Here is a 55,544-nt window from a genome sequence, read left to right on the forward strand (position 1 = left end):
GCGGCCCCCCGCGCGGCGGCGGCCCCCCCCCCCCCGGGGGCGCCCCCCCCCCCCCCCCCCCCCCGCCCGGGTGCGGCTGCGGCCGGATGCGTGCTCAGTAGGCGCGGCCGAAGATGACGCGCTTGCCGTAGGCGGACGGGCGGCCGCACTTCACGCAGACGCCGGTCTCCTCGGGCGCGTCGGTCGGGATGACGCGCGGGGTCGCGGCGGTCTCGGCCTTGATGTCGTCCTCGCAGGCGGTGTCGCCGCAGTGGAACGCGCGGGCCCAGCCGGTGGCGACCTGCGCGGTGAACGCGTCCCAGCCGTCCACGACGGCGGTGTTGTCGTCGCGGAACTTCTCGGCCCTGGCCAGCAGGAACGACTGGAAGTCGGCGAGCATCCCCGGCAGCACCTCGGGAACCTTGTCGAGCGGGATGGGCTCCTTGCCCTGCCCCTCGACGGTCGGGAGCCGCCGGACGACGGTGGCGACGCCGTTCTCGATGTCGCGCTTGCCCAGCTCGATGCGGATCGGGACGCCGCGCATCTCCCACTCGTTGAACTTGAAGCCGGGCGACAGCTGCGGGCGGTTGTCGTCGACGTGCACCCGGATGCCCATCGACTTGATCGCCGCGCCGAGCCGGCGGGCCTCGGCGGCGGCCTGCTCGCCCTGCTCCTTGCGGCCGATCGGGACGATCACGACCTGGTAGGGCGCCAGCCGGGGCGGCATCACGAGGCCCTTGTCGTCCCCGTGCGTCATGATCACGCCGCCGATCATGCGGGTGCTCATGCCCCAGGACGTCGTGTGGGCGAGGGTGAGCCTGCCCTCCTCGTCCTGGTACTGGATCTCGAAGGCCTTGGCGAAGTTCGTGCCGAGGTAGTGGGACGTGCCGGCCTGCAGGGCCCGGCCGTCGCGCATCATCGCCTCGATCGTGTAGGTGCGGACGGCGCCGGCGAACCGCTCGCCGGGCGTCTTCTCCCCCGCCACGACCGGGATCGCCGCCAGGTCCCGCGCGACGCTCGCGTAGGCGTCGAGCGCCCACATCGTCTCGCGCATGGCGTCGCCCTCGTCGGCGTGCGCGGTGTGGCCCTCCTGCCAGAGGAACTCGGTGGTGCGCAGGAACATCCGGGGGCGCATCTCCCAGCGGACGACGTTCGCCCACTGGTTCAGCAGCAGCGGCAGGTCGCGGTGCGAGTCGATCCACTTGGCCATGTACTCGCCGATGACCGTCTCGGAGGTCGGCCGCACGATCAGCGGCTCCTCCAGGTCCTTGCCGCCGGCGTGCGTGACGACCGCCAGCTCCGGGGAGAAGCCCTCGACGTGCTCGGCCTCGCGCTTGAGGTAGGACTCCGGGATGAACATCGGGAAGCAGGCGTTGTCGTGCCCGGCCTCCTTGATGCGCCGGTCCAGGTCGGCCTGGAGCAGCTCCCACACCCGGTAACCGTACGGGCGGATGACCATCGTGCCGCGAACCGGTCCGCGGTCGACGAGCTGGGCCTGCACCACCAGCTCGTTGTACCAGGCGGAGAAATCCTCGCTCTGCGGCGTCACACCTTCTCGACTCACGGCCACAAGGGTACTGACCACAGGCCATTAGTCAGGTCACCTTCGCTACCCTCGCACGATGCGCTGGTCCCAGATGTTCGTGCCCACGCTGCGAGAGGACCCCGCCGAGGCCGACGCGCCGAGCCACCGGCTGCTGCTGCGAGCGGGGTACGTCCGGCAGCTCACGGCGGGCCACTACTCGCTGCTGCCGCTGGCCGTCCGCGTCCGAGCGAAGATCATTCAGATCGTCCGCGCGGAGATGGACGCGATCGGCGCGCAGGAGATGCTGCTGCCGGCGATGCACCCGGCCGAGCCGTGGCGGCGGTCCGGCCGCTGGGACCTGATCGGCGCGGAGCTGTTCCGGCTGCGCGACCGGCGCGGCGCCGAGCACGCCCTCGGCCTGACGCACGAGGAGATCTTCGCGACGGTCGCCCGCGAGCTGGACTCCTACCGGCGGCTGCCGCAGCAGTGGTACCAGTTCCAGACGAAGTTCCGGGACGAGCCGCGCCCCAAGGGCGGGCTGCTGCGGACCCGCGAGTTCACGATGAAGGACGCCTACAGCTTCGACGTCGACCGCGCCGGGCTGGACGCCTCGTTCGAGGCCTACCTCGGCGCCTACGCGCGGATCTTCGAGCGGCTCGGCCTGCGGGCGCTGGCGTGCGAGGCGTCCAACGGCGCCATGGGCGGCTCGGACTCCACCGAGTTCATGTGCCCGGCGCCGGTGGGCGAGGACGTCGTCGTCCGCTGCCCGGCCTGCGGGTACGCGGCGAACGTCGAGCGCGCGACGTCGGCGCTGCCCGCCGTGCAGGACGGCCCGGGGCCGGACGCGCCGGAGCGCTTCGACACGCCGGGCGTCCGCACGATCGACGACCTGCTGGCGTACGGCGCGCCCGCCGACCGGCAGATCAAGACGCTCGTGTACGTCCTGGACGGCGCGCCGACCCTCGTCCTGCTGCGCGGCGACCACCCGCTCAACGAGCAGAAGCTCGTGGACGCGACGGGCGCCGCCGACCTCCGGGCCGCCGAGCCCGCCGAGATCCGGGAGGCCCTCGGCGCGCTGCCCGGCAGCCTCGGCGCGGTCGGCGCGCCGCTCCCGGTGATCGCGGACGAGGCGCTGCGCGGCCGCCGCGACATGTTCACCGGCGCCAACGCCGACGACGTCCACCTGCGCGGCGTCGACGTCGGCCGCGACATCGAGGTCGGCGCCTGGGCGGACCTGCGCGAGGTCGCGGAGGGAGAGCCCTGCGCGCGGTGCGGCGGACCGCTGGAGGCACTGCGGGCGATCGAGGTCGGGCATGTCTTCAAGCTGGGCGACCGCTACTCCCGCGCGCTGGGCGTCGAGGTGCTGGACGCCGGCGGCCGCTCCGTCCCGGTGGTCATGGGGAGCTACGGGATCGGGATCGAGCGGGCGATGGCCGTGATCGTCGAGACCCACCACGACGAGCGCGGGATCGTGTGGCCGGTGGCGGTCGCCCCCTTCCAGGTCGCCGTCGTGACCGCCCAGTCCGACGACGCCGACGTGGCCGCGGCGGCGGAGGAGGTCTACGCGGGCCTGGCGGCCGCGGGCGTCGAGGTGGTGATCGACGACCGCGCCGAGCGCGCCGGAGTGAAGTTCCGGGACGTGGAGCTGACCGGCATCCCCTTCCGCGTGACCGTGGGGCGGCGCGGCCTGGCCGAGGGCGCCGCCGAGGTCACCGAGCGCGCCACCGGCGACACGTCCAAGATCCCCCTCGGCTCCGTGGTCGACCACGTCCGGTCGCTGCTCGTGCCGTGAGTCGCCCAGAACGGTAGGGCCGACTTCGCGTGGCGAAGCCGGCCCCAGGTCGAGTCGTCCGCGGAGAGCGGGCGATTCGGCGCGCCGGGGTCGAGGTGCCGGGGGCCGGGCGCCTGGCCGCCCACATGACGAAGCGGCCCCGGGGGAGCCGCTTCTGCTGAGGGCCATGCCCGGGTCGGGTCGGGGCTCAGCGGGTCCGGGCGCAGTACGACTGCTGCCAGTGCTGCTTCCCGGAGAGGTGACCAGGACTGTTCAGGACCGTCCGCCCTCGAAGCCCGCCGGCCACGCCTTGGTCAGCGCACGGGACGGTTAAATGGATTGACGGTCCGGGGCGGGCTTCTCGACACTCGGCCTCATGGGACACGTCGAAGTGGGCCACGTCGGCCATGTGCTGCCGGACGGCCGGATGCTGCTCGATGACGTCTCCTTCCGCGTCGGCGACGGTGTCACGGCCGCCCTGGTGGGCCCGAACGGCGCGGGCAAGACGACGCTCCTGCGCCTGATCGCGGGCGACCTGGCGCCGCAGTCCGGGACCGTCGCGCACAGCGGCGGGGTCGGCGTCATGCGCCAGTTCATCGGCAGCGTGCGGGACGGGTCGAACGTGCACGACCTCCTGCTGTCGCTGGCGCCGCCCCGGGTGCGGGAGGCGGCGGCCGCGGTGGAGGCGGCCGAGCTGGTGATGATGGAGCGCGACGACGAGCCCGCCCAGCTCCGCTACGCCACGGCCCTCGCGGGCTGGGGCGACGCGGGGGGCTACGAGGCCGAGGTGCTCTGGGACGCGTGCTGCGTCGCGGCCCTCGGCGTCTCCTACGACTCGTGCCGGTGGCGCGAGGTCCGCACGCTGTCGGGCGGCGAGCAGAAGCGGCTCGCGCTCGAAGCCCTGCTCCGCGGCCCCGACGAGGTCCTTCTCCTGGACGAGCCCGACAACTACCTGGACGTCCCGGGCAAGCGGTGGCTGGAGGAGCGGCTGCGGGAGACGCCGAAGACCGTCCTGCTCGTGTCGCACGACCGGGAGCTGCTCGACCGCTCCGCCGACCGGATCGTCACCGTCGAGGCGTCCCGGGTGTGGATCCACGGCGGCGGGTTCTCCACCTACGCCGCCGCGCGCCGCGACCGCAACGAGCGCCTGGAGGAGCTGCGGCGCCGCTGGGACGAGGAGCACGCCAAGCTCAAGGAGCTGGTCAACACCCTGCGGACCAAGGCCACGGTGAACGACGGTTTCGCGTCCCGCTACCGGGCGGCGCAGACCCGGCTGCGCAAGTTCGAGGAGGCCGGGCCGCCGGAGGTCCCGCCCCGCGACCAGAACCTGAAGATGCGCCTGCGCGGCGGCAGGACGGGCAAGCGCGCGGTGGTCTGCGAGAACCTCGAACTGACGGGCCTGATGAAGCCGTTCGACACCGAGGTCTGGTACGGCGAGCGCGTCGCCGTGCTGGGCTCGAACGGCTCCGGGAAGTCGCATTTCCTGCGGCTTCTCGCGGCCGTCGCCGAGGCGCTCCCGCGCGGCGCGACTCCGGTGAGGCCCGTCGCGCACACGGGTGTGGCGCGCCTCGGGGCGCGTGTGGTCCCGGGGCTGTTCGCGCAGACCCACGCCCGTCCCGATCTGGCCGGACGCACCCCGTGCGAGATCGTCATGACCGAGCACGCGCGGCTGCGCAACGACGCGATGAGCGCGCTCACGCGCTACGAGCTGAACGTGTGCGCCGAGCAGCCCTTCGAGACGCTCTCCGGTGGCCAGCAGGCCCGCCTGCAGATCCTGCTCCTGGAACTGGGCGGCGCCACCCTGCTCCTGCTGGACGAGCCGACCGACAACCTCGACCTGGCCAGCGCCGAAGCGCTCCAGGAGGGGCTGGAGTCGTACGAGGGCACGGTCGTCGCGGTGACGCACGACCGCTGGTTCGCCCGGGCCTTCGACCGCCACCTGGTCTTCGGGTCCGACGGCTCGGTCTACGAGTCGGCGGAGCCCGTCTGGGACGAGACCCGCGTGGCCCGTCCCCGCTGAGCGGGGCCGGGATCGGCAGACGTCCTCCGGCCGGGCCGGGCCAGAGGATGAGCGGGCTGGGGGCCGCGGGCGGTCCCCAGCCCCTGGCGCGCCTATCCCCCATGAGCGTTCTGATACGCACAGCAGCCCCATGTCCCCCTGGAGTTGCTGCCTAACTCTAAGTAACGGCAACAGGGTGGTCGGCTCCCCGCCCCCGCGTTCCCCCGGATGTCCCGGCAGGAAGTCCTATGTGAGCAGGGACGAGAGCCCTGTCCCCTTCGGGGCCTGACGGATAAAGTGCCCGGGTGCGGGTGGTGGTCACTGGTGCGGCGGGGTTCATCGGAAGCCATGTCGTCGACGCGTTCTCGAAGGCGGGGCACGAGGTGCTGGCCGTCGACGCGCCCGGGCGCTCGCTGAGTCCCGGCGTCGCCCGGCGGACATGGGCGAAGGTCGCGACCAGGCCGGGAGTCGTCGCCGCCGAGCTCGACCTGGCGGTGGACGACCTCACCGCCGTCTCGGCCGCCGACGTCGTCGTGCATCTGGCGGGACGTCCCGGCGTGCGCGACTCGTGGGGGCCGGGCAAGGCGGTCGTCGAGCGGGACAACGTGGCGGCGACGCGGCGCCTGCTCGCGGCCTGCGTGCAGCGCCCGCCCCGCTCGCGGCCGAAGGTCGTCGTCGCGTCCAGTTCGTCGGTGTACGGGTCGGCGGGTCCGCGGCCGAACCGGGAGGACGATCCGCTGAAGCCGGCCAGCCCCTACGCGGTCAGCAAGGCGAAGGCGGAGCGGCTCGCGCGGACGGCCGCCGGGAGCGGGCTGCGGACGGTGCTCCTCAGGTACTTCTCGGTCTACGGCCCCCGGCAGCGTCCCGACATGGCGTTCCACCGGTTCGTCGAGGCGGCGCTGGACGGGCGCCCGCTGCCGGTGTTCGGTGACGGGCGCAGCTCCAGGAGCTTCACGCACGTGCGGGACGTCGTCGCGGCCACGCTGGCGGCGGCGGCCGAGGACCTGCCGCCCGGCGTCGCCGTCAACGTCGGGCATCGCGAGCACGTGGCGGTCCGCGACGCGATCGCGATGCTCACCGGCGCGCTGGGCGTCCCGGCGCAGATCCGGCGCGAGACGCCCGTGGCCGGGGACGCGGCGCGCACCTGGGCCGACACGTCCCGCGCCCGGGAACTGCTCGGCTGGACGGCCGCGACGGGCCTGGCCGAGGGGCTCGCCGACCAGATCGCCTGGCACCGCGGGCTGCGGACGGTGCCGGAGGGGGCGGCGGTCGGATGAAGCACGGTCCCATCGAGCACGGTCCCATCGAGCACGGGCCCACACAGCACGGGCCCATGCGGCACAGGGCGGCCTACGTCGCGTTCGACCGGTTCCCGTCCAGCAAGGGGTCGGCGGTCCACATCGCGCAGATGGCCGACGAGCTCTTCACGCGGTTCGGGGGCGGGCTGCTCGCCGCGATCGGCGGCGGCGACCTGCCGCGCTACCAGCGGGAGGGGACGCGGGAGGTCGCGCGGTTCGACGCCGCGGTCCCCAACCTGATCGACCGGGCCGAGGCGTTCTCCGGCTGGGTCGCGGCCCATCTGCGGCCGCACTGGGAGACGCTGGAGGTCGTCCATGTGCGCGACCCGTGGAGCGCGCTTCCGGCGGTCGCGGACGGGCGGCGCCACGCGGTCGTGTACGAGGTCAACGGGCTGCCGTCCATCGAGATGAGCCACACCTGGCCCTGGGCGGCGCCCGCCACGCTCGCCAAGATCCGCGAGCTGGAGCGGTTCTGCCTGGAGCGCAGCGACGCCGTCGTGGTGCCGTCGCGGGTGATCGGGGAGGCCGTCCGGGGCCTCGGGGTGCCGGAGGGCCGGATCCACCTGGTCCCCAACGGCGCCGACGTCCGCGAGACGCCGCGGCGTCCCGAGGGCGCGCCCGAGCGGTACCTCGTCTACGTCGGCGCGCTGCAGCCGTGGCAGGGCCTGGACGTGCTGATGCGGGCGTTCGCGCGGCTCGCCGACCTGCCCGGCCTGCGGCTGGTGGTCTGCGCGTCCGTCCCGGAGCGGCGGGCCAAGCCGGTGCGGCGGCTGGCCGAGCGCATCGGCGTCGCCGAGCGGGTCGACTGGCGGTTCGCGCTGCCGCACCACGAGGTCGCCGCGTGGCTCGCGCACGCCGAGGTGTCGGTGGCGCCGCTGACCGGCTGCGCCCGCAACCTGGACCAGGGGTGCGCGCCGCTGAAGGTGATCGAGTCGATGGCGGCGGGCGTCCCGGTGGTCGCCTCGGACCTGCCCGCCGTCCGCGAGCTGATGGCGGACGGGCGGCACGGGCGGCTGGTCCCGGCGGACCGTCCCGCCGAGCTGGCCCGGGCCGTGCGGATCCTGCTGGAGTACCCGGAGGAGGCCGCCGCGATGGGGCGGAGGGGCCGTGCGCACATCGAGGAGAGCCTGACCTGGGCGCGGTCGCGCGACCGGCTGGCCGAGGTCTACCGCACGCTGACACGGGGTCGATAGGTGGTTCGTCATGTTCTGGCGTAAGCAGAAGGCCGCCATCGAGCGGTTCCATCCCCTGCACAGGGCGCTGACCCTGGAGCAGGGCTTCTCCGTCTCGCTGCGGCGGGACGACTGGGAGCCGGTGATCCAGAGCCTCGCGCAGCACGGGGCGCACGTGCGGCGGAACAGGTGGCGGCTGCACGCGCGGGTCCCGGGCGTGCTCGTGCCGCTGCTGCGGGTGCTCGCGGCCGACATGCCCCCCGACGGGGTGCTGTCGGTGTCCGCGGACATGCGCGGGTCGCGCGTCCCGGAGAAGAACGGTCCGATGCAGGACCTCCCCTCCCGGCCCCCGATCTCGGGGCTCAAGCAGTGGTACGCGATCGACCCGTGGCTCCGGATGCGGGCGGAGCTGCGCGACGGCAGCGTCGTCGAGCTCTCGGTCACCGACCGGGTGCGGAACCGCAAGTACCGCAAGAGGAACGCGCGCGGCAAGATCAAGCTCAAGAGCAAGTCGAAGACGGTGCAGCTCGTGCGGGTCACCCGGCGGCTGGCCAAGGACGCGGCCGTCCAGCGGCCCGCCTCGCCGCCGCCCCGCTGGGTCAGGGTGCAGGTGAAGCAGGGCCGGCGGCTGGTGATCCGCGCGAGCGGGAAGATCCCCGGGCCGGTGGAGGAGGGGATCCTGGTGGACCGGATCCTGCAGGTGTCGACGGAGCCGTTCCGGTGGACGCCGCCCGGCACGGCCGCGAGGAGGACCACATGAACCGCTGCACCGTGACCACCGGGTTCTTCGTGCTCGGACGCTGCGGCCGGTCCGCGGTGGCGGCGTGCCCGCAGTGCGGCCGGCCGGTGTGCGGCGAGCACGCGGGGCCGAACGCGCTGTGCCCCGAGTGCGCCGCGGCGCAGGGGTACCGGACGCAGGACCCGCACCAGCCGGGCTGGACGCACGGGTACCGGCGCGAGTACTACCGGGGCAGCTCGCAGACCTACAACGACGGCTACTGGTACTCCTCGTTCGACCAGTACGACCGCGGCGCGTTCAACCCGGGCGACGACTACTCCTACGGCGGCGACTGGGGACCGGACGACGACACCGGCTTCGTGGACAGCTGATGCCCCGCGTCCTGTGGATCACCGAGCACTACCCGCCGAGCCGGGGCGGCATGGCGCAGTCGTGCGACCGGATCGTGCGGGGCCTGCGGTCCGCCGGCGCCGAGGTCGACGTCGCCCACCTGACCCGGCGGGCGCGGCCGTGGGGCGTGTCGCGCGAGCACGGCGGGCGGCTCGTCACCGCGCCGCTCGGGGACGACTCCGAGCACGCGCTGCGCCGCCTGTGGACGACGATCAGCGCCGAGGACCTGACCGGGTACAGCCACGTCGTGGCGTTCGGCGGCGTCCACGCGATGCTCGCCGCGCCCGTCCTGTCCTCCCTGCTCGGCGCGCCGCTGGTGACGCTGCTGCGCGGCAACGACATCGACGTCGGCGCCTTCTCGATGCGGCGGCGCGGCGTGCTGGCGGACGCGCTGCGCGCCTCGTCGCGCGTGTGCGTCGTCGCCCGCTCGCACGCGCCGCTGGTGTCGGCGCTCGCCCCGGACGCCACGGTCGTGTTCGTCGCCAACAGCGTCGACACCGCGCAGTGGCGGGTGCTGCCGTCCGAGCGGGAGCGGGGGCGGGCCTGGCGAGAGGAGAACGTCGCCCCCGGACGCCGGACGATCGGGCTCGTCGGCCAGCTCAAGGTCAAGAAGGGCGTCGGCTTCTTCCTGGAGGCCCTGGCGGCGTCGCGCCGCACCGACGCCTTCCACCTGCTGCTCGTCGGCGAGGTCGAGGACTCCGTGCGGGAGTGGCTGGCGGAGCGCGACGTCCCGCACTCGTTCCTGCCGTTCCTGGAGCGCTACGACCTTCCGGCCGTCTACGCGAGCTGCGACCTCGTCGCGCTCCCCTCGTTCTACGACGGGATGCCGAACGTGGCGCTGGAGGCGGCGGCGCTCGGCGTGCCGCTGATCGCCTCGGACGCGGGCGGGCTGGCGGACGTGGCCGACGACGAGATCGGCTTCACCTTCCCGGCGGGCGACCCGCACGCGTGCCGCGCTGCGGTCGACCGGGCCGCGCGGGCGGGCGGCGAGGAGCTGGCCAAGCTCGGCGCGGCCGCCGCCGAACGGATCCGGCGCGACTTCACCCCGGCCGCCGAGACCGCGGGCTACCTGGCCGTCCTCGACGAGGCGCGTTGATCCTCTGCTACGCGGCCGGTGACGGGCTCGGGCATCTGACGCGGCTCCGGGCCGTTCTGCACACCCTCGGGCGGGAGGGACCGGTCACCGTCGTGACCGGGTCCCGCTTCGCGGCCGACGCGCGCGTCACGCACGGCTGGGACGTCGTGGCGACCGCCGACCCGGCGGCCCTCCGCCCGGACGAGGTGATCGTGGACGCGTTCCCCGCCGGGCTGCGGGGCGAGCTGACCGGATTCCCCTCCGGGACCAGGACGACGCATCTGGCCCGCCTGCTGCGCTGGGACGCCTACCGGCCCCTGCTCCCGGCGGGCCCGCTCCGCTTCGACCGGACGTTCGTCCTTGAGGAACTCGACCCGTCCCACGACGCCTACCTGCGCGCGGTGTCGGACGAGGTCGTGCCGCTGGCGCTCGCCGATCCCCCGTCGGAGCCGGTCGACGTGGACGGCTGGCTCATCGTGCACAGCGGCCCCGACGCGGAGACGCTCCAGCTCGTCGCCTACGCGCAGGACATGGCGTCGGCAGAACGGGTCCGTCCGCCGATGACGCTGGTGTCGCCCGCGAGGCCGGACGGCCTGCCCCGGTCCGTCGCCCACTTGGACGTCTATCCCGCCTGGGTGCCGGGCCCGAACGTCGACCGGATCGTCACCGCGGCGGGGTTCAACGCCGTTCGCCAGTACGCGCCTTGGCGGGAACGGCACCGGATGATGCCGTTCCCACGCAGCCTGGACGACCAGTACACGCGCGCGGCCCGCGCCAGAGGCGGGCCCCCGCGCTAGAAGTAGGTGGAGGTCAGGTTGCCGGTCGGCCAGGTCTTCACGGCGTTCGCGGCCTTGTGCAGCGCCGCGTCGATGTCGGCGTAGTTCGCCGCGGAGCCCTCCTGACGCTGGTCGAACAGGACCGCCCACGACAGCCCGTCGTACCGCCGGACCAGCAGCGTGTACGTTCCGGCCAGGCTTCCGTTGTGCCAGGTGTTGCGGCCGCCGGTCACGGGGCGCACCTGCCATCCGCAGCCGTAGTACCAGCCGTCGGCGTTGACGCCCGTCTCCGGCTTGGCGAACGCCCGGCTGATGGACGTCGAGGTCAGGATCGACCCGCCGTCGTAGATGCCCGCGAAGCGGGTGAGGTCCATGGCGGTGGCCAGCCAGCCGCCGTGCGCGTCCATGTTCTCCAGGTTGAACGCGCCGTACGGGTAGGGCACCTTGGTGCCGCTGTTGTCGAACACGGTGGCGCCGGTGTAGGTCGAGTAGTACGGCGCCTCGCCGGTGACCTTGGTACGCGACTTGCCCAGGCGCATCCGCGTGATGCCGCGGGGAGCGAGCACGGTCTGCCGGACGTAGTCCTGGTACTTCTTCCCGGTGACCTTCTCGATGATCCGGCCGAGCAGCATGTAGCCGTAGTTGGAGTAGGCGTACTGCGCACCGGGCGCGTGGTCCAGAGCGCGCCCGGACGTGTACTTCATGATGTTCGCCTGCGACACCGGCAGCGCGACGCCGAGCGCCTTGGCGATCGCCGCGTCCCGGAACATCGGGTCGGGCGTGATGTCGCGGTCCCAGCCGCCGAGGTGCTGCAGCAGCCGCAGCACCGTGACGTCCTTGAGGCGCGGGTCGGCCGTCGTGGACAGCCCCAGCAGCGTCGCCACCCGGTCGGTGAGCTTCAGCTTCCCGTCCTGGACGAGCCGGAGCACCGCCGTCGCCGTCACGGGCTTGGAGATGCTGGCGATGCGGAACGGCGTGGTCGGCTGCGTCTTGAAGGCGCCGGCCTCGGCGTAGGTGTAGCCGCGCGACAGGATCAGCTTGCCCTTGCGGACGACGGCGAGCTGCCCGCAGGGGATGGCCCGCGCCTGCATGAAGCTCTTGAGGGTGGCGTCGAAGCCGCCGAGGCCGGCGAGCGCCTTGCCGGTCACTCCCCACGTGCGGGCCGCGGCCGCGGCCTGGGCGTTCTTGGTCGGCCCGGATCCGCCGGACGCGCAGCCCGCGAGCAGCGCCGGCGCGGCCGCCAGGCCCGCCGCCTTGCCGAAGTCCCGCCTGCTCAGCTCTGCCACCGCGGCCCCCTGAAGATCGTCTGTCCGAAATGCGGTGATCACGAACCTTAGTGCATTCGATCTTCAGGGGTCCGGGAAACCCGGGACGGGCCGACTCCGAAACGGCCCCGGTCAGCGCCACGGGGCGGCTCTTCTCGGGCGGTGCCGCTCGGGCAGGCGCTACTCGGGCAGGCGGACCTCGAACTCGATCTCGACCTCGTCGGCGAGCCGGAGCGCGCCGAAGAACGCCGAGTAGGGCTTGATGCCCCAGCGGCTCTGCTCGACGGTGACGCCGCCGCGCACGCGGTCGCCCTCCCTGGCGGCCGCGAGCCGCACCGGTTTGACCCGTCCCATGATCGTCAGATCGCCCTCGACGGCGTCCGCGCCGATCGCGGTGGAGACGAACCGGATCCGCGGATACCGCCGGACGTCCAGGACCTTCCGCAGGTTCTTCACGATCTCCGCGCGGTCCTGGTCGGTGAGCGGCTTCACGCCGCCGGCGCCCTCGCGCACCTCCAGCCCGTCCACGTCGACGGTCACCTCGACCGACGAGGCGTCCAGGGGCTCGCGCGCCTCGACCGCCGCCGACCAGCGCGTCGCCTCGATGGTCAGGTCGTGCCCCGCGCGCCGGCCGAGCCCGCTGCGCCCCGTCCGGACGAGCAGCCGCCCGTCTTCCGGCCCGAGCTCGAACGTTCCCTCCATGCTCCCCACCCTGCCACGCGGGTCAGAGGCACTCCACCTCGGCCTGCGGCCCGTACTCGGTGTGGAACCTCTCGCGGCGCACCTCGCGCCCGTCGGCCAGCAGCGTCCGCCACACGTCGACCTCGAAGCCCTCCCGGCCCGTCCTGGCGATGCACGCGCCGCCGCGGCCGACGCCCGCCTCGAACGGCCGGAACCCGTACCGTTCGGACGTCCGCGACCGCACCTCGTACCTGCGCCGGCCCCACAGGTTCACCGTCAGCGACGTCGCCGAGGAGGCCACCTGGATCCGCACCGGCTCGCGGGTGTCGTTCCTCCAGGTGAGGTCGAGCTGCGGGTAGAACACCGCGGCCTCGCGCCCTTCCGGGTACTCCGGCATCCACAGGCTGTGGGCGCGGGCCTTCCGGATGTCCAGCCCGGCCAGGAACACCGCGTTGTACAGCGTCGTGGACACCTGGCAGATGCCGCCGCCCACGTCGTCCGCCAGCCGCGACCCCACGATCGCGGGCGCGGGCACGTACCCGCGGCGCCTGGTGCGGGGTCCGACGGCGTCGTTGAACGAGAACGTCGCTCCGGGCTCGACGACCCGTCCGTCCAGCGCCCGGGCGGCGAGCTCGATGTTGTGGACGCGGGGCTCGCCCGGCGCGAACCGCGTGGTGAACGTGCTCATCAGGCGCTCGGGCGGCAGTGCGCCGGGACCGCCCCGCCTGGCCGCGTCGCGGTACGGCACGGCCAGCGCCGCCGACACGCCCGACAGTCGCGGGCCCTCCAGGTAGGCGCCCACCAGGAGCCCCGTCGACGCGACGGTGCCCGCCACGACGGGCCACCACCGCCGGACGCCGCGCCGCCCCGCCCGGCGGAGCCCAGGCCCGATCCGCCCCACAGACCACACCCCCCGACGATCCCCACGGGACCTCCCACGGACCCTGCCGCTCACCCGCGGCGGGCGCCCGCGTCTTTACCCGAACAGAACGAACGCCCGAACAACACCGGGCCGGTCACGGGTACCGGGCCGTCCGGGCGGCGGCGCGGGGGGCGCGCGCCTGGCGCCGTCAGCGGGCGCGGGCCCCGGCGCGCATGCGCTCGGGGTCGATCTCCCGGCCGGGGCGCCGGCGCAGGTACTCGGCCTCCAGCTCGTTCATGCGGCGGGTGTGCTCGCCGTAGGCCTGGTCGGCGGCGTGCCGGAGCGCGTCCAGCCTCGTCTCGTACAGGTGGCCGAGCTCGCGGAACAGGTCGTCGTCGCTGAGGTCGCCGGGCGCGACTCCCAGGTCACGGCTGGTCATCGTGTGATCTCCTCCTTCGTGGGCGTCCCGTGCCCTACCCGGTCACCGGGGCATGAATCGTGAAGATCCGGAGTGCGCGGCGGTGCTTGCCGAAGCGCACCGCGCGCGGCAGCGGCGCCACCTCGCCGTCGCGCGCCAGCCGCAGGTCACCGGCCGGCGAGATGACCTCCATGCCGGTCGTCCGCCACGAGCGGTACCCGGGCGTCAGGCGCAGGTGGCCCGCGACGATCGCGGCGACCGCGCGGACGCGGCGCGCGCGGCTGCCGGTGGTGACCATCCGCACGTCGAGCCTGCCGTCGTCGAGGCGCTCGCGCCAGGTGGGCGCGGCGCCCCACGAGCCGAAGACGCCGTTGCCGACGAACGCCAGCCAGACCCGCCGGCGCCTGCCGTCCACCATCAGCTCGACGGGCTCGGCGTGCCGCAGCGTGCGGACGGCGGCGACCGCGAGCGCGGGCCACTTCCCGATCCGCCTCTCCAGCCGGACCCGCCGCTCGACGACCTCGGTGTAGGCGCCGATGCTCGCGGTGTTGAGGAAGATCTGCTCCGCCTCGTCCCCCGCCGGAGCGGACACGGGCGCCACGTAGGAGACGTCGGCGCGGCCGATCCGCCCTTCCCGGTAGGCCCTGATCGCCTGCGTCGCGGTCTCGACGCCGACCGCGCGGGAGAAGTGGTCGAAGGTCCCGCCGGGGACGACCAGCAGCGGGACGTCGCGGCCGAGCGCCGCCCGGGCGGCCGCGTTCACGGTGCCGTCGCCGCCGACCACGGCCAGCACCTCGGCCCGCTCGGCGGCCTCGGCGCACGCCTTGTCGACGTCCCCTCCCGGCTCCACCCGGACGATCTCCGCCGCGGGCAGCTCGGCCTCGACCAGCGCGAGCGCGATCTCCGAGCGCCTCGGGAGGATCCCGGCGTCCGTCTCGGCCGAGGGGCCCGACCCCAGGTTGACGACGGCCACCACGCCCCGCCCGTCCTGGGCGACGGGCACGCGCCCGCCCCCGTCCGGGGCCAGGCGCGCGACCGGAGGCCGCGAGGGCCACACCATCCTCGTCCCGACCCCGGCGAGCGCGCCGATCCCGAGACCCGCCAGGACGTCGCCCGGGTAGTGGGCGCCGGTGTAGACGCGGGAGAAGGCCACCGCCGCGGCCGTCGCCGCGACCGGGACCGCCACCGCCGCCGGCGCCTCCAGCGCGACGCCGGTCGCGAACGCGGCGGCCGAGGCGGAGTGCCCGGACGGGAAGGCGTGCGAGGTCGGCAGCTTCCACCGGATCCGGATCGGGGGGACGAGATCGACGACGGGGCGCCGGCGGCGGAAGGCCTGCTTGCCGACGATGTTCACCGCGGGGCTCGCCACGGCGATCGCGATGGCCCCGCGCAGCGCCGCGCGGCGCAGCCGCGGCCGTCCCGCGATCCCCATCGCGCCGGCCGCCGAGAACCACAGCACCCCGTGGTCGGCGAACCGCGACAGCCGCGGCAGGACGTACTCCAGCCCGCGCAGCCGGGCCGCCGCCACCTGGTCGAACGCCCACCGGTCCATCCGGCCGAGCCTGCGCAGCAGGGGGACGCGCTGGGGCCAGGCCCGATGCTCCTGAGCCTGCCGCGACCGGCGCCGGGTGACGGACCGTGACGGCACGAAAGTGCGCCGCGAATGGTTGACGCGCATGACCCGGGTATCCCCAGGGAGGCCGACATGATTCCGTAAAGATCTCAAATCGGGGGTCACATGCGGGCGAACGTCACTGTGGACTCAGCGACTGCAATAGGCTTCGCGACATGAGTCACCCGGAACGGCTCGGAACCCCGGGTGGCGAGTCGGTCGGGACGATCGCGGAGCCTCCTCACGTGAACGGGACCCTGGCCGACTACGCCGCACGATACGGGCTGAGGCAGAGCGCTGCGCGCCCCCCGCTGCGCAAGTACATCCAGGATGTGTGGGCTCGCCGGAACTTCATCTGGGCGTTCGCATCCGCCAAGAACATCTCGATGTACACCGACTCCCGGTTGGGTCAGGTGTGGCAGCTGCTGACCCCGCTGCTGAACGCCGGGGTCTACTTCCTGATCTTCGGTCTGCTGCTGAACACCAAGCGCGGAGTGCCCGACTTCATTCCCTTCCTGGTGACGGGCGTGTTCCTGTTCGGGTTCACCCAGCGGTCGGTCACATCGGGCTCCAAGTCCGTCGGCGACAACCTCTCGCTGATCAGGGCCTTGCACTTCCCGCGGGCCACGCTGCCCCTGGCGATCGCGATCGTGGAGCTGCAGCAGCTGCTGCTCGCCCTGGTCGTGCTGTTCGTGATCGTTTTTGCGTTCGGCGAGCCGGTCAGCTTCCAGATGCTCCTGTTCGTCCCCGTGATGGCGCTCCAGCTGATGTTCAACGTGGGCATCAGCATGGTCATGGCGCGGCTCGGGGCGTTCAACCGCGACATCACCCAGCTGCTGCCGTTCGTCATGCGGACCTGGCTCTACATGTCCGGCGTGATCTTCAGCCTGCCGTCGCTGATGAAGCCGGGCTCGCGGCTCGCCGACTACCCGTGGCTGGGCGAGCTGCTCCAGCTCAACCCGGCGTACGTGTACGTGGAGCTGAGCCGGCACGTCCTGCTCGGCGAGTACCGGAACTACGTCGGAGGCCTCGCGCACGCCACCTCGACGGGGCAGCTGTGGCTGTACGCGATCCTGTGGGCCGCGGTCATGCTGGTGGGCGGATTCCTGTTCTTCTACCGTGCCGAGGAGCGCTACGGCCGTGGCTGACACGAAGGTCCGCGGGACCCTCCAGATCGACCCGACCCGGGAGCCGATCGTCGTCGTCGACGACCTGCACATCGTCTACCGGGTGTACGGCGCGGGCGGCAAGGGCAACGCCGCGAGCGCGTTCTCGCGCGTCCTTCGCCGCAAGCACCGCCCGTCGATGACCGAGGTCCACGCGATCAAGGGCCTGTCGTTCGTCGCGTACCGGGGCGAGGCCGTCGGGATCATCGGCACCAACGGCTCCGGCAAGTCGACGCTGCTGAAGGCGATCGCGGGGCTGCTGCCCCCGCACAGCGGCGGCGTCTACACCGACGGGCAGCCGTCCCTGCTGGGCGTGAACGCGGCCCTGATGAAGGACCTCACCGGCGAGCGCAACATCGTCCTCGGCTGCCTGGCGATGGGCATGACCCCGGCGGAGACCCGGTCCAAGTACAAGGAGGTCGTCGAGTTCGCCGGGCTGAAGGAGGGCTTCATCCAGTACCCCATGCGGACGTACTCCTCCGGCATGGGCGCCCGCCTCCGGTTCGCGATCGCCGCCGCCAAGACCCACGACGTCCTCCTGATCGACGAGGCGCTCGCCACCGGCGACGCCAAGTTCCGGACCAAGAGCAAGCGCCGCATCGACGAGCTGCGCAAGGACGCCGGCGCGGTCTTCCTCGTCGCGCACCAGCTCGACACGGTCAAGGAGATGTGCGACCGCGTCATCTGGATCGACGAGGGCCGCATGCACATGGACGGCGACCCCGAAGAGGTCGTCGCCGCCTACATCGAGGCGACCGGCAAGTAGCGGCGGCATGCCCGGCGCCGCGGGGCGCCGGGCGCCGATCCTGACGCCGCCGGGTTCGCGACGGGGCCGTTAGATCGCGACGCCCCCTGGTAGAGATGTGGTGTCACGATGATCCTGATGGAGGAGGTCGCCATGCCCGGCAAGCCCCCGCTTCCGCACGAGCACCTGCCCGAGGTCCCCTCGTTCACGGTCGCCAGCGACGACATCGCCGAGGGCGAGCGGCTCTCGGACCGGCACGTGTTCGACGACTGGGGTTTCAGCGGCGGCAACGAGTCGCCGCACCTGCGCTGGTCCGGGTTCCCGGACGCGACGAAGAGCTTCGCGGTGACCTGCTACGACCCGGACGCGCCGACCGGCAGCGGCTTCTGGCACTGGTCGCTGTTCGACATCCCCGCGAGCGTCACGGAGCTGCCGACGGGTGCCGGGACCGAGGACGCCAAGGTCGGCGTGCACGCCCGCAACGACTACGGGGTCAGGGCGTTCGGCGGCGCCGCTCCGCCGCCCGGCGACCCGCACCGCTACGTCTTCACCGTCCACGCGCTGGACGTGGAGTCGCTCGGCCTCGGCCCGGACACCTCCCCGGCCGTCGTGGGCTTCAACATCACCGCCCACACCCTGGCGCGCGCCACGATCGTCGCCGAGTTCGGCGTCTGACGCCGCACCGCCCCGCCGAAGCCGTCCCGGAGACCTTCCCGGGGCGGCTTCGGCCGGTTCCGGAGCGGTCTAGTCGGCTCCGATGACGACGTCGCCGACGGCCGTGCGGCGGTAGAGGACGGAGCGGCCGCTGCGCTCGCGCGTGACCAGCCCGGACTCCCGCAGCACCGCGAGGTGGTCGCCGATCCCGCCGACGCTCATCCGGAGGCGGGCGCTCAGCCAGCTGGTCGTGGCGGGCTCGGCGAGCAGGCGCAGCAGGTCGGCCCGCGTGCGGCCCACCAGCCTGGCCAGGGCGTCCTCGCCGCGCGGCTCCCGGCTCTCCCAGAGGGCCGCCACCCCCCTGGCCCGGTACATGAGCGTGTACGGCCAGTCCTGTTCGAGCGCCGCGCCGAGCTCGGCGAAGACGACGGGCACGAACGTCAGCCCGGCGCCGCCGAGGCGGTAGGTGGCGTCGCCGTGGATGTCCGCCTCGATGAGGCCGTCGCGCCACCGCACCTTGCGGGACAGGCCGTCCAGCGCCGCCGCCCAGCCGTAGGCGGCGAGGCGTCCCGCGCGGTGGACGATGTCACGTTCCAGGATCGAGCGCAGCACCGGCCAGTCCGGCTCCAGGAGGGCGCGCCAGGCCGTCTCCAGGCCCGCCGCGAGCCGCTCGACGACGTCGGGGGCCTCCAGCACCTCCCGGACGGCGGCGTCCGGCTCGGGCAGCCCCTCGAGGTTGCGGGCGAGTTCGCGGCGCGCCTGGTCGAGCGGCGTCGCCCGGACGGTCGCCAGCTGGTCGGCGACCGTCAGGTTCGGGCGGGAGGGCGGCGGGACGACGAAGTCGGCCATGTACCCGTGCGGGCGGCGCAGGAAGGCCAGCGCGCGCAGGGCCGGGTCCCCGGCCACGCGGCGGTACGCCGGCCGGGCCCGCTCCACCCAGGGGCCGAGGGGCCCGACGGGCATCCGGCCCGCGACCACGCCGAGCGCGCTGTGCACCTCGATCAGGGGGGCGATCCCGAAACGGCTGGCCGCGAGGTCGCCCGGGCCCACCACGATGCGATACATGTTTCGTTCCTCCCCGAAACATTGTCCCGTACGGGGCCGGCGCCCGCAGAGTCGCCGCCATGACCGCTTCTTCGACGACCTCCGCGCGGTACCGCGACGTGTTCGGCGTCCCCGAGTTCCGGACGCTGTTCTCCCTCCAGACGCTCCAGGTGGCCGGCGACTCGGTCCGCACGATCGCGCTGTCGGTCCAGACCTTCGAACGCACGGGCTCGCCGGTCGCGGCGGCCCTCGTCTTCGCCGCCGGAATGCTCCCGTACGTGGTCGGCGGGGCCCTCCTGCTCTCGCTCGCCGACCGCGTCCCGGCGCGGCGGCTGCTCACCGGCTACCACCTGCTGCGCCTGGCGGTCACGGCCGTCCTCGCGGTGGGCGGGCTGCCGCTGCCGCTGACCATGGCGCTGCTCGTCGCGGTGGGGCTGTTCGCCCCGGTCGGCAGCGCGACCGTCCAGGCCCGGCTGCCCGTCCTGCTGCCCGGGGACGGCTACGTGCTCGGACGGTCGCTGTTCACGATGACCAGCGCGGGCGCGCAGATCGCCGGCCAGGCGGCGGGCGGGCTGCTGCTGTCGGCCCTCGCCCCGGCGGGGACGCTCTGGCTCGCCGCCGCCAGCGCGGCGCTGGCCGCGGGCCTCGCCCGCTTCCGCCTCCCGGACACGCCGGCGCCGGCCCCGTCGGCGTCCACCGGGGCGGCGCGGGCGACGTGGCGTACCAACCGGCTCCTGCTCGGGCGCCCCACGACGCGCGGGCTGCTGCTGGCCGGGTGGCTGCCGATCTCCCTGTCGGTGGGGGCGGAGGGGGTCGCGGTCCCCTACGCGGACGGCCTCGGCCGTCCGGACGCGGCCGGGCTGCTGCTGTCGGCCGCCGCGGCCGGGATGTTCGCCGGGAACCTGGTGGCGGCCCGCTGGATCCGCCCGGACCTGCGGGAGCGCCTCGCGCTGCCGCTGGCCGCGCTGACCGGCGCGCCGCTCCTGCTGTTCGCCTTCGGGCCGGGCCTTCCGGCGGCGTGCGCGCTGATGGCGGCGGGGACGTTCGGGCTGGGGTACGAGCTGGTCGTCCAGCGGCGGCTCGTGGACGCGGTGCCCGAGGAGATCCGCGGGCAGGCGGTCGGCCTGTACGGCAGCGGTCTCATGACCGGCCAGGCCGCCGGAATCGGGTTGGCGGGCGCCCTGGGCGAGGCGGTGGCGCCCGGACGGGTCATGGCGCTGTGCGGGGCCGCGACGCTGGTCGCGTGCCTCTGGCTCCACCGGCCGCTGCGCCGGGGGGTGTGGCGTGTTCGCCCTGTGAGAAGCGAACACGCCACGGACGCGGCTACTTCTGCCAGGGGAAGCGGTCGGCGAAGGCCGGCTTGAGGTGGTCCAGCCAGACCGCCTCAGGGTCGTACTGCGCGAAGAAGGGCTTGCCGACGAGATCGGCGTCGCGGCACTGGATGAAGTGCAGCGCGAAGACCTTCTGGCCCGCGATCTCCATGACCCCGTCCACGCAGACCTTGCCGGGCGTGGCCGACATGGACGGGCCGCGGACGGTCCGCGCCAGTCCGGAGACGTGCTTGTAGGCGTCGCGGAAGATCTCGTACGCCCGGCCGAGCGGCACCGCGAAGTAGTCCTGCGGGCCCGTGTCGCGCTCGACGAACATGTAGTACGGGATCAGACCCATCCGGGTCTGCGTCCGCCACATGCTCTCCCAGTCGGCGGGGTCGTCGTTGATCGTCCGGATCAGCGGCGCCTGGGTGCGGATGACCGCCCCGGTGTCGCGGATGCGGCGGCACGCCTCGGCGACCATGAGGGGTTCGAGCTCGCGCGGGTGCGTGAAGTGCGCCATGAACGCCAGGTTCTTGCCCGAGGCCACGACCTGCTCGAACAGCCGGAGCATGTCGTCGGCGTCGGGGTCGGTGACGAACTTCTGCGGCCAGTACGCCAGCGACTTGGTCCCGATCCGGATGGATTCGAGCTGCTCGATGTCGAGCAGCGGCTCGACGTATCGGCGCAGCACCGGCTCGCCCATGATCATGGCGTCGCCGCCGGTGAACAGGACGCTGGTGACCTCGGGGTGCGCGAGGATGTACTCGCGCAGCGCGGTGGGCTCGTCGCCGGCCATCTTCAGGTCGGCCTCGCCGACGAACTGCGCCCAGCGGAAGCAGTAGGTGCAGTAGGCGTGGCAGGTCTGGCCCTGCTTGGGGAAGTACAGCACCGTCTCGTCGTACTTGTGCTGCATCCCGGGGATCTTGCCGTCCCCGAAGCTCGGGATGTTGAGCTCCATCTGGCCCGCCGGATGCGGGTTCAGCTTCATCCGCACCAGGTGGGCGGCGGCCTCGATCTCCGCCTTCGGCGCCTCGCGGCTCAGCAGGTCCGACAGGCGCGCGACGTCCTCGGCGGGAAGCATGTCCTCCTGGGGGAAGACGAGCCGGTAGATCGGGTCGTCGGGCGCGGCCGACCAGTCGATGAGCTCCTCGATGACGTATGCGTTCGTCCGGAAGGGCAGGACCGTCGCCACCGCCCGGGTCGCGAGCCGCTGCGCGGGTGTCAGCCCCGCGCGAGCGGTGAGCTCGTCGAGGTGCTTCGCCGTGAAGGCGCGGAACTTGCGACCGGTGGATCGCATTGCGGGAGCCGCGTCGTTCACCAGTGTCACGTGTTGGTACTCCTTGCTGTCAGCGGGGGAAGCGCACCCGGGCGCGCCGCCACGTACCGTGATCAGAACCGCTCGGGCCACCTCATTCAACCGTTTGGGGTGGCTTCATGCCGAATTAGTACCCCCTGTACGTCCCCGACAAAGCCATGGTCAGGACATCCCCGACAAATAGGCTCCGTCATCATCGTTGACGCCTCATGTCTTGTCCAACGGCTACAGGACGTCAACTTCTCCGTCAGCCGCCCCCAAGTCTTCGGCCAGCGGATACTCGGCAAAGAGCGCCCCAGGTCACACACCCGCGGCCGGTTCGGAAATACTGGGGGGCGGGTAGGACCGATCGGCGCGCGGGACCGCGCGCGCGTGAGGGGGCCGGGTGAACGCTGACCACCGGGGCGGGCCGGGTGTCGTCCCCATGCACCTGATCGTTCTCGCGGGGCTGGCCTCGGTCACCTACGCCAGCTTCGTGCTGGAGAACCTCCTCAGCCCCAAGCTGGACTTCTTCAACGGCTATGTGAGCGAGCTCTCGGCCTCCGACCAGCCGTTCCACTTCGTCTACAGCGCCGGCGACCTCATCACCGGCGTCCTGTCGATCCTGGTGGCGGCCGGGACGCTCCGCAAGCTCACCCGCGCGCCCCTCGCCACCGCGGGGTGGGTGTTCCTCGGCCTGTTCGGCGTGTGCGCCATCGGCGACGCGTCCTTCCCCCTGGACTGCGCGCCGAGCCTGGAGACCTGGTGCGCCCTCCGGGAGCGCTCCGAGAACGTGTCGTTCTCCCACGAGTTCCACTCGGTGACCAGCAGCGCCGTGATCGTCTGCGGGGTGGCGGCGCTGCTGCTGCTGTCCCTGGCCGCCCGCCGGTACGGCTGGTGGCCCGCCCTGGCCCGGTGGGGCTGGCTGCTGGCGCTCGCCGAGTCGGTGGCCGCGCTCGGGACGCTGGTGGCGATGTACGCGGGGCAGTGGCTCGGGATCGTCCAGCGCGTCCAGATCGGCATCCTGTGCCTGGGCCTGCTGACCATCGCGTGGGCGCTGTACTCCGACCGGAGGGACGCGGCGCGCGCGGCACGGGGCGCGCTGGACGAGCGGGCGGAGGCCCTTCTGTGAGCGGCACGGACGGCAGGGCGGACGGCGGCGCGGACCTCGGCCCCGGCGAGATCGTGAACGTGGGCCGCGAGCAGGTGCACGTCGTCGAGTCGGGCCCGGCGGACGGGCCGCCACTGCTGCTCAGCTCCGGGCTGGGCGGCGCCTGGTTCGACTGGGAGCCCTCCGTCGCGCTGCTCCGGGAGGACCACCGGGTGATCGTCTACGACCGTCCGGGCCTCGGGCTCAGCCCCGCGGCCGCCGCGCCGCCCTCGCTGCGCCGCGACACCGCCGTCATGGGGGCCCTGGCGGAGCGGGCCGGCCGGCCGGTGACCGTCCTCGCCCACTCGATGGCCGCGTTCGCCGCCGAGGCGCTGGCCAGGACGCGCCACCGGCTCGTGCGGGGCATGGTGCTGCTCGATCCGAGCTACGAGGGCGACGCGTGGGTGCCCGTGCGGCTGGCCGCCGCGCTGGCCCCGCTCGCCGCGGCGGCGGGCGCGGTGCTCGGCGCGACCCGGCTGGCGCGGGTCGCCGGGCCGTTCGGCCGCCGCATGGTCCTCAGGCGCACCAGCCTCCGGGACGACACCGTCCCGGAGGAGGTCGTCCTGTCGGTGTACGGGCGCGGGACGGTCCTCGGCACGGTTCTCGCGGAGGACATGGCCTACCGGGAGATGGCCGCCGACCTGGCGGGTCTCCGCGCGCGGCGCCCCTTCCCGCCCGTCCCGCTGGCCGTGGTGACCGCGCTGGGCGACGTGGACGGCGACGACCGCAAGCGCGCCTGGGCCGAGGCGCACGAGCGGCTCGCCGGGATGACCCCGCACGGCACGCGGATCGAGCTGCCCGACGCCCTGCACATGGTCCCGCTCGACCGTCCCGACGCGGTGGCCGACGCGGTCGCCGGCCTCCGCCGGATGGAGGGGGCGGCATGAGGCGCCTCCCCGCCGCCGTGCTCGCCGTCCTGCTCGCCGTGACGATGTCCGGCTGCAAGGTCATGCAGAGGATCTCCGACGGGGCGTACCGCAACGCCGTCACCGACGGGGTCGTGGACGAACTGGGCGAGCAGGGCATCGAGCTGCGGGAACGCCCGGACTGCAGGTCGCCGGGCCGGGAGACCGACGCGGAGGTGCGCGTCGACTGCACGGCCCTGACCACGACCGGGGAGCCGGTCACCGTGGAGGGCGTGGTCCACGACGCCGACACCGAACGTCCGCGCGAGTCCTACGTGGTGAGCGTCGGCGGGCGCGAGGTGCTCCGCAAGAGCTGCCTCGGCCTCGGCTGCGAGCACCCGAACGGCTGACCGGGCAACGAATCCGCATACGGAACGGAAAATCCGAACACGCAGTGCATACGGGGCCGTACCGTCGGTGACGTAGCGAGTGTGAAGATTCCCAGCGTGAAGATGCCGCGCCTCCGGATCGGCCGCAAGCCGGCCCTGATCCTGGGGTCCGTAGCGCTCCTCGTGATCGCCGCCGTGGGCGGCGGCGCGTTCCTGCTGCTGTCGGGAGGCGAGGAGTTGCAGTACAAGACGCAGGCCGCACTGCGCAGGGCGCTTCCCGTGACGGCCACCGCCGAGCTGCAGAAGCGCGGCGTGCGGCTCGGGGCGCCGCTGCGGTGCGCGGACCTGCCCGGCTGGACGCGGACGAAGATGCGCGTGTCCTGCACCGGCATGACCTCGGACGAGAAGCCGGTCGAGGTCATCGGCAGCGGTGAGCAGGAGTCGCGCCGCAACTACTACACGATCCTCGTGGACGGCCGGCCGGTCGTGGAGAACGCGTCGTGCCTGGGCGCCGACTGCCGCAAGGACGAGGGCTAGGGGCCGTCCCGGCGGCGTGAGGATCGCCACTCCGGGCGTGGGGCGCCGAGGCAGGCGAAAGGACGCCATACGATGCGATGAGCTGCGTTCTTGCGGCCCACCGTGTTTCCTTCCGTCCTCCTGGAGCGGCCATGACCGGCACCGGCGAGCCGTCGCGGCCCGTGACGCCTCGCCCGGCGGAGCCCGGCCCGCCCGAGCGGGCCCCCGCGGCGCCCCGCACCGCACCGTCCAGCACCGGGCCGTCCGGCACCGGGCCGTCCGGCGGCGCCCCGCCTCGCACGAGCCCTGCGCCGCCGCGACCCGCCCCGCCGCCCGGAAGCACCGCGCCGCGCCCGGCGCCGCGCCGTCCCGCGACGGTGCGCCCGCTGCCGATCGCGGTCGACACGATGGGCGGCGACCACGCCCCCGAAGAGATCATCGCGGGGGCGGTGGCCGCGGTCCGCGAGCACGGCGTCCGGCTGGTGCTGGTCGGGCGGGCGGCGCGGATCCGGCGGGAGCTGGACCTGCACGGCGTCCTCGGCACGATCCCCATCGTGAACGCCGACGAGGCCCTGGACATGGGCGAGGGCGCGCTCGCGAGCTGGCGCAAGCCCCGCTCGTCCATCGCGATCGCCTGCCACCTGATCAAGCAGGGCCGGGCGTCGGCGCTGGTCTCGGCGGGCAGCACCGCCGGGGTGGTGGCGACGTCGCGGCTGCGGCTCAAGGGCCAGCAGGGCGTGATGCGCCCGGCGATCGCGGTGGCCCTGCCGACACGGCCGCGCCCCACGATCCTGCTGGACGCGGGCGCCACCGCGGACGTCAAGCCGGAGGGCCTCGTCCAGTTCGCCGCGCTCGGCACCGCGTACGCGCAGATCCTGCTCGGGGTGGACCGGCCGTCGGTGGGCCTGCTCAACATCGGCGCCGAGGCGGGCAAGGGCAACAAGCTCACCAAGCGGGCGCACGAGCTGCTCGCGACGGGCAGCCACGGCATCGAGTTCGCCGGGAACGTGGAGGGCCACGACCTGCTGAGCGGGCGCGTCGACGTCGTCGTCGCCGACGGCTTCACCGGCAACGTCGCGCTCAAGGCCGTGGAGGGCACCGTCGCCACCGCGTTCGCGGAGATCCGCGACGCGATGACCTCCACCCCCGCCGCGCGGATGGGCGCGCTGCTGCAGCGGCGCCGCCTCCAGGACCTGCGCGACCGCCTCGACCCCGACACCTACGGCGGCGGCGTCCTGCTCGGCCTGAACGGGACGGTCGTGATCGCGCACGGCGCCTCCCGGGCCCGCGCCATCACCTCGGCCTGCGACCTGGCGCACCGGCTGGCCGCCGGACGGATCGTCGAGCGGATCCGCGAGCAGGTCGCCGCGACCCGCACGTCCCGCTTCGGACGCTGGACGCACGGCGAGCGCGACGGCGACAGGCCCGCCGACAAGCCGGCGGACCGGCCCGGCGAGAAGGTCCCGGAGGTCCCCTCCCCCGCCGCCGACACCGTCCCCGACCGCACGGAGCCGCCCGCCGGGCACTAGCCCCGCCCAAAACCGATTCCGGGCCCCTCCGCGTCGCCGATAACCTTGGAACATGCCCGATCCGCAACTCGTACTCGCCGCCCGGGTCCAGGCCGCGCTGAGCGCCGCCTTCGGACCGTCGTACGCGGACACCGACCCGGTCATCCGGCCGTCGCAGTTCGCCGACCTTCAGGCCAACGTGGCGCTGCCGCTGGCCAAGAAGCTGGGCCGCAAGCCGCGAGACGTGGCCGAGGAGATCGCGGCGCACCTCGACACGGCGGGGGTCGTGTCGCAGGTGCAGGTCAGCGGGCCCGGGTTCATCAACCTGACGCTCAGCGACGAGTGGATCGCCGGCGAGGCGCAGCGGGCCCTGGAGGACGAGCGGCTCGCCGTCCCCCCCGCCGACAAGCCGCAGAAGGTCGTCGTCGAGTACTCCTCCCCGAACGTGGCGAAGGAGATGCACGTCGGGCACCTGCGGACCACGATCGTCGGCGACGCGATCGCGCGGATCCTGGCGTTCCTCGGGCACGAGGTCGTCCGGGACAACCACGTCGGCGACTGGGGCACCCCGTTCGGCATGCTGATCGAGCACCTGCTCGACCTCGGGGAGGACGCCGCCGCGCGGGACGACTCGTCCGTCAGCGACCTGACCGCGTTCTACCAGGCCGCGCGGGAGAAGTTCGACGGCGACGAGGCGTTCGCCGACCGGTCCCGGCGCAGGGTCGTCGCGCTCCAGGCGGGCGACGCCGAGACGCTGCGGCTGTGGAACGTCCTCGTCGAGGTGTCGAAGCGGTACTTCAACTCCGTCTACGGGCGGCTCGGCGTCACGCTCACCGACGACGACATCAAGGGCGAGAGCTACTACAACGACCTGCTGGCCCCGACCGCCCGGGAGCTGGAGGACAAGGGCATCGCGGTGATCAGCGACGGGGCGCTGTGCGCGTTCCCGCCCGGGTTCACCGGCCGGGAGGGCGAGCCGCTCCCGGTGATCATCCGCAAGAGCGACGGCGGCTACAACTACTCCACCACCGACCTCGCCACGATCCGGTACCGGGTCGACACCGAGCACGTCGACCGGATGATCTACGTGGTCGGGGCGCCGCAGGCGCTGCACTTCCAGATGGTGTTCGCCGTCGCGCGGATGGCGGGCTGGCTGAACGACGAGGTCAGGGCCGAGCACGCGCAGATCGGGAACGTCCTCGGCACCGACGGCAAGATCCTGCGGACCCGGGCCGGCGGCACCGTCAAGCTGGCGGAGCTGCTGGACGAGGCGGTCGAGCGGGCCGGCGCCGTGTTCGACGAGATCCAGCACGACGAGCCGTTCGACGACGCGACCCGGGCCGAGATCGTCCAGGCGGTCGGCATGGGCGCGGTGAAGTACGCCGACCTGTCGGTGGCGCGCGACAGCGAGTACACCTTCGACTTCGACCGGATGATCTCGTTCAACGGCAAGACCGGCCCGTACCTGCAGTACGCGACCGCGCGGATCCGGTCGATCTTCCGGAAGGGCGGCCTGGCCCCCGAGGACGCGACCGGCCCGATCACGCTCGTCCACCCGGCCGAGCGCGCGCTGGCGCTGGAGCTGCTCGGGTTCGGCGCCGTGCTGAAGCAGGCCGGCGAGACCGCCGAGCCGCACCGGCTGGCGAGCTACGTCTACTCGGTCGCCGACGCCTACACGACGTTCTACGAGAACTGCCCGGTGCTGAAGGCCCCCGACGAGCAGACGCGGGCGTCGCGGCTCGCGCTGTGCGCGGCGACGCTGCGCACGCTCGTCACCGGCCTCGACCTCCTCGGAGTCCCCACCCCCGAGCGCATGTGAGACGGGCGCCGGGCGCGGCGCCCCGCGTCACGGCACGCTCGTGCCGCGCGGCGAGGGCTGCCCGGGAAGGGACGGAGCCTGCGGCCGGGCCTCCCCCTGGGCGGGGCCCTGCGCGGGCCCGGCCCGTTCGCGGGTGACCTGCTCGCGGACGGCCGGCACGATCTCCAGGGCGAACACCGGGAGCTGCTCGGGGTCGCCCCCGTACAGGAACGTGTCGACGCCGTGCCCGACGGCCAGCTCGGTCAGCTCGTAGATCCACTGGCGCGGCGGGCCGTGCAGGAAGCCCCGCGACTCCCGCCCGTCGACCTCCCCTTCGAGGACGTAGACGCGGCGGATCTCGCCGGGCCGGCGACCGGCTCTCAGCGCGGCCTCGTCGACGCGGCGCTGCCCGTCCGCGAGCCGCTTCGGCGGGACGAGCGACGACGGCGCGATCCAGCCGTCGGCGACCCTCCCGGCGAGGTCGAGGCCGCGCGGCCCGGTGACGCCGAACCAGATGCCGATCTGGTGCGCGGGCGCCGGGCCCGCCTGCGCCGCCGCGAACCGGTAGTGCTCGCCCGCGAACCGCAGCCCGTTCTGGTCGCTCCAGTGCAGCCGGATGAGCTGCACGGCCTCCTCCAGGGCGCGCCGCGACGCCGCGCCGTCCAGGCGCGGCCCGCCGTAGGCCTCGACGCCGCCCGGCTCCATCCCCGTGCCGAGACCGAGCTCGGCGCGGCCGCCGCTGAGCCGGTCCATCGTCGCGATCGCCTTGGCGAGCGCGGCCGGCGGTCGCAGCGGCAGGCACGCCACCGCGGGCAGCACCCGGATCCGGGACGTGCCGGCCAGCACGGCCGCCATCAGCGCGAGCGCGTCGGCGGTGTCGCGCCGGTACGGCTGGTCGCGGATCCCGAGCAGGTCGAGCCCGAACCGGTCCGCCTCCCGGGCGGTGTGGAGCAGCGGAGCGGAGGCGTCCGGGACGACGGACAGGCCGAACCGCAGCGGGCGCCGCGGCCGGGACGCCGTCATTGCAGGTAGCCTTCGACCTCGTCCGGCGGCCGGACCTCCGCGCCGCCGGGGTCCTCGCCGGCCTCCAGCCTGGCCCGGCGGCGGCGCAGCAGGTCCCAGCACTGGTCGAGCGCGACCTCCAGCCGTTCCAGCCGCCGGTGCTCCTCCTCGCGGTCGAGCTCGTCGCGCTGGTACCGCTCGCGGAGCCGCCGCTCCTCCCCCACGTACTCGTCGATGCGCGCCAGGATGTCCCTCTCGTCCATCGCGGTCTCAGCGCTCGCGGCCGCGGTCGGTGAGCCCGCTCAGGAACCCGCCGTCCGTCCGCGTCGAGTGCTGGAGCGAGTTGGTCTTCGGCTCCACGACGGGCGGTGGCGGCGGCGCCGGCCGCGCGGCGGACGTGCCCGCGGTCGTCGTCCGCGCGGGCGTCCTGCGGGCCGGAGCCGCGGACTTGGCGGTCCCCGATCTGGCCGACCCCTTCGCGGTGCCCGACCTGGTGCTCGCGGTCGTCCGCGACGACGTCGACTTGCGGGCGGCGCTGGCCCTGGACTTGGGCGCGGCCGGCTTGCGGGCCGTCCCGGACGCCTTCGCCGTCCCCGACGTCTTCGCGGTGCCGGACGTCTTCGCCGATGCCGCCGTCCGCGACGTTGCCGCCTTGGACGTGGACCTGCGCGCCGTGGACGACTTCGAGGCGGTCGTCCGGGCCGAGGCCGTCCCGGACCGGCTCGACGCCGCCGTGGTGGACTTGCGGGCCGTGGTCCGGCTCGTGCCGCTCCTGCTCGCCGCCGTGGTCCTCCTCGCCGGCGCGGCGCGGGTCCCCGTCGGCTTGGCGGTGGTGGTGATGACCTTCGCCGCCGCGTCCATCGCCTTCGCGGCGTCGGACATGGCCTTGGTGGCGCTGGTCATCGCCTTGGTCATCGCCGTCATGGCCTTGGCCGACGAGGACGCCTTGGTCGCCACCGACTTCATCTGCGTGGCGGCGGTCTTGGCCTGGCTCGCGGCCTTGGTGACGCGGGTCGCGGCCGCCGACGACGACGCCGACGACCGGCTGGGCGCGGCGGGCTTCCTCGCCGTGCCGCTCCTGGTCGCGGTCGTGCGGCTGGTCGTGGACCGCGACGGCGCCTTCGCCGCCGAGGTCCGTTTCGCCGCCGGCTTCCTGGCGGCAGTGGACTTGGTCGCTGATGTGCTCTTCGTACGGGCGGCCGACCCTCGGCTCGCCGTACGCGATTCGGTCTTGGTAGGCACTGATCTCCCCCCACTGTGATCAGTTACGGGGAGATCTATTCCACACTTCGTGACCCTCTACACACGCCGCGTCATTTCAGCTCAGACGCCCACCGGATGCCAGACGGTCTTGGTCTCCAGAAACGCGGTCATACGTGCGGTTCCCGGCTCATCGGTCCAGTCGCCGCCCGCCGGGAGCAGGACGCGCTTGAGGTTGCCCGCCGCCTTCTCCTCCAGTTCCTGGAGGTGCTCGGGGAGCGCGCCCGCGAGGTCGAGGGCGTTGACGTCCATGTGGGCGGCCAGCCAGGGGGCGATCTCGGTGCGGCGGCCGGTGAGGACGTTGACGACGCCGCCCGGCAGGTCGGAGGTCGCCAGCACCTCGGCGAGGGTGACGGAGGGCAGCGGAGCAGGTTCGGACGCCACCACCACGGCGGTGTTGCCGGACACGATGACCGGGGCCAGGACGGACACCAGGCCGAGCAGCGGCGAGTCGGGCGCGACGACGGCGACGACCCCGGTCGGCTCGGGCGTGGAGAAGTTGAAGAACGGCCCGGACACGGGGTTGGCGGCCCCGGCGACGGCGTCCAGCTTGTCGGCCCAGCCGGCATACCAGACCCAGCGGTCGACGGCGGCGTCCACCTCCGTCCCGGCGGCGCCCTTGGACGCGCCGGCCTGGCGCAGCTCGTCCACGAACTGGTCGCGGCGGCCTTCCAGCATCTCGGCGATCCGGTACAGGATCTGGCCGCGGTTGTAGGCGGTGCGTCCGGACCAGCCGGGGAACGCCTTGCGGGCGGCGACCACGGCGTCGCGGGCGTCCTTGCGGGACGCCTGGGAGGCGTTGGCGAGGAAGCGGCCCTTGGAGTCGGTCACGGGGTAGGACCTGCCGGATTCGGACCGGGGGAAGGCGCCCCCGATGTAGAGCTTGTAGGTCTTGCGCACGGAGAGACGGTCAGGCATTGAGGTAGGCCTCCAGTCCGTGGCGTCCGCCCTCGCGGCCGAACCCCGATTCCTTGTAGCCGCCGAACGGGGAGGCCGGGTCGAACTTGTTGAACGTGTTGGCCCACACCACTCCGGCCCGCAGCCGCTGCGCCGTCCACAGGATCTGCGACCCCTTCTCGGTCCAGATGCCCGCCGACAGCCCGTACGGGGTGTTGTTGGCCTTGGTGACGGCCTCCTCCGGCGTGCGGAACGTCAGCACGGACAGCACGGGCCCGAAGATCTCCTCGCGGGCGATCCGGTGCGACTGCGCCACCCCGGTGAACAGGGTCGGCGCGAACCAGAAGCCCTGGGCCGGCAGCTCGCAGGGCGGCGACCAGCGCTCGGCGCCCTCGGCCTCGCCCGCGTCCGACAGCTCCCGGATCCGCGCGAGCTGCGCGGCGGAGTTGATCGCCCCGATGTCGGTGTTCTTGTCGAGGGGGTCGCCGACCCGCAGCGTCGCCATCCGCGCCTTCAGCCGCTCCAGCACCTCCCCGGCGACCGACTCCTGGACGAGCAGCCGGGACCCGGCGCAGCACACGTGGCCCTGGTTGAAGAAGATCCCGTTGACGATGCCCTCGACGGCCTGGTCGAGGGCGGCGTCCTCGTAGACGATGTTGGCGGCCTTGCCGCCCAGCTCCAGCGTCAGCCTCCTGCCGGTCCCGGCGAGGGTGCGGGCGATCTGCCGGCCGACGTCGGTGGAGCCGGTGAAGGCGACCTTGTCGATCCCCGGGTGCGCGACGAGGGCCGCGCCGGTCTCGCCGGCGCCGGTGACGATGTTGACCACGCCGGGCGGCAGCTCGGCCTGGCGGCAGATGTCGGCGAAGAGCAGCGCCGTCAGCGGCGTCGTCTCCGCCGGCTTGAGCACGACGGTGTTGCCGCACGCCAGCGCGGGGGCGATCTTCCAGGCCAGCATCAGCAGCGGGAAGTTCCACGGGATGACCTGCCCCGCCACCCCGACGGGCCTCGGGTCGGGCCCGAACCCGGCGTGGCGCAGCTTGTCGGCCCAGCCCGCGTAGTAGAAGAACCACGCCGCCGCCAGCGGCACGTCCACGTCCCGCGACTCGCGGATCGGCTTGCCGTTGTCGATCGACTCCAGCACGGCCAGCTCGCGCGCCCGCTCCTGGACGATCCGCGCGATCCGGTACAGGTACTTGGCCCGCTCGGCCCCGGGCATCGGGCCCCAGACCTTGTCGTAGGCGGTGCGGGCGGCCCGCACGGCGCGGTCGACGTCCGCCTCGTCCGCGCAGGCGATGTCGGCCAGGACGGTCTCGTCGGCCGGATTGACGGACTTGAACGGCTCGCCGTGCCCGTCGGTGAAATCGCCGTTGACGAACAGCCCGTAGGAGCCGCGGATGTCGACGACGGACCGGGACTCGGGCGCCGGCGCGTACTCGAAAACCATGATCAGTCCAACGTGAAGTAGTCGGGACCGGAGTACACCCCGGTGGCGAGCTTGCGTCGCTGCATCAGCAGGTCGTTCAGCACCGAGGAGGCCCCGAGCCGGAACCACTCGGGCGCCAGCCAGTCGGGTCCCGCGGTCTCGTTCACCAGCACCAGGTACTTGATCGCGTCCTTGGTGGTGCGGATCCCGCCCGCGGGCTTGACCCCGACCTGCCGCCCGGTCGCGGCCCGGTAGTCGCGGACGGCCTCCAGCATGACCAGCGTCACCGGCAGCGTCGCCGCCGGCGACACCTTGCCGGTGGAGGTCTTGATGAAGTCGGCCCCGGCGCGCATCGCCAGCCAGGAGGCGCGCCGCACGTTGTCGTAGGTGGCCAGCTCGCCGGTCTCCAGGATCACCTTGAGGTGCGCGGTCCCGCAGGCGTCCTTGACCGCGACGATCTCGTCGTGCACCTTGGCGTAGTCGCCGGCCAGGAACGCGCCCCGGTCGATCACCATGTCGATCTCGGCCGCGCCCGCCGCCACCGCCGCCCGGGTGTCGGCCAGCTTGGCCTCCATCGGCGCCCGCCCGGACGGGAAGGCCGTCGCCACGCTCGCGACGCCGATCCCCGTCCCGGCCAGGGCCCGCACCGCGACCTCGACCATGTCGGGGTACACGCAGACCGCCGCCACCGCCGGGACCGAGGCGTCCGCCGGGTCGGGGTGCGCGGCCTTGGCGCACAGGGCCCGCACCTTCCCCGCCGTGTCCGCGCCCTCCAGCGTGGTCAGGTCCACCATCGAGATCGCCAGGTCGATCGCCGCGGCCTTCGCCGACGTCTTGACCGACCGGGTGGCGAGCCGCGCCGCCCGCTCCTCGGCGCCCACCCGGTCCACCCCGGGGAGGCCGTGCAGGAAGGCGCGCAGCTCGGCGGCGCTGTTCAGAGTCTCCATTGACACTCCCCCAGCATCGCCGAACTACGTCCCAGGCACAAAACGGGCGCTCAGCGCAGCGGTCCGGCTCCTCGACGAAGTTCGCCGCCCGGTGGCGCCGTCACCGGCCGTGGCCGGCGCGGGCCTCGGCGGCGGACTTCAGGTCGGCCAGCCAGGCCCGGAGCCCCTGACCGAGGATCTCCGTGGCCCGGGGGACGTCCGCTTCGACCTGGTCGCCGGTCCAGGTCTCCTCGGTGTGCACGCGGACGCCTCCCCTGACCCTGGTGAAGGTCCACAGGTGGACGCCCTCGTCGATGCGGACCCCCTCACCGATCGCGGGCCCGCTCCACAGGACGCAGGTTCCGGGCCGCAGCCGCTGGACGGTGGAGGTGATGGTCAGCGTCGTGGCGGGCGTCGTCGGGGTGGGGGGCGCCGGCGTGGTCCACCGGAACCTCGACCCCTCGCGGAGGGGGCCCGGGTCGAGGCGCTTCATGGACAGGACGGGCTCCTGCCAGTCCGGCCAGCGCTCCACGTCCGCCTGGAGCCCGAAGACGGTGCTCAGCGGCGCCTTGATCAGGATGTCGCTCCGGTAGCGGATGAGGGCGGCGGGATCGACGCCCTCGCCCCGGCACTGCGACCGGCCGCCGCGGTCGGCCGGAGCGGCGTGCGCGGCCGGGACCGCGCCCGCGAGCACGCCCGCGGCGAGCGAGAGCGTGAGCGCGGTCGCGCGGGTCCGCCCCCCGGAACGGAGGCGGCGGACGGACGGGCCCGAGGTGCTGTTGCCGAACATGGTGTCCCCTTCGCTAGAGGTTCGTGCTTTCGTTAGAAGTTATAACCATTCGGGCCGGGCCGCGTCAACGGGCTCGGTGATACCTTCTAACTAATTCTTGGCGGTGTAGCTTCGTCGGCGGAGAGGAGGCCCGTCATGGCGGAGCCGGACACCGGGAGCCCGCGCGGGCGCTACCGGGCGCAGGTGCGTGCGGAGATCAAGGAACGCGCGTGGGAGCAGATCGCCGCGGCGGGCGCGTCCGCGCTCTCCCTCAACGCGATCGCCAAGCGGATGGGCATGAGCGGACCCGCGCTCTACCGCTACTACGCCGGACGCGACGAGCTGATCACCGAACTCGTCCGGGACGCCTACCGGAGCCTCGCCGACACGCTCCGCTCCGCCGCCGAGGCGGGCGCCGGCCTGGCGGGCCTCGCGCACGCCGTGCGCGGCTGGGCCCTCGCCGACCCGCACCGGTACTTCCTCGTCTACGGCACCCCCGTGCCCGGCTACCACGCGCCGGACGACACGACGGCCGTCTCCGACGAGATCATGGCGATCCTGCTCGACGCCTGCGCGGCGCCTTCCGAGGAGGAGCCCGCCACGCCGTTCGAGGCGCACCTGGAGGGCCACCGCGACTGGGCGCGCGGCCATCCGGCCCCGCCGGCGGCCCTGCACCGCGCCCTGACCTTCTGGACCCGCTGCCACGGCGTCCTGTCCCTGGAGCTCGCGGGCCATTTCGCCGGCATGGGCTTCGACCCGGCGCGGCTCTTCGCGGCCGAGGTGGACGGCCTGGCCGCGCACTGACCCGGCGGCCCGGAGGCCCGGGTCGCGGCGCGGGCCTTCCCTGCGCCCTCAGTGTCTGAGAAAGTGGCGCTAATATTGTTGCGAATATAGGCACCCGTCGAGACCCGGCGGGCATCCGGAGGGAGAGTCCCCGTTGGTGTCCCGAAGGAGCGGTCCCGCCGCCGACGACCAGAGCCCGGCGGACCGGCTGCGCGCGCTGATCCTCGCGGGAGAGATGGCCCCGGGGCAGCGGCTGGTGGAGGGCGATCTCGCCGAGCTGCTCCAGGTGAAGCGGTCGGCGGTGCGCACGGCGCTGGTGGAGCTCACCGCCGAGAGGCTCGTCGAGCGGATCAAGAACCGCGGGGCCCGGGTCCGCGTGATCACCGTCGCCGAGGCGATCGCGATGTACGAGTGCCGCATGGTGCTGGAGGGCCTGTGCGCCCGCAAGGCCGCGGAGAACGTCACCGACGACGAGGCCGAGGAGCTGCGCACGATCGGCGCGAGCATGGAGGCGGCCGTCCGGGACGGGGACCCGCTCCGGTACTCGCAGCTGAACGAGCGGCTGCACACCCGGATCCGGGAGATCGCGGCCCAGCCGGTCGCGATGGAGATGCTCGAGGGCATGCACGCGCAGCTCGTCCGGCACCGCTTCCGGCTGGCCCTGCGCCCCGGGCGGCCGGGGCAGTCCCTGCCCCAGCATCTGCGGATCATCGCGACCGTCGCCGCCCGGGACGCCGAGGCCGCCGAGGCGGCCATGCGCGAGCACGTCCTCGATGTGATCAGGGCCCTCGGCGAGGGCGACGAGCTGGCGCTGGGACCGCTCCCGGCCGAGTGAGGCCGCCGGCGGCCGGGCGCCTCAGCCGCGGGGGAACGCCGTCCCGTCGAACAGCTTGCGCGCCGTCCGCACGACGCCGCTGCGCCGCACTGCCGGCGGTTCGGCGGCCGGATCGACGTCCACCTCGATCACCAGGTGCCCCGTCGGGTGCTCGACGTCCACGCGGGTGCCGCCGGTCGGCCAGGACGCGGTGAGGTCGTGGCCGACGGCGCCGGGCAGGCGGACGGCGGTCACGGCGGAGATGGCGCCCAGCACGCCGATCGCGGTGTGCGGGGTGACGGGGATGAACGTCCGGGTGGCGAGCATGCCGCCGTCCCTCGGCTCGGCCACGAGCGTGGTCTTCGGGACGGACGAGGCGGTGACGTCCCCCAGCCCCATCAGCGCACCGGCCCGGATCCGCAGCCGGTCGACGCGTTCCAGCAGCCGCCGGTCGGCGGCCAGTTCAGCGTGGGACTCGTGGCCGCTCAGGCCGAACGACGCGGCGGCGGCGACGACCACCGGCATGCCGTTGTCGACGCAGGTGACGGGGATCCCGTCGACCACGTCCCGCACGCCGCCCGTGGGAAGCAGCCGGCCGGTCGCCGACCCGACGGTGTCGGCGAACTCCAGCACCACCGGCGCCGCCGTCCCCGGGACGCCGGCGATCGCGGTGCCGCCGGCGTACCGCACGACGCCTCCCGGAGTGGGGAAGCGCGTGCGGGCCACGCTGCCGGAGTTGACCATGCGGATGCGCACCACGGTCTCCGGGTCGCCGGCCGGAACGAGCCCTCGCTCCACGGCGAACTGCCCCACCCCGGCCAGGAGGTTGCCGCAGTTCTGCCGATCGCTGACCACGGCCTCGTCCACACCCACCTGGAGGAAGAGGTAGTCGACGTCGACGCCGGGACGGGTGGAGCGCGAGACGACCGCGACCTTGCTGGTCAGGGACGTCGCCCCGCCCAGCCCGTCGATCTGCCGGGGGTCGGGGGCGCCCATGACGCGCAGCAGCAGATCGTCCCGTTCGGCGGCCTCGCCGGGAAGGTCCCCGGCGAGGAAGTACGCGCCCTTGGACGTGCCCCCGCGCAGGAGCATGCAGGGCACGCCGCCGTCCGCCGTTCCCGCCGTCACCGGGCGCTCCCCGTCGCCCGGTCCTCGGCCGCGCGCTCCGCGGCGTACTCCCGGGCGGTGACGTAGCGAACGCCGAGCCGGACGAGCGTGGCCCGCAACCCGTACCGGTCCAGACCGAGTTCGCCCTCCCGGAAGGCGGCGCGTGTGGCCTCCTCCTTCTCCGCGCGAGCCCGGGACGCCGCCAGCGCCCGGTCGACCGCGGTCCGGGGGACGCACACCACTCCGTCGTCGTCGGCCAGGACGGCGTCCCCCGGGCGGATCGTCTGCCCGCCGATGACGACGGGCGTGTTGACGGATCCGGCGGTGGCCTTGACGGATCCCTGGGCGCTGACCGCGGCGGACCACACGGGGAAGCCGATGCGGTGCAGGTCGTCGACGTCGCGGACCCCGGTCGCGGTGACCAGTCCGCGCACCCCCCGCTTCATCAGCGCGGTGGCGAAGAGCTCGCCGAACAGGCCGTCCGCGCAGTGCGAGGTCGTCGCGACGACCAGGACGTCGCCGGGGCGGCACTGCTCGACCGCGGCGTGGATCATGAGATTGTCGCCGGGCCAGCAGAGCGCGGTGACGGCCGTCCCGCCGATGCGCGAGCCGAGGTGCACCGGCCGGATGCCCGGCCCGAGGTATCCGGCGCGGCCCAGCGCCTCGTGGACGGTGGCCACGCCGTGGGCGGCCAGCGCGTCGACCCGGTCCAGCGGCGCGCGCGGCGGGTCGGTGACGATCACCTTCTCCATCAGGACTCCTCCCGGATCCGGCCGCCGCTCATGCCAGCGCCCCCGTGACCTGCGGGTAGAGCCGCGTGTAGGCCTCGCCCATCGTGGCGTGGGGCAGGCCGAGGTTCGGCCCCGCGTTCCGCTTCAGCTGCACGCCGCGCCGCCGGGCGAGATCGGTGTAGTAGTCCCACATGTGCTGCTGGGCGGGCAGGCACTCCATCGCGGCGCGCTTGCGCTCGAACGTGGACGTGATGTCGAGCAGGACGTCGGGACGGAACTCGCACATCTCCGGCTGGTGCGGTTCGAAGCAGAACACCGGCGGGGCGCCGAGGGGGTCGCCCGGCGCGTCGTACCCGATCGCCTGGGCGAGCACGCGCGCCTGCAGGGCCATGCGGGCGGCGGCCGGGTGATCGCCGTTGTAGGGGTCCGCGAGCGTGTGGGTCAGGACGACGCTCGGGGCCACGTCGCGGTAGACGCGGACGAGGCGGTCGACCAGCTCGGGGGTCTCCCGCAGGGGGTAGTCGCCGGCGTCGAGGAAGACGACCTCCGCGCCGAGGGCCTTCGCGGCGTTCTCGGCCTCGGCGCGCCGGATCTCCTTGATCTCGTCCAGCTGCCTGCCCTCGCGCCAGGCGCGGGCGGACTCCCCGCGCTCGCCGTAACTCAGGCAGACGACGGTGGCTCTCTCGCCCCGTTCGGCGGCCAGCGCGATCGCGCCGCCCGCGCGCCAGACGAAGTCGCCGGCGTGGGCGCTGACGACCAGGAGCGATGCCGGGCTCTCCGGTGGACGTGTGGACATGCTCTACCTCATCTCTGGGGGCTCCTCGCCCGCCGACCCGGCAGGTCGCTTCGGGGGTGCGGCGGGGGCGCGTCGAGTGGCGGGCCGCCTTCAGCATGTGAGGTGCCCGACGGATTGTCAACAATCTGGGTGCACAAAATTGTTCGCCAGAATAGTTGACAGCGCGGCGGGGGCGCGCCAACCATAGGGCCACCCACCTTTACCCAGGTCAACGGAGGGAGTGGGCTATGACCGCAGTCGACATCGGCGCCGCCGACGAGGAGCTGGCGCCCTCTGCGCGCATCGACCCGATCACACTGGAGATCCTCTGGAGCCGGCTGATCGCCATCGCCGACGAGGCCGCGACGACCCTGAAACGGACGGCCTTCTCGCCCATCGTCACGGAGTCCAACGACTTCGCCTGCGTCGTCTTCGACGCCCGCGGCAACGCGATCGCCGAGAACACCATCGGCATCCCCAGCTTCAACATGACGATGGGCGTGACCCTCGCGGAGATGCTCGCCTGGCGCCCCGCCGACCAGTGGCGTCCCGGCGACGTCGCCTGCACGAACAACCCCTGGATCACCTCCGGGCACCTGCCCGACGTGACGGTCATCGCCCCGGTCTTCCGGGAGGGCCGCCTCCTCGGCTGGACCGGCAGCATCGCCCACATGGCCGACATCAGCGGCGCCCTCTGGTCCGCCGACACCCGCTCGGTCTACGAGGAGGGCATGTTCATCCCGCCGATGCTGCTCATCGAGCAGGGCGAGCTCAACGAGACGCTGCTGAGGATCCTGCGGGCGAACCTGCGCATGCCGGTCGAGGTGGTGGGGGACCTGATGGCGCAGGTCACCGCCGGCAGAACCGCCGCCCAGCGCCTGGTCGAGTTCGCCGACGAGACCGGCGTCGACTCCCTCGACGAGATCTCCGGCGAGATCTGCCGGCTCTCCGAGCGGTCGATGCGCCGGGCCGTGGCCGCGATTCCCGACGGGACCTACCGCGCCGGCCACGACCTCGACGGGACGATGGACGGGGAGGCCGTCCACCTGGAGGTCGCCGTCACCGTCCGGGGCGACGCCATGACGGTCGACTACACCGGCACCTCCCCCGAGGTGACGCGGGCGCTCAACGTGGTCAAGCCGTACACCGACGCGTACACCTGTTACCCGCTCAAGTGCGTGCTCGACCCGAACACCCCGCGCGCCGAGGGCTCCTACCGCTGCATCACCGTCTCGGCCCCCGAGGGCTCGATCCTCAACCCGCGCTACCCCGCGCCGGTCAACGCCCGCCAGCTCGTCGGCCACTGCCTGGCCATCACCCTCTACAAGGCCCTGGCGCCCGTCATCCCCGACCGGGTGATCGCCGAGTCGGGCAGCGCGCCGTCGCTGCGCGCCGTGATCTCGGGCCCGCGCGACGAGTCCGGGAGGCAGTTCACCGCCATCCCGTTCATCAACGGCGGCATGGGGGCCCGCCCGGTCGCCGACGGCCTGTCGACGACGTGCTTCCCCTCGAACATCGAGGCCGGCTCCATGGAGGCCCTGGAGGCCACCGCCCCGCTGCGGATCCGGCGCAAGGAGCTCCTCCCCGACTCCGGCGGAGCGGGGAAGTACCGCGGCGGTCTCGGGCAGAACGTCGAGATCGAGCTGCTCGCCCCCGGCGAGTGCACGCTGTCCCTCTTCGTGGAACACGTCCGCAACCGCCCCGAGGGCATTCTCGGCGGCCACGCGGGCGGGGCCTCCCGGGTGACGGTCAACGGCCGCGGCGACGGCTTCCCGCTCAAGGGACGCAGCAGGATCCGTCCGGGAGACCGGATCAACATCGACTATCCGGGCGGCGGCGGTTACGGCGACCCGGCCGAGCGCGACCGCGACGCCGTCCGGGCCGACGTCCACGCCGGACTCGTCTCGGAGACCGCGGCCCGGGAGGTCTACGGACTGTGAACGACATCCAGGTCCCCAGAATCGCCGGCGTCGACGTCGGCGGAACCTTCACCGACATCGCCGTCCACGACCCCGTCCGCGGCGTGGTGGAGGTGCACAAGCTCCCCACCACCCCGGACGACCCGACCGACGCCATCATCGACGGCCTGAACGCCCTCGGCGGGGCCCCGCTCGTCGTGCACGGCACCACCCTCGTCACCAACGCCCTGATCGAGCGCCGCGGCGCCCCGACCGGACTGATCACCACCACCGGGTGGCGCGACGTCCTCGAGATCGCCAACGAGCTGCGCTACGACACCTTCGACCTCTTCCTGCGCCGCGCCGAGGCGCTGGTGCCCCGGCACCTGAGGCTGACGGTGGACGGGCGGATCGGAGCCGACGGCTCCGAGGTCGAGCCGCTCGACGAGGACGCGGTGCGCGAGGCCGGCCGCCGGCTCCTCGACCAGGGCGTGCAGGCGGTCGCCGTCGGGTTCATCAACTCCTACCGCAACGGGGTGCACGAGCGGCGCGCGGTCGAGATCCTGCGCGAGGCGTTCCCCGAGCTCACCGTCTGCGCCTCCGCCGACGTGGCGCCCGAGATCCGGGAGTACGAGCGGTTCTCCACCGCGGCCGCCAACGCCTTCGTGCAGCCGCTGGCCACCCGGTACCTGCGGCGGCTCGCCGACCGGCTCGGCACCCCACCGATGATCATGCTGTCGGACGGCGGCATCACCACGGCCCGCGCCGCCTCCGAGCGCCCGATCGCCCTGGTCGAGTCCGGACCGGCCGCCGGCGCCATGGCCGCCGCCCACATGGCGACGACCTGCGGCTTCGAGGACGTCGTCGCGTTCGACATGGGCGGCACGACCGCGAAGGTCTCCCTGGTCCACGACGGCGCGCCCGCGCGCACCCACCTGATGGAGGTGGCCCGCGCCCACCGCTTCAAGCGGGGCAGCGGGTTCCCCGTCCGGGTGCCGACCGTCGACCTCATCGAGATCGGCGCCGGCGGCGGCAGCGTCGCCTGGGTCGACGACCTCGGGCTGCTCAAGGTCGGCCCGCGCAGCTCCGGCGCCGTCCCCGGCCCCGCCTGCTACGGCAAGGGCGGCATCGAGCCCACCGTCACCGACGCGGACCTGGAGCTCGGCTACCTGGCGCCGGACAGCTTCCTCGGCGGCGCCATGACGCTGGACACCGCCGCCGCGGGACGGGCCCTGGACCTGCTGGCCGCCCGCCTGCGCACCGACAGGCGCACCACGGCCGCCGGCATCGCCGACGTCGTCAACAACGCCATGGCGACCGCGGCCCGCCTCTACATCTCCGAGCAGGGGCGCGACCCGCGCCGCTACCGGATGGTCGCCTTCGGCGGGGCCGGGCCCGTGCACGCCTACGACGTCGCCCGCCTCCTCCACATCGGCGAGGTCGTCTTCCCGCGCGGGGCCGGCGTCGCGTCCGCGATCGGCATGCTGGTGGCGCCCCGCGCCGTCGAGTGCACGACGTCGCTGGTCGTCCCCCTCGACGAGCCGGACTGGAACGCCGTGGACGCCGTCCTGAAGGAACTGGAGAGCCAGGCGCGGGCACAGCTCGACGAGGCGGACGTCGACCCCGCGGACGTCAGGCTGGAGGCCGCCGCCGACATGCGGTACGTGGGCCAGGGATACGAGCTGACGGTGCCGATCCCGCTCGACGTCGTCCGCGACCACGACACGGCCGGCCTGGTCGAAGCCTTCGAGACCGAGTACCGCGCCCGGTTCGACCGGGTCCTCAAGGGCATGCCCGCCCAGGTCATCTCCTGGCGGCTGCGCGCGCTCTCCTCGCCCGTGGTGAGGACCGTGGAACTCGCCACCGGCGCCGCCGCGCACTCCGCGGCCCCCCTCGGCACCCGCCCCGCGTACTTCGCGGAAGTCGGCGACTACACCGACACGCCGGTGTACCGCCGCGTCGACCTCGCCCCGGGCAGCACCGTCGCCGGGCCCGCGCTGATCGAGGAGACGGAGTCGACGGTCGTCGTCGGCCCCTCCGGATCCGTCCGGGTCGACGACATGGGCAATCTCGTCATGACCATCACGAGCGGAGACGGCGAATGACCACCTCTCAGCGCCCCGAGCCGATCTATCCGGCCGGCATCCTGCCGAGCAAGTACACCGACACCGCGATGTACGAGGCGATCGGCGAGGCGACCGACCGCCGCACCCTCGTCGAGGAGTTCACCCTCCCCATCCGCACGGGGAAGGCGTGGCGCGTCGAGGCGGGCCAGGTCTGCCGGGTGTCGACGCCCGAAGGCCCGCAGGTCGGCGACTTCAACTTCTTCAACGCGGACAACCCGCGCGAGCGGTTCTGGGCCGCGCGCACCCGCCAGATCCAGGGCACGCACGTCACGACCGGCGACCGCCTGTGGTCCTGCCTGCCCTACCTGCGGCCGATGCTGACGATCACCGGTGACAGCGTCGCCTACGGCGTCGACGAGTACGGCGGCGGCTGCCACGACCTGCTCGGCTCCCGCTGCGACCCGCACATGAAGAAGCTGCTGACCGGCGAGGACGTGGACGACCACTGCCACACGAACCTCGTCTCCGCCGTCGAGCCGTTCGGGCTGGGCGAGATGGACGTGCACGACGTCCTGAACGTCTTCCAGCTGACGGGGCTGGTCGACGGCAAGTACTACACCGCGGCGTCCCCCGCGAAGCCCGGCGACCACATCGAGTTCCTCGCCGAGATCCCGCTGCTGTGCGCGCTGTCGAACTGCCGCGGCGGCGACCTCTCCCAGCCCCGCTGGGGACCGGGCGCGCAGGACACCACCGAGCACTGCCGCCCCCTGCACATCGAGATCTTCGACCTCGACCCGTCCCTGCTGGACGGCTGGACCACGCCCGAGCCGTCCACCTACGGCGGGCCCCAAGGACACGGCACGACCCGAACGAGGACCCCATGAACGTACTGCGACACTCTCGACGTGACCGCGCGCTGCTCCTGGCCGCCTCGGCGGCGGTGGCCCTGACGGCCTGCGGGGTCACCTCCGCCGAGGACGGCAAGGGACCCGACACCGGGGCGGCCCTCAAGATCGACGCGATCGCCGTCGACAAGAAGGCGCAGGCCGAACTGCCGGAGGCGCTGAGGAAGTCCGGCACCCTGAAGGTGGCGAGCGAGCTCGACTGGCCGCCGTTCTCCTACAAGGACGACAGCGGGCAGACCACGGGCATCGACGTCCTCATGGTCCAGGCGATCGGCAGGAAGCTCGGCCTGAAGACCAGCATCGCCGACCTCGGCGCCGACACCATCATCCCCAGCGTGCAGAACGGCCGCTACGACGTGGCGGTCAGCCAGCTCGTCACCACGCCCGAACGGCTCCGGGCGGTGAACTTCGTCGACTACATCCAGAACACGCTGGGGATCATCCAGCACAAGGACTACTCCCCCCAGGTCACCCCCGCCGACATGTGCGGGAAGACGTTCTTGGGCACCCAGGGGACCGGGCCCCTCGACTTCACGCGGCAGTACTCCGAGAAGGAATGCGTCGCCAAGGGCAAGCCCAAGATGACGATCCACGTCTTCGACAAGAGCGCGGCCACGATCCTCGCCGTGGGCAACAAGCGCGGCGTCTTCCTCACCAACCGCGCGGTGGGCGAGTACGTGGCGGCCACCTCGGGCAACGGCCTGGTGATGGGCAAGGAGACGATCCCCGGGTCCCGCACCCTCTCGGGGATCGCGTACTCCAAGAAGCAGCCCGAAGTCGGGAAGGCCGTGCAGGCGGCGCTGCTGTCCCTGATGAACGACGGCACGTACCAGAAGATCCTCGAAAGGTGGAAGGTCACCGACCAGGCCCTCAAGACGAGCGAGATCCGCAATGAAACCGGGTCCTGACGTCGCGCGGCCGGCCGCCTCCGGCGGGGGGCGGCCGAACCGCCCCCGCGCCCACGAGGTCGTCCCGCACCCCGATCCGAGCGAGGCGACGCCGGTCGAGGCCGGCCGCGCCCGGGAACCGGGCAACTGGATCGCGTGGCTCCTCGTGGCCTTCGTGGCGGTGTGGCTGACCCACGCCCTGTTCACCAATCCCGGATTCGAATGGGACGTCGTCGGCGAGTACCTCTTCGCCCCCGAGATCCTCAAGGGCACCGCCGTCACGGCGCAGCTCGTCGCCCTGTCGATGCTCATCGCCATCGCGCTGGGGATCGTCCTCGGCGTGATGCGCCTGTCGAACAACTCGGCGGCCTACCTCGCCTCGAGCGCCTACGTCTGGTTCTTCCGCGGCACGCCCGTGCTGGTCCAGCTGATCTTCTGGTACAACATCGCGACGCTCTACCCGCACTTCAAGCTGGGCGTCCCCTTCGGGGGACCGGAGTTCGCCGCCGTCGACAGCAACCGGGTGATGACGTCCTTCACCGCGGCCGTGATCGGGCTGAGCCTCAACGAGGCGGCGTACTACGCCGAGATCGTCCGCGCGGGCATCCTCTCGGTCGACCGGGGGCAGACCGTCGCCGCCAAGGCGCTCGGCTTCACCCCCGTCCAGGTCGTCCGGCGCATCGTGCTCCCGCAGGCGATGCGGGCGATCGTCCCGCCCACCGGCAACCAGATCATCGCCATGCTCAAGTACTCGGCCCTCGCGAGCGTCATCGCGGTGCCCGAGCTCCTGCACTCCGCCCAGACCATCTACAACCGCACGTTCGGCACGATCCCCCTGCTCATCGTCGCCTCGATCTGGTACCTCGTCCTCGTCACCGTCCTGTCGATCGGCCAGCGCTACGTGGAGCGGTACTTCTCACGCGGTCACCTCGACGACGGCGTCGACCGCTTCGCCGCCCTCAAGCGGCGCATGCCCATTCTGCGGAAGATCTAGGAGGAGGGCCGCCATGGAGCAACCGATGGTGCACGCCGACAACGTGCACAAGTCCTACGGCGCCACGCCGGTCCTCAACGGCGTGTCGCTGACGGTCGAGCGCGGCGAGACGGTCTGCGTGATGGGACCGTCCGGGTCCGGGAAGAGCACCTTCCTGCGCTGCATCCACAACCTGGAGACGATCGACGCCGGACGCATCCGGGTCGACGGGGAACTCGTCGGCTACCGCGAGGGGAGGGGCGGACGCCTCCAGCACCTCGGCGGCAGGGAGGTCTGCCGCCAGCGGTCCCAGATCGGCATGGTCTTCCAGCACTTCAACCTCTTCCCGCACATGACCGTGCTGGAGAACGTCACCGCCGCCCAGATCCGGGTGAAGGGGGTCAGGCAGGGCGAAGCAGAGGCCATCGGCAGGAAGCTCCTCGCCGACGTGGGGCTCGCCAACAAGGCCGGCAGCTATCCCCGGCAGCTCTCGGGAGGGCAGCAGCAGCGCGTGGCGATCGCCCGCGCCCTCGCGATGGACCCCAAGGTGATGCTGTTCGACGAACCCACCTCCGCGCTGGACCCCGAACTCGTCGGCGAGGTCCTCGCGGTGATCCGGGACCTCGCCCGCACCGGCATGACGATGATCGTCGTCACCCACGAGACCGGGTTCGCCCGCGAGGCCGGCGACAGCCTCGTCTTCATGGACCAGGGCCGCGTCGTCGAGGTCGGCCCCGCGCGCGACGTGATCGCCGACCCCCTGCACGAGAGGACCCGCGGGTTCCTCTCGACGATCCTGTGAAAGGCGGCACGGCATGAAGGACCACGTCGACGTCGCGATCGTCCAGTTCGATCCGCGGCCGCTCGACCTGGCCGGCAACCTCGAGGCCATGGCCGCCGCCGTGCGGGCGGAGGCGGCCGGCCGGCCCACCGACCTCGTCGTCTTCCCCGAGCTGGCCACCACCGGCTACCTCCCGCCGGACGGCGGCGACGACTTCCGGCGCCGGCTGGCCGCCGCCGCCGACACCATCCCCGGCCGCACCACCGAGGCGCTCGGCCGCGCGGCACGCGAGACCGGAACCCACGTCATCGTCGGCCTGGCCGAACGCGGGGGCGGCGAGGAGCTGTACAACACGCTCCTCCTCATCGGCCCGGACGGCGAGACGATCGGCGCGCACCGCAAGGTGCACCTGTGGGACCAGGAGCCGAAGTACTTCGACTCCGGGCGCCGGTTCGACGTCCTGGACACCGGCCTCGGCCGCGTCGGGCTGTCGGTCTGCCACGACTCGCGGTTCCCCGAGGCCACGCGCCGGCAGGTCGTGGCCGGGGCCGAGATCCTGGTCTGCGTCTTCGCCTACGCCCCCGACCCGGGCGTCCCCGAGGACATCCTCGCCCACCGCGCGGTGACGCGCGCGTGGGAGAGCACCGCGTACTACGTGCTCGCCAACCGTCTGGGCAGCGAGCACGGCGCGGACTTCGCCGGCCGCAGCCTGGTCGCCGGGCCCACCGGCCGGATCCTCACCGGCGACCACGGTCCGCGGGATCCCGTCGTCCGCGCCCGCCTCCACCGCTGGCCTCTGGCCGACGCCCGCCGCGTCGTGGACGTCGCCCGCGAGCGGCGGCCCGACGTCTACGGCGACCTCTCCCCCACCTCACCGGAAACATCAGCGACGAGCCAGCAGGAGCGCCCGTGACCGCATTCACCCCGTCGGACCGCGTGCGGGAGGTGCTCCGGCACTCCCTGCGGCCCTCCACCCGCCCGCCGGCGGACGTGATCTCCCTGGCGTCGGGCGAGCCGGACTTCGCGACCCCCGAACACATCCGCGCGGCGCACGCCGCCGCGGTCGAGGCGGGCGCCACCCACTACGCCGCCTGGAACGGCGCCCCCGACCTCCGGGAGGCCCTGGCCCGGCAGGCCGGCGGCCCCGGCCGGCCGGGGCGGGCGGCGGACCAGGTCCTCGTCACCCACGGCGGCAGCGGAGCCCTGGCCGCGACGATCCTCGCCTGCGTCGACCCTGGCGACCGGGTCGTCATCCCCGTCCCGACCTACTCCCTCTACGCCGACCTGGTGCGGATGGCCGGGGGCGAGCCCGTCCTCGTGCCGCAGCGCGACGACCTGCACCTGGACCTGGACGCGGTGGCCGCGGCCGCTCCCGGCGCCCGGATGGTCGCGATCTGCAACCCGTGCAACCCGACCGGCGTCGTGTACTCGGCGGAGGAGCTGGAGGGGCTGCGGGACATCGCCGAGCGGCACGGCCTGCTGGTCCTGGCCGACGAGGCGTACGACGAGATCGTCTACGACCCCCGGCGGTTCACCTCCGTCCTGGACATCCCCGGCCTCGCCGAGCGGGTGCTGTACGTCCAGACGTTCTCCAAGACGTACGCGATGACGGGGTGGCGCATCGGATACCTGGTCGCACCGCCCGACGTGGTCGCCGCGGCCGCGGTGGTGCACACCCGCATGGCCGGTCCCCTCAACACCGCGGTGCAGCACGCGGCGCTGGCGGCTCTCACCGGACCCCAGGAGCCCGTCCGGCGGATGCTGGACGAGTACCGGGGGCGGCGCGAGCTGGTGATGCGGCTGCTCGACGGCGTGCCCGGCACCCGGCTGCGGGCCCCCGACGGCACGTTCTACGCGTTCGTCGGGCACGACTCGCGGCTGACGTCCGTGCAGGTGGCCGCGAACGCCCGCGAGCGGGGGGTGGCGGTCCGCCCGGGAAGCGAGTTCGGCGGTGAGGGCTCGGTCCGGCTGTCGTTCGCCACGGACCGGGAGACCCTGACCAAGGGGCTCCTCATCCTGCGCGACATGTTCGAGGACATGGCGACCGGGTGAGCCGGCCGGGGTTTCCGCTTCCGACCAGTGGAAACTTCGATCACATGAGCCAGCGAACCCACGAGCACGTCGACGAGCGGACGGCCCGCAAGGTGGCCGAGGAGGCCCGGGAGTCCGAGTGGCGGCTGCCGAGCTTCGGCAAGCAGCTGTTCCTCGGCGACCTGCGCCTCGACCTGATCCATCCGCACCCCCGCCCGTCGCCGGAGCAGCGGGCGAAGGGCGAGGGGTTCCTCGCCAAGCTCGCCGCGTTCTGCGCCGCCGAGGTCGACCCGGCGCGGATCGAGCGGGAGGCGCGCATCCCGGACAAGGTCGTGCGGGGCCTGCGCGACCTCGGCGCGCTCGGCATGAAGATCCCCGAGAAGTACGGGGGGCTCGGGCTCAGCCAGCTCTACTACGGCCGCGCGCTGATGGTGGCGGGGTCGGTCAGCCCGGCCCTCGGGGCGCTGCTGTCGGCGCACCAGTCGATCGGCGTCCCGCAGCCGGTCAAGATGTTCGGGACGCCCGAGCAGAAGGACGCCTGGCTGCCGCGCTGCGCCCGGGAGGTCAGCGCGTTCCTGCTCACCGAGCCCGACGTCGGCTCCGACCCGGCGCGGCTGCGCGCCACGGCCGTCCCCGACGGGGACGACTACGTCCTCAACGGGGTCAAGCTGTGGACGACCAACGGCGTCGTCGCCGACCTCGTCGTGGTGATGGCGCGCGTGCCGAAGTCGGACGGGCACCGCGGCGGCATCTCCGCGTTCATCGTGGACATGGCCACGCCCGGCATCACCGTCGAGAACCGCAACGCGTTCATGGGGCTGCGCGGCATCGAGAACGGCGTCACGCGCTTCCACGACGTGCGGGTCCCGAAGGCGAACCTGATCGGCGCGGAGGGCGCGGGCCTGAAGATCGCGCTGACCACGCTCAACACCGGGCGGCTGTCGCTGCCCGCCATCTGCGCGGCGGGCGGCAAGTGGGCCGCCGGGGTCGCCCGGCAGTGGTCCAGGGAGCGGGTGCAGTGGGGGCGGCCGGTCGGCGAGCACGAGGCCGTCGCCACCAAGATCGCCTTCATCGCGGCGACCGCGTACGCGATGGAGGCGATGCTCGACCTGTCCGGGCAGCTCGCCGACGACGAGCGGAACGACATCCGGATCGAGGCGGCGCTGGCCAAGCTGTGGTCGTCGGAGATGGCGTGCCGCGTGGCCGACGAGCTGGTGCAGCTGCGCGGCGGGCGCGGCTACGAGACGGCCGAGTCGCTCGCGGCGCGCGGCGAGCGGGGCGTGCCCGCCGAGCAGCTGCTCCGCGACCTGCGCATCAACCGGATCTTCGAGGGCTCCAGCGAGATCATGCATCTGCTGATCGCCCGCGAGGCCGTCGACGCGCACCTGTCGGTGGCCGGGGACATCATCGACCCGGACGCCTCCGCCGGGCGCAAGGCGCGGGCCGCGGCGAAGGCGGGCGGGTTCTACGCGCGCTGGCTGCCGACGCTCGTCACCGGCGCCGGGCACCGCCCGAACGCCTACGCCGAGTTCGGCCCGCTGGCCCGGCACCTGCGGTACGTCGAGCGGGCGTCCCGCAAGCTGGCCCGGTCGACCTTCTACGCGGCGGGACGCTGGCAGGGCGGCCTGGAGTACCGGCAGGGGTTCCTCGGCCGCATGGTCGACATCGGCGCCGAGCTGTTCGCGATGAGCGCGGTCTGCGTCCGCGCGACCGCCGACGCGTCCGACCAGGGGCCGCTCGGCAGCATGGGCGCGAACGGCACGGGGCCGGCCACGGCGCCGGGCAGATCCGCCCTGCTGCTCGCCGACGCCTTCTGCCGGCAGGCGCGCGTCCGCGTCGAGGAGCTGTTCGACGGGCTGTGGCGCAACACCGACGCGATGGACGTGAAGCTGGCGCGGGCCGTCCTCGCCGGGGACTTCGCCTGGGTGGAGGAGGGCGTCCTGGACCCGTCCATCCCGGGGCCGTGGATCGCGCCGTCCGAGCCGGGCCCGAGCGAGCGGGAGGACGTGCACCGGACGATCGGCTGACCCGGCGGGAGGGGGATCGGCCGCGACACGCCCGGCGGATCGCGGCCTCGGGAGGGCGTCCCGCCGTCGCGGGGCGTCCGGCTTCGGCGCGGGAGTAGACTGACCCGACCTTCGCGCCAGAGATCGAACCGTCCCGAGGGGGCGGGGGAACGGTCCGGCGAGCGAGAAGCCGAACGCCAACGCACCCAGCGAGCGGGAAGTAATGCAGTCATCTGGTCAGAAGAAGTCCATCGCAGGCACCCTCCTCAGCCTCCTCGGCAGCGGTCCGAAGAAGGCCGGAACGGCCGCCGGGCCCGCCCCTGACGGGGACGTCGTCCAGCCCGCCGCCGGAGAGGGCGCGCTGGAGAACCACCTGGGCGGGGACGAGGCCCGCAACTACCGCGAGTACGAGTACCAGACCGTGGCCCCGCACGTCGGCCGCTCCATGCTGGAGGTGGGCTCCGGCCTCGGGCACTTCTCCGAGCAGTTCGCCGGGCGCCTGGACTACCTCGTCGTCAGCGACAACGACCCGTACTGCGTCGGCGAGCTGCGCAAGCGCCACGAAGGCAACGACGACGTCGAGGTCATCGACCTGGCCCTGCCCGCCGACATCAAGATCCGGCGCAAGGTCGACACCGTCGTGATGATGAACGTGCTGGAGCACATCAAGGACGACGTGCAGGCGCTGCGCGACCTCGCCGCCGTCACCGAGCCGGGCGGCCGCATCGTCATCTGGGTGCCCGGCTACATGCAGCTCTACGGCGACTTCGACCGCAAGGTCGGGCACGTCACCCGGTACACGCCGGCCACGCTCGAGGCGTCGGTCCGGGAGGCCGGGCTCGTCCCCGAGGTGCTCAAGCCGATCAACTTCCTGGGCGGGATCGCCTGGTGGTTCGCGGTCCGCCGCGGCGGCGCCGGCTACCCCGACCCGAAGCTCGTCAAGATCTACGACCGGACGGTCGTGCCGCTCACCCGCACCATCGAGCGCTTCGTCAAGCCGCCGTTCGGCCAGACGGTCTTCTGCGTCGCGCGCGTCCCGCGCTAGCGCCGCGTTCCGCGCGCGGACGGGGACGGGTCACCACCGGTGGCCCGTCCCCGTCGCTTTTTTCTTGACGCCGAAACGGTATGTCTCGCATCGCCGTCCGGGCCCGGGACCGCAAGACTGTGCAGTGGCCGGACGGGGTCCCGGTCCGCCTCTCCGGGCGGAGAAGCACCGCCTGCTTCCGCGGGCCGCGTCCCCGAAAGGCCAGCCACGAAAGTTCCCGTGTGGTCCGACGGTTCGCGGTGGGGAATCCCGGGAGGGGAGATTCCCCGCCGTGAATCAGGCGGGCGGGCGCCCGCTCAGGCGCCGACCTTCGGGGTGGCGAACAGGGCCAGCCGGTGCGCGGTCGCGGCGGCCTCGCCGCGGCTCGCCACCTCCAGCTTGCCGAGGATGTTCGACACGTGGACGCTGGCCGTCTTCACCGAGATGAACAGCGCCTCGGCGATGTCGCGGTTGCTGCGGCCCTCGGCGACCAGGCGCAGCACCTCGAACTCGCGGGGCGTCAGCCCGAGCGGCGCGGCGGCGTCGCCGCGGCGCGGCATCCGGGTGCGGCGCAGCAGGTCGGCGACCCTCTCCGCCAGGGGCCGGGCGCCCAGCGCGTCGGTGATCAGCGCGGCGGTGTGCAGGACCGACGCGGCGGCCTCGTGGTCGCCGGCCGCGAGCGCGGCCTCCGCCGCGCGGGCCAGGGCCCGCGCCCGGTAGTAGGGGTTGCCGAGGTCCTCCCAGGCGGCCGCGGCCTCCTCCCAGGCGGCCCGGTCGAGGATGCCGCGCGCCCGGGACAGTTCGGCGGCGAACGTGAGGCAGTGCGCGTGCTGGAGCGGGCCGCTCGTCCCGAGGGCGGCGGCGCGCTCCTCCAGGCGCCGCAGACGCTCCTCGGCGGTGGCGCCGATCTCGCCGCAGGCCGCCGCGCCCACGATGAGCGCGGGCCAGGTGTAGCGGGCGTCGTCCGGCATGCCGGTGTGCTGCAGGACGGGCTCCAGCGCCGCCAGCGCGGCCTCGGGGCGTCCCTCGGCGAAGGCGATGTTCGCCTCCAGCCAGAGGGTGCTGAAGTAGTCCTGCGTCTTCATCCACTTCAGCTTGAGCTTCATGATCTCGCGCGACCTCGCCAGCCGCGCCTTGGCCGTCGCGATGTCGCCGCGCACGAGCGCCACCCAGCCGGACAGGACGAGCAGCGAGGTGCGGGTCGTGATGGCGGGGTCCTGCTCCAGGGCGTGGTTCATCACGGCCAGGGCCTCGTCCCACCGGCCGAGCGAGACCAGCGGCTCGGCCTCGTTGATGGACAGGAACGTTCCCTGCGTGCGGCCCACGCCGTACTGGCGGGCCAGCTCCGCGCCGTGCCCGGCGACGGCGGCGGCCTCCTCGTGCCGTCCGGAGCCCTCCAGGAAGTGCGACCTGATCACGTAGTAGCGGAGCAGCACCCGGTGGTTGCCGCTGCGCTCGGCGCTCTCCCCGACCTCGGCGAGGCGCGTCTCGTCGTCGTAGTCGATGTCGGCGCAGAACAGCGTGATGAGCGCCTCGGTCTCCGCGACGGGGTCGCCGAGGGCGCGCGCGATGGACAGGGACTCCAGCGCCGCCTCGCGGGCCGCCTCGATGGAGGTGGTGATGCGCACGTAGTTGCCGAGCGTGGACAGGGCCCGGGCGCGCAGGATGGTCGGCGGGTCGGCCGGCAGCGCGTCCACCGCGGCGCGCAGGTCCTCGACGAAGCCGGGGCGCGCCACGTGGTAGAGCATGCGGCCGCGCTGTTCGAGCAGCGCCGCCCAGCGGGCGGTGTCGCGCTCGCCGTCGGCGGCCTCGACCTCCTTCAGCGCGGCGGTCGTGAGCTTGATGCCGCGGTCGAACTCGCCGGCCAGGTCGGCGGCGTTCGCGGCGTCCTCCAGGACCGAGACGTGGTCGGCGCCGATGCGCTCCGCCGCGTCGGGGACCTTGTCCCACAGCTGGAGCACGCGTTCGAGCATCGCCAGGCACTCGGCGTAGGCGACCGCCTTGCGGGCCTCGCGCGCCGCGCGCCAGGACGCGACCAGCGCCCACGTGCTGTCGTGGGCCTGCGTCCAGTGGTAGCTCAGCTCGACCCAGAGCCGCCGGGCCGGGACGAGCCCGGGGTCCTTCTCCAGGGCCTCGGCGTAGCGGGTGTGCAGGCGCGTGTACTCGCCCGGCAGCAGGTCGTCGTGGACGGCCTCGCGGATCAGGGCGTGCCGGAACGCGTAGCCGTCGCCGTCCACGACCAGGACGTTGGCGGCGACGGCGGGCCGCAGGACGCGGGTCAGCGCGGCGTCGTCGAGCCGGGACACCGCGGCCAGCAGCGCGTGCTCGATGCGGGTGCTGCCGCCGCTGGCGTCCCGCAGGACGTCCTGCGTCTCCTCGGGGAGCCGCTGGACGCCCGCCAGCAGCAGGTCGCGCAGCGACTCGGGCAGCTCGCAGGCCAGCGTGCCGTCGTCGTCGAGCAGCGCCTCGATGAACAGGGGGTTGCCCTCGCTGCGGGCCTCGATCCGCTCGACGAGGCCGGGCGGCGGGATGTGGCCGAGCAGCTCGGTGACGAGCGCGGCGACGTCGGCGCGGGCCAGCCGGCCGATCTCCGTCCGGCGGACGCGTTCGAGCCGCTCCAGCCCGGCGAGCAGCTGGCGCAGCGGATGGGTGCGGTGCAGCTCGTCCGACCGGTAGGTCATGACGATCAGCAGCGGCGCCGAGCCGAGATTGCGGATCAGGAAGGCCAGCAGGTCGCGGGTGGACCGGTCCGCCCAGTGGGCGTCCTCGATGACGAGCACGACCGGGCCGCGCTCGGCGAGCCGCTCCAGCAGCGTCAGCACGACCTCGAACAGCCGGGCGCGCTCCTCGCCGGACGCGGCGTCGCTCTCCGGCTCCCCGAACTCGGGCAGCAGCCGGGCCAGGGCGCCGGTGTCGCCGCGCGGGACGAGCCCGGCGACGCCGTCGACGCCGATGTCGCGGACGAGCCCGCGCAGGATCGTGGTGAACGGCGCGAAGGGAAGGCCGTCGGAACCGAGCTCCAGGCAGCCGCCGACCAGCGTCCTGGCGTCGGCCTCCCGGCTGAACTCCCTGACCAGGCGGGTCTTGCCGAGGCCCGCGTCGCCGCCGAGCAGCACGGCGCCCGGCGCGGCGGCGAGGGCGTCCCGCAGCTGCCGCAGTTCGGCCGACCTGCCGACCAGGACGGGACTCATCGCACGCGCGTTCACGTCACAAGCATGCCAAAGGGATCGGACAATCCCACCCGTATATCACTCCGTGAGACGCCAGCCCTGGCCCCGGTGCTCGTCCAGCTCCGGAACCGCTCCCCGCGGGAGCGGCGGGTGGACGGCCGTCCGCACCGGTCCCTCGTCCTGGACCCTGCGCGCCCTGAAGTGGTCGAGTTCGAGCATCTCGGCGCGGGACAGCAGGGGCGCCACCGGGGCCCCCGCCCGCGCCAGTCGCTCGACGGCCTCTTCCCGGGTGAGCCCGGCGACCGCGGAGGCGACCGCGCCGTCCAGCTCGCGGATCCGCTGGAGCCGCTCGGCGAACGGGACGGCGGCGTGCTCGCCGATGCCGAGCGCGCGGCAGGTCGCCGCCCAGAGCTTCTCCTCGGACACGACGCCGAGGGTGATCTTCTGGCCGTCCCTGGTCGGGTAGACGCCGTAGCCCGGCACCGGCCCCGCGCCCGACCGGCGGGTCGCCGCCGGGACGGTGCCGACCCAGTGCGCCAGGACGTCCGCCATGCCGAGGTCGATGCGGTCGCCGACCCCCGTCTCGCGGGCCTTGAGGCAGGCGGCCGTGATCGCGAAGGCGGCGGTCGTCGCGGCCGCCATGTCCGCGAGGGGAAGCTCGTCGGCCTCCGGCGACACGGCGTCGGGGGGCAGCGCGGCCGCGTGGGCGCGGTAGTTGATGTCGTGTCCCGGAACGTCCCTGAGCGGGCCCTCCGCGCCGTATCCGGAGATGGAGCAGTAGACGAGCCGAGGGTTCAGCGCCCTGAGGGTCCGGTGGCCCACGCCCAGCCGCTCGGCGACGCCCGGCCTGAACCCCTCGACGAAGACCTCGGCGTCCGCGGCCAGTTCCCTGAGCGCCGCGAGCCCGTCCTCGGACTTGAGGTCGAGCACCATGCCGCGCTTGTGCCGGTTGAGGACGTCGAAGTGGTCGCGGAACATCCGCATCGGCTCCCCGCCGGGCGGCTCCACCTTGATCACGTCGGCGCCGAGCTGGGCGAGCAGCTGCGTCGCGTACGGCCCGGGCCGCCACATCGTCAGGTCGAGGACGCGCAGTCCGTCCAGCGGCGCCATGGTGCTCCTCGCGTGTCGGGGACCATCACCGTGCCGTTCCGCCGTGTCCGGAGTCAAGCGAGCGCTTGGTCGTCAATGGTCGCGGGAGCGGCCGCCGCCCCGCCGTCCCGCGAAGAAGAACGGGCCGCACGCCCGGCGCTTCATGGCCCGTGCGCGCTCGCCCCCACGCGCGGCGGGGCCGTCCCTTCACCGACTCCCGCAGCGCGGGCAGTTCGGCGGGCC

At 73.4% G+C, this 55,544-nt stretch carries 50 protein-coding genes; 31 read left to right on the forward strand and 19 right to left on the reverse strand.

Features of this window, described 5'->3' with window-relative positions; translation table 11 throughout:
• Nucleotides 1–94 precede the first annotated feature (94 nt).
• A complete protein-coding gene (gene proS, locus AB0C87_RS40840) occupies nt 95–1,543 on the reverse strand; it encodes a proline--tRNA ligase (RefSeq protein ID WP_345173307.1) in 1,449 nt (482 codons plus the stop codon).
• Between the two features lie 58 nt (nt 1,544–1,601).
• Here proS and AB0C87_RS40845 point away from each other — a divergent pair, with 58 nt between their 5' ends.
• From AB0C87_RS40845 to AB0C87_RS40880, 8 genes are all read left to right on the forward strand, one after another.
• Nucleotides 1,602–3,296, forward strand: a complete 1,695-nt coding sequence (locus tag AB0C87_RS40845; protein WP_360581908.1) for a proline--tRNA ligase — start codon at nt 1,602–1,604, stop codon at nt 3,294–3,296.
• Nucleotides 3,297–3,651: 355 nt separating this feature from the next.
• The gene (locus AB0C87_RS40850) at nt 3,652–5,295 is read left to right on the forward strand and encodes an ATP-binding cassette domain-containing protein (protein ID WP_345173303.1); all 1,644 of its coding nucleotides are present in this window, start codon (nt 3,652–3,654) and stop codon (nt 5,293–5,295) included.
• A gap of 284 nt (nt 5,296–5,579) precedes the next feature.
• Nucleotides 5,580–6,551: an NAD-dependent epimerase/dehydratase family protein gene (locus tag AB0C87_RS40855; RefSeq protein ID WP_345173302.1), complete on the forward strand. Its 972-nt coding sequence runs from the start codon at nt 5,580–5,582 to the stop codon at nt 6,549–6,551.
• The gene (locus AB0C87_RS40860; protein ID WP_360581910.1) at nt 6,548–7,765 is read left to right on the forward strand and encodes a glycosyltransferase family 4 protein; all 1,218 of its coding nucleotides are present in this window, start codon (nt 6,548–6,550) and stop codon (nt 7,763–7,765) included. Before AB0C87_RS40855 ends, AB0C87_RS40860 begins: the two co-directional genes overlap by 4 nt.
• 10 nt (nt 7,766–7,775) lie before the next feature.
• Nucleotides 7,776–8,504 carry a hypothetical protein gene (locus AB0C87_RS40865; protein ID WP_345173298.1) on the forward strand — a complete coding sequence of 243 codons (729 nt, stop codon included), beginning with the start codon at nt 7,776–7,778 and terminating at the stop codon, nt 8,502–8,504.
• The gene (locus AB0C87_RS40870) at nt 8,501–8,854 is read left to right on the forward strand and encodes a hypothetical protein (protein ID WP_345173296.1); all 354 of its coding nucleotides are present in this window, start codon (nt 8,501–8,503) and stop codon (nt 8,852–8,854) included. The genes AB0C87_RS40865 and AB0C87_RS40870 overlap by 4 nt, the downstream gene beginning before the upstream one ends.
• The gene (locus AB0C87_RS40875) at nt 8,854–9,969 is read left to right on the forward strand and encodes a glycosyltransferase family 4 protein (protein ID WP_360581912.1); all 1,116 of its coding nucleotides are present in this window, start codon (nt 8,854–8,856) and stop codon (nt 9,967–9,969) included. The genes AB0C87_RS40870 and AB0C87_RS40875 overlap by 1 nt, the downstream gene beginning before the upstream one ends.
• Nucleotides 9,966–10,745 (forward strand): hypothetical protein, encoded by a 780-nt coding sequence (locus AB0C87_RS40880; protein ID WP_345173293.1) that lies wholly within the window; start codon nt 9,966–9,968, stop codon nt 10,743–10,745. The genes AB0C87_RS40875 and AB0C87_RS40880 overlap by 4 nt, the downstream gene beginning before the upstream one ends.
• Here the strand turns inward: AB0C87_RS40880 and AB0C87_RS40885 are convergent.
• From AB0C87_RS40885 to AB0C87_RS40905, 5 genes are all read right to left on the reverse strand, one after another.
• Entirely contained in the window at nt 10,742–12,010 is a 1,269-nt protein-coding gene (locus AB0C87_RS40885; protein WP_345173292.1) for a serine hydrolase domain-containing protein, read from the reverse strand. The genes AB0C87_RS40880 and AB0C87_RS40885 overlap by 4 nt on opposite strands.
• 159 nt (nt 12,011–12,169) lie before the next feature.
• Nucleotides 12,170–12,691, reverse strand: coding sequence for a YceI family protein (locus AB0C87_RS40890; RefSeq protein WP_345173291.1), 522 nt, complete (start codon nt 12,689–12,691; stop codon nt 12,170–12,172).
• Nucleotides 12,692–12,713: 22 nt separating this feature from the next.
• Nucleotides 12,714–13,505, reverse strand: a complete 792-nt coding sequence (locus AB0C87_RS40895) for a VanW family protein (RefSeq protein ID WP_353834027.1) — start codon at nt 13,503–13,505, stop codon at nt 12,714–12,716.
• A 235-nt stretch (nt 13,506–13,740) separates the two neighbouring features.
• Nucleotides 13,741–13,971 (reverse strand): DUF6158 family protein, encoded by a 231-nt coding sequence (locus AB0C87_RS40900; RefSeq protein WP_345173289.1) that lies wholly within the window; start codon nt 13,969–13,971, stop codon nt 13,741–13,743.
• A 34-nt stretch (nt 13,972–14,005) separates the two neighbouring features.
• Nucleotides 14,006–15,628 (reverse strand): phosphatase PAP2 family protein, encoded by a 1,623-nt coding sequence (locus AB0C87_RS40905; protein WP_360581915.1) that lies wholly within the window; start codon nt 15,626–15,628, stop codon nt 14,006–14,008.
• A gap of 110 nt (nt 15,629–15,738) precedes the next feature.
• Here AB0C87_RS40905 and AB0C87_RS40910 point away from each other — a divergent pair, with 110 nt between their 5' ends.
• From AB0C87_RS40910 to AB0C87_RS40920, 3 genes are all read left to right on the forward strand, one after another.
• On the forward strand, nt 15,739–16,710 hold the full coding sequence (locus tag AB0C87_RS40910) for an ABC transporter permease (RefSeq protein ID WP_345173286.1): 972 nt from the start codon (nt 15,739–15,741) through the stop codon (nt 16,708–16,710).
• Nucleotides 16,703–17,494 carry an ABC transporter ATP-binding protein gene (locus tag AB0C87_RS40915; RefSeq protein WP_345173284.1) on the forward strand — a complete coding sequence of 264 codons (792 nt, stop codon included), beginning with the start codon at nt 16,703–16,705 and terminating at the stop codon, nt 17,492–17,494. Before AB0C87_RS40910 ends, AB0C87_RS40915 begins: the two co-directional genes overlap by 8 nt.
• A 132-nt stretch (nt 17,495–17,626) precedes the next feature.
• Nucleotides 17,627–18,148 (forward strand): YbhB/YbcL family Raf kinase inhibitor-like protein, encoded by a 522-nt coding sequence (locus tag AB0C87_RS40920; protein WP_353834047.1) that lies wholly within the window; start codon nt 17,627–17,629, stop codon nt 18,146–18,148.
• Nucleotides 18,149–18,217: 69 nt separating this feature from the next.
• Here the strand turns inward: AB0C87_RS40920 and AB0C87_RS40925 are convergent, their stop codons facing one another.
• Nucleotides 18,218–19,192 carry a winged helix-turn-helix domain-containing protein gene (locus AB0C87_RS40925; protein ID WP_345173283.1) on the reverse strand — a complete coding sequence of 325 codons (975 nt, stop codon included), beginning with the start codon at nt 19,190–19,192 and terminating at the stop codon, nt 18,218–18,220.
• A 59-nt stretch (nt 19,193–19,251) separates the two neighbouring features.
• Here AB0C87_RS40925 and AB0C87_RS40930 point away from each other — a divergent pair, with 59 nt between their 5' ends.
• Nucleotides 19,252–20,535 (forward strand): MFS transporter, encoded by a 1,284-nt coding sequence (locus tag AB0C87_RS40930; RefSeq protein WP_360581917.1) that lies wholly within the window; start codon nt 19,252–19,254, stop codon nt 20,533–20,535.
• Here the strand turns inward: AB0C87_RS40930 and AB0C87_RS40935 are convergent.
• On the reverse strand, nt 20,495–21,781 hold the full coding sequence (locus AB0C87_RS40935; RefSeq protein ID WP_345173280.1) for a lysine 2,3-aminomutase: 1,287 nt from the start codon (nt 21,779–21,781) through the stop codon (nt 20,495–20,497). The two genes, AB0C87_RS40930 and AB0C87_RS40935, sit on opposite strands and share 41 nt — an antisense overlap.
• Nucleotides 21,782–22,184: 403 nt before the next feature.
• On the opposite strand from AB0C87_RS40935, the gene AB0C87_RS40940 reads away from it, so the two are divergent.
• The 6 genes from AB0C87_RS40940 to argS all read left to right on the forward strand — a co-directional run bounded on the left by AB0C87_RS40940 (nt 22,185) and on the right by argS (nt 28,005).
• Nucleotides 22,185–22,910 (forward strand): DUF998 domain-containing protein, encoded by a 726-nt coding sequence (locus AB0C87_RS40940; protein WP_353835850.1) that lies wholly within the window; start codon nt 22,185–22,187, stop codon nt 22,908–22,910.
• The gene (locus AB0C87_RS40945; protein ID WP_360581919.1) at nt 22,907–23,815 is read left to right on the forward strand and encodes an alpha/beta hydrolase; all 909 of its coding nucleotides are present in this window, start codon (nt 22,907–22,909) and stop codon (nt 23,813–23,815) included. Before AB0C87_RS40940 ends, AB0C87_RS40945 begins: the two co-directional genes overlap by 4 nt.
• Nucleotides 23,812–24,183, forward strand: a complete 372-nt coding sequence (locus AB0C87_RS40950) for a hypothetical protein (protein ID WP_353835852.1) — start codon at nt 23,812–23,814, stop codon at nt 24,181–24,183. The genes AB0C87_RS40945 and AB0C87_RS40950 overlap by 4 nt, the downstream gene beginning before the upstream one ends.
• A 102-nt stretch (nt 24,184–24,285) precedes the next feature.
• The gene (locus tag AB0C87_RS40955; RefSeq protein WP_345173599.1) at nt 24,286–24,699 is read left to right on the forward strand and encodes a hypothetical protein; all 414 of its coding nucleotides are present in this window, start codon (nt 24,286–24,288) and stop codon (nt 24,697–24,699) included.
• A gap of 131 nt (nt 24,700–24,830) precedes the next feature.
• Nucleotides 24,831–26,207, forward strand: coding sequence for a phosphate acyltransferase PlsX (gene plsX, locus AB0C87_RS40960; RefSeq protein WP_360581921.1), 1,377 nt, complete (start codon nt 24,831–24,833; stop codon nt 26,205–26,207).
• Between the two features lie 52 nt (nt 26,208–26,259).
• Entirely contained in the window at nt 26,260–28,005 is a 1,746-nt protein-coding gene (gene argS / locus AB0C87_RS40965) for an arginine--tRNA ligase (protein WP_345173272.1), read from the forward strand.
• A gap of 27 nt (nt 28,006–28,032) precedes the next feature.
• On the opposite strand, the gene AB0C87_RS40970 is transcribed toward argS, so the two are convergent.
• A complete protein-coding gene (locus tag AB0C87_RS40970) occupies nt 28,033–29,007 on the reverse strand; it encodes an LLM class flavin-dependent oxidoreductase (protein ID WP_353834801.1) in 975 nt (324 codons plus the stop codon).
• Nucleotides 29,004–29,249 carry a DUF2630 family protein gene (locus AB0C87_RS40975; RefSeq protein WP_360581924.1) on the reverse strand — a complete coding sequence of 82 codons (246 nt, stop codon included), beginning with the start codon at nt 29,247–29,249 and terminating at the stop codon, nt 29,004–29,006. The genes AB0C87_RS40970 and AB0C87_RS40975 overlap by 4 nt, the downstream gene beginning before the upstream one ends.
• A 29-nt stretch (nt 29,250–29,278) precedes the next feature.
• On the opposite strand from AB0C87_RS40975, the gene AB0C87_RS40980 reads away from it, so the two are divergent.
• The gene (locus AB0C87_RS40980) at nt 29,279–30,247 is read left to right on the forward strand and encodes a hypothetical protein (protein WP_353834800.1); all 969 of its coding nucleotides are present in this window, start codon (nt 29,279–29,281) and stop codon (nt 30,245–30,247) included.
• A gap of 62 nt (nt 30,248–30,309) precedes the next feature.
• On the opposite strand, the gene AB0C87_RS40985 is transcribed toward AB0C87_RS40980, so the two are convergent.
• The 4 genes from AB0C87_RS40985 to AB0C87_RS41000 all read right to left on the reverse strand — a co-directional run bounded on the left by AB0C87_RS40985 (nt 30,310) and on the right by AB0C87_RS41000 (nt 34,282).
• A complete protein-coding gene (locus AB0C87_RS40985; RefSeq protein ID WP_360581926.1) occupies nt 30,310–31,164 on the reverse strand; it encodes an aldehyde dehydrogenase family protein in 855 nt (284 codons plus the stop codon).
• The gene (locus AB0C87_RS40990) at nt 31,157–32,587 is read right to left on the reverse strand and encodes an aldehyde dehydrogenase family protein (protein WP_360581928.1); all 1,431 of its coding nucleotides are present in this window, start codon (nt 32,585–32,587) and stop codon (nt 31,157–31,159) included. Before AB0C87_RS40990 ends, AB0C87_RS40985 begins: the two co-directional genes overlap by 8 nt.
• A 2-nt stretch (nt 32,588–32,589) precedes the next feature.
• Nucleotides 32,590–33,513, reverse strand: coding sequence for a deoxyribose-phosphate aldolase (deoC, locus tag AB0C87_RS40995; RefSeq protein ID WP_345173263.1), 924 nt, complete (start codon nt 33,511–33,513; stop codon nt 32,590–32,592).
• Between the two features lie 100 nt (nt 33,514–33,613).
• Complete coding sequence (locus AB0C87_RS41000) at nt 33,614–34,282, reverse strand: SRPBCC family protein (protein ID WP_360581930.1); 669 nt, start codon at nt 34,280–34,282, stop codon at nt 33,614–33,616.
• Nucleotides 34,283–34,417: 135 nt separating this feature from the next.
• Between AB0C87_RS41000 and AB0C87_RS41005 the strand changes: the two genes are divergently transcribed.
• Together AB0C87_RS41005 and AB0C87_RS41010 are read left to right on the forward strand one after the other, a co-directional pair.
• Nucleotides 34,418–35,065, forward strand: coding sequence for a TetR/AcrR family transcriptional regulator (locus tag AB0C87_RS41005; protein ID WP_360581932.1), 648 nt, complete (start codon nt 34,418–34,420; stop codon nt 35,063–35,065).
• A 136-nt stretch (nt 35,066–35,201) separates the two neighbouring features.
• The gene (locus tag AB0C87_RS41010) at nt 35,202–35,879 is read left to right on the forward strand and encodes a GntR family transcriptional regulator (protein ID WP_345173259.1); all 678 of its coding nucleotides are present in this window, start codon (nt 35,202–35,204) and stop codon (nt 35,877–35,879) included.
• Between the two features lie 21 nt (nt 35,880–35,900).
• Here the strand turns inward: AB0C87_RS41010 and AB0C87_RS41015 are convergent, their stop codons facing one another.
• The 3 genes from AB0C87_RS41015 to AB0C87_RS41025 are packed head-to-tail and all read right to left on the reverse strand — an operon-like array spanning nt 35,901 to nt 38,492.
• Nucleotides 35,901–36,986: a 4-oxalomesaconate tautomerase gene (locus tag AB0C87_RS41015; protein WP_360581934.1), complete on the reverse strand. Its 1,086-nt coding sequence runs from the start codon at nt 36,984–36,986 to the stop codon at nt 35,901–35,903.
• On the reverse strand, nt 36,983–37,717 hold the full coding sequence (locus AB0C87_RS41020) for a 4-carboxy-4-hydroxy-2-oxoadipate aldolase/oxaloacetate decarboxylase (RefSeq protein WP_353834794.1): 735 nt from the start codon (nt 37,715–37,717) through the stop codon (nt 36,983–36,985). Before AB0C87_RS41020 ends, AB0C87_RS41015 begins: the two co-directional genes overlap by 4 nt.
• Nucleotides 37,718–37,745: 28 nt before the next feature.
• Nucleotides 37,746–38,492 carry a PIG-L deacetylase family protein gene (locus tag AB0C87_RS41025; RefSeq protein WP_345173254.1) on the reverse strand — a complete coding sequence of 249 codons (747 nt, stop codon included), beginning with the start codon at nt 38,490–38,492 and terminating at the stop codon, nt 37,746–37,748.
• A gap of 227 nt (nt 38,493–38,719) precedes the next feature.
• Here AB0C87_RS41025 and AB0C87_RS41030 point away from each other — a divergent pair, with 227 nt between their 5' ends.
• The 10 genes from AB0C87_RS41030 to AB0C87_RS41075 all read left to right on the forward strand — a co-directional run bounded on the left by AB0C87_RS41030 (nt 38,720) and on the right by AB0C87_RS41075 (nt 51,063).
• On the forward strand, nt 38,720–40,411 hold the full coding sequence (locus AB0C87_RS41030; protein WP_360357915.1) for a hydantoinase B/oxoprolinase family protein: 1,692 nt from the start codon (nt 38,720–38,722) through the stop codon (nt 40,409–40,411).
• Nucleotides 40,408–42,474, forward strand: coding sequence for a hydantoinase/oxoprolinase family protein (locus tag AB0C87_RS41035; protein WP_360581937.1), 2,067 nt, complete (start codon nt 40,408–40,410; stop codon nt 42,472–42,474). Before AB0C87_RS41030 ends, AB0C87_RS41035 begins: the two co-directional genes overlap by 4 nt.
• A gap of 68 nt (nt 42,475–42,542) precedes the next feature.
• Nucleotides 42,543–43,319: an urea carboxylase-associated family protein gene (locus AB0C87_RS41040; protein ID WP_345173597.1), complete on the forward strand. Its 777-nt coding sequence runs from the start codon at nt 42,543–42,545 to the stop codon at nt 43,317–43,319.
• On the forward strand, nt 43,316–44,248 hold the full coding sequence (locus tag AB0C87_RS41045) for a transporter substrate-binding domain-containing protein (RefSeq protein WP_360581939.1): 933 nt from the start codon (nt 43,316–43,318) through the stop codon (nt 44,246–44,248). The genes AB0C87_RS41040 and AB0C87_RS41045 overlap by 4 nt, the downstream gene beginning before the upstream one ends.
• Nucleotides 44,232–45,221 carry an amino acid ABC transporter permease gene (locus AB0C87_RS41050; RefSeq protein WP_345173247.1) on the forward strand — a complete coding sequence of 330 codons (990 nt, stop codon included), beginning with the start codon at nt 44,232–44,234 and terminating at the stop codon, nt 45,219–45,221. Before AB0C87_RS41045 ends, AB0C87_RS41050 begins: the two co-directional genes overlap by 17 nt.
• A gap of 13 nt (nt 45,222–45,234) precedes the next feature.
• Nucleotides 45,235–46,002 (forward strand): ATP-binding cassette domain-containing protein, encoded by a 768-nt coding sequence (locus AB0C87_RS41055; RefSeq protein ID WP_353834793.1) that lies wholly within the window; start codon nt 45,235–45,237, stop codon nt 46,000–46,002.
• A gap of 13 nt (nt 46,003–46,015) precedes the next feature.
• A complete protein-coding gene (locus AB0C87_RS41060) occupies nt 46,016–46,894 on the forward strand; it encodes a carbon-nitrogen hydrolase family protein (RefSeq protein ID WP_360581942.1) in 879 nt (292 codons plus the stop codon).
• Nucleotides 46,891–48,033 carry an aminotransferase class I/II-fold pyridoxal phosphate-dependent enzyme gene (locus AB0C87_RS41065; RefSeq protein ID WP_353834791.1) on the forward strand — a complete coding sequence of 381 codons (1,143 nt, stop codon included), beginning with the start codon at nt 46,891–46,893 and terminating at the stop codon, nt 48,031–48,033. Before AB0C87_RS41060 ends, AB0C87_RS41065 begins: the two co-directional genes overlap by 4 nt.
• A 44-nt stretch (nt 48,034–48,077) precedes the next feature.
• Nucleotides 48,078–50,039: an acyl-CoA dehydrogenase family protein gene (locus AB0C87_RS41070; RefSeq protein ID WP_360581944.1), complete on the forward strand. Its 1,962-nt coding sequence runs from the start codon at nt 48,078–48,080 to the stop codon at nt 50,037–50,039.
• A 202-nt stretch (nt 50,040–50,241) separates the two neighbouring features.
• A complete protein-coding gene (locus tag AB0C87_RS41075; RefSeq protein ID WP_345173241.1) occupies nt 50,242–51,063 on the forward strand; it encodes a methyltransferase domain-containing protein in 822 nt (273 codons plus the stop codon).
• A 296-nt stretch (nt 51,064–51,359) separates the two neighbouring features.
• Here the strand turns inward: AB0C87_RS41075 and AB0C87_RS41080 are convergent, their stop codons facing one another.
• On the reverse strand, nt 51,360–54,248 hold the full coding sequence (locus AB0C87_RS41080) for an AAA family ATPase (protein WP_360581946.1): 2,889 nt from the start codon (nt 54,246–54,248) through the stop codon (nt 51,360–51,362).
• 42 nt (nt 54,249–54,290) lie between these two features.
• Nucleotides 54,291–55,322 (reverse strand): CoA transferase, encoded by a 1,032-nt coding sequence (locus AB0C87_RS41085; protein ID WP_345173238.1) that lies wholly within the window; start codon nt 55,320–55,322, stop codon nt 54,291–54,293.
• Nucleotides 55,323–55,544 lie beyond the last annotated feature (222 nt).

This window comes from Actinomadura sp. NPDC048021 (assembly GCF_040653135.1).
GTDB classification, from domain to species: Bacteria; Actinomycetota; Actinomycetes; order Streptosporangiales; family Streptosporangiaceae; genus Spirillospora; species Spirillospora verrucosospora.

Bases quoted from the DNA above. Each gene is read 5' to 3' on its own strand.
- AB0C87_RS40845 (WP_360581908.1), top strand. From the start codon at position 1,602: ATGCGCTGGTCCCAGATGTTCGTGCCCACGCTGCGAGAGGACCCCGCC.
- AB0C87_RS40850 (WP_345173303.1), top strand. From the start codon at position 3,652: ATGGGACACGTCGAAGTGGGCCACGTCGGCCATGTGCTGCCGGACGGC.
- AB0C87_RS40860 (WP_360581910.1), top strand. From the start codon at position 6,548: ATGAAGCACGGTCCCATCGAGCACGGTCCCATCGAGCACGGGCCCACA.
- AB0C87_RS40865 (WP_345173298.1), top strand. From the start codon at position 7,776: ATGTTCTGGCGTAAGCAGAAGGCCGCCATCGAGCGGTTCCATCCCCTG.
- AB0C87_RS40870 (WP_345173296.1), top strand. From the start codon at position 8,501: ATGAACCGCTGCACCGTGACCACCGGGTTCTTCGTGCTCGGACGCTGC.
- AB0C87_RS40875 (WP_360581912.1), top strand. From the start codon at position 8,854: ATGCCCCGCGTCCTGTGGATCACCGAGCACTACCCGCCGAGCCGGGGC.
- AB0C87_RS40890 (WP_345173291.1), bottom strand. From the start codon at position 12,691: ATGGAGGGAACGTTCGAGCTCGGGCCGGAAGACGGGCGGCTGCTCGTC.
- AB0C87_RS40900 (WP_345173289.1), bottom strand. From the start codon at position 13,971: ATGACCAGCCGTGACCTGGGAGTCGCGCCCGGCGACCTCAGCGACGAC.
- AB0C87_RS40905 (WP_360581915.1), bottom strand. From the start codon at position 15,628: ATGCGCGTCAACCATTCGCGGCGCACTTTCGTGCCGTCACGGTCCGTC.
- AB0C87_RS40910 (WP_345173286.1), top strand. From the start codon at position 15,739: ATGAGTCACCCGGAACGGCTCGGAACCCCGGGTGGCGAGTCGGTCGGG.
- AB0C87_RS40920 (WP_353834047.1), top strand. From the start codon at position 17,627: ATGCCCGGCAAGCCCCCGCTTCCGCACGAGCACCTGCCCGAGGTCCCC.
- AB0C87_RS40925 (WP_345173283.1), bottom strand. From the start codon at position 19,192: ATGTATCGCATCGTGGTGGGCCCGGGCGACCTCGCGGCCAGCCGTTTC.
- AB0C87_RS40930 (WP_360581917.1), top strand. From the start codon at position 19,252: ATGACCGCTTCTTCGACGACCTCCGCGCGGTACCGCGACGTGTTCGGC.
- AB0C87_RS40935 (WP_345173280.1), bottom strand. From the start codon at position 21,781: ATGCGATCCACCGGTCGCAAGTTCCGCGCCTTCACGGCGAAGCACCTC.
- AB0C87_RS40950 (WP_353835852.1), top strand. From the start codon at position 23,812: ATGAGGCGCCTCCCCGCCGCCGTGCTCGCCGTCCTGCTCGCCGTGACG.
- AB0C87_RS40955 (WP_345173599.1), top strand. From the start codon at position 24,286: ATGCCGCGCCTCCGGATCGGCCGCAAGCCGGCCCTGATCCTGGGGTCC.
- plsX (WP_360581921.1), top strand. From the start codon at position 24,831: ATGACCGGCACCGGCGAGCCGTCGCGGCCCGTGACGCCTCGCCCGGCG.
- argS (WP_345173272.1), top strand. From the start codon at position 26,260: ATGCCCGATCCGCAACTCGTACTCGCCGCCCGGGTCCAGGCCGCGCTG.
- AB0C87_RS40970 (WP_353834801.1), bottom strand. From the start codon at position 29,007: ATGACGGCGTCCCGGCCGCGGCGCCCGCTGCGGTTCGGCCTGTCCGTC.
- AB0C87_RS40975 (WP_360581924.1), bottom strand. From the start codon at position 29,249: ATGGACGAGAGGGACATCCTGGCGCGCATCGACGAGTACGTGGGGGAG.
- AB0C87_RS40985 (WP_360581926.1), bottom strand. From the start codon at position 31,164: ATGCCTGACCGTCTCTCCGTGCGCAAGACCTACAAGCTCTACATCGGG.
- AB0C87_RS40990 (WP_360581928.1), bottom strand. From the start codon at position 32,587: ATGGTTTTCGAGTACGCGCCGGCGCCCGAGTCCCGGTCCGTCGTCGAC.
- deoC (WP_345173263.1), bottom strand. From the start codon at position 33,513: ATGGAGACTCTGAACAGCGCCGCCGAGCTGCGCGCCTTCCTGCACGGC.
- AB0C87_RS41000 (WP_360581930.1), bottom strand. From the start codon at position 34,282: ATGTTCGGCAACAGCACCTCGGGCCCGTCCGTCCGCCGCCTCCGTTCC.
- AB0C87_RS41005 (WP_360581932.1), top strand. From the start codon at position 34,418: ATGGCGGAGCCGGACACCGGGAGCCCGCGCGGGCGCTACCGGGCGCAG.
- AB0C87_RS41020 (WP_353834794.1), bottom strand. From the start codon at position 37,717: ATGGAGAAGGTGATCGTCACCGACCCGCCGCGCGCGCCGCTGGACCGG.
- AB0C87_RS41025 (WP_345173254.1), bottom strand. From the start codon at position 38,492: ATGTCCACACGTCCACCGGAGAGCCCGGCATCGCTCCTGGTCGTCAGC.
- AB0C87_RS41030 (WP_360357915.1), top strand. From the start codon at position 38,720: ATGACCGCAGTCGACATCGGCGCCGCCGACGAGGAGCTGGCGCCCTCT.
- AB0C87_RS41040 (WP_345173597.1), top strand. From the start codon at position 42,543: ATGTACGAGGCGATCGGCGAGGCGACCGACCGCCGCACCCTCGTCGAG.
- AB0C87_RS41045 (WP_360581939.1), top strand. From the start codon at position 43,316: ATGAACGTACTGCGACACTCTCGACGTGACCGCGCGCTGCTCCTGGCC.
- AB0C87_RS41050 (WP_345173247.1), top strand. From the start codon at position 44,232: ATGAAACCGGGTCCTGACGTCGCGCGGCCGGCCGCCTCCGGCGGGGGG.
- AB0C87_RS41055 (WP_353834793.1), top strand. From the start codon at position 45,235: ATGGAGCAACCGATGGTGCACGCCGACAACGTGCACAAGTCCTACGGC.
- AB0C87_RS41060 (WP_360581942.1), top strand. From the start codon at position 46,016: ATGAAGGACCACGTCGACGTCGCGATCGTCCAGTTCGATCCGCGGCCG.
- AB0C87_RS41070 (WP_360581944.1), top strand. From the start codon at position 48,078: ATGAGCCAGCGAACCCACGAGCACGTCGACGAGCGGACGGCCCGCAAG.
- AB0C87_RS41075 (WP_345173241.1), top strand. From the start codon at position 50,242: ATGCAGTCATCTGGTCAGAAGAAGTCCATCGCAGGCACCCTCCTCAGC.
- AB0C87_RS41085 (WP_345173238.1), bottom strand. From the start codon at position 55,322: ATGGCGCCGCTGGACGGACTGCGCGTCCTCGACCTGACGATGTGGCGG.